Source organism: Sulfurimonas hongkongensis, assembly GCF_000445475.1.
Taxonomy (GTDB): domain Bacteria; phylum Campylobacterota; class Campylobacteria; order Campylobacterales; family Sulfurimonadaceae; genus Sulfurimonas; species Sulfurimonas hongkongensis.
Genome location: NZ_AUPZ01000004.1, coordinates 115344 through 173014, shown reverse-complemented (window position 1 = coordinate 173014; position 57671 = coordinate 115344). Strand labels below are relative to the sequence as shown.

Below are 57671 nucleotides of genomic sequence, written 5' to 3'. Positions count from 1 at the left end.
CTCTTACGAGTTTTTCTTTAGTGTGCGTAATTCTTTTGCAGAAATTTTAATCTTTTTGGTTGTACCATCTTCTAATGTGATACGCACTGTTCTTAAGTTTAGTAAAAAACGACGCTTTGTTCTGTTTTTTGCATGAGAAACATTGTTCCCACTCATAGGGCCTTTGCCACTAATAGCACATCTTCTTGCCATGCTAGAATCCTTAGTTTTAGGTTTTTAAAAGTTGCGAATTATATCAATGTGAAGCAAAACTCCAGCTTAAAGGCAGCTCCATGTTTGAACAAACAAAGCATAAGTAGATTTAATAGGTATTTTATATATATAAAGATAAAATGTATCAAATCTATACCAATAATGAAGAGAAAATGATAACAAAAGACGAGATTGATGAGTATATAGAGAAAATTCCACCTGCTCCAAAAGCACTAAAAGAGACTCTCTCACTCTTAAATGATGGTGAACTTATAAAAGCTTCAAAGATTGCTCAAACAGATCTAGCTCTTGCAAAATATCTTAAAAATTTAGTAAATAAACCTATCTATGGCTTCTCACATGAGATCAAAGATATATCACAGATCTTTGGCATCTTAGGCGTCTCAGGCTCACAGCAAACCGTCTATAACTATATGACTACACTTCTAAGCCCTTCAAAATGGTTACTTTTTAAACTAAATGCAAAATCTTTTTATGAGCTCCAAGCAAGACTCTCAAAAAGATGGGAGCTTATTTTAAAGCATCTAGGTATTGATGATAAAAACGTAACAAGTTCTATAACTCTACTCCCAGCTAGCATCATAGTCTCAGAGGCTCTTTTTTGCCAAAGGATCGAAGATGTAAAACTTTTAAGATCTACTAAAAATCTCGACTACAATACTATACTAACTCGTCTTTGTGGGATAGGTCTGTTTGATATCTGCGAACAGATTTCTATAAAATGGGAGATGCCTAAAGAGATAGGCGAGATTATTCAAGCTAGCTCAGGATTAAAACCATCAGCCAATGGAAAAATAAACCTACTTGCAAAGTGGATGCATCTGCTACTTTTTTATGAGCTCTCTCAGCCTATGTTTATAGAAGCAGGTTTAAATGATTTTATCGATTTTCAGGTAGATTTTGTAAGTGACATCTATGATGATTTTGCCACTCTTATGGAGATAAAATGAGAGCCGTTGTCAAAAATGGAGTAGGAGTCTTTACTCCTCAAGGCTTTTTAGATGGAAACAGCAGTAGCTCTTTTCTAAGCATAGATGACATTGAGGCTACAGCTACGCTAGATGTTGATATGATTTTAGTTTCATTAAAACGAGTTGTGTTTTTTAACAAAAATGGACTTGATATCTTTATAAAACTCTTTACTAAAGTAAGACACAAAAATCATGCAACAGTTGGTTTTTGTGACTATGATGAGAAAAAATACAAAGCCATCCATATCTTTTATCAAGAAAAAATGTACTTCTCTTTATATAAAACTATAGATATAGCCTATCTTTTTTCCTCCTCTTTTCAAAACCAAAATAAAAATGTTTTACTCTATAGTGAAGACAAATCTCAACGCTCAGCAATGGCTATAGAGCTTCATGACAATGGACACAATCCCATAATTGCCCAAACAGAGAAAGAATTTAAAGAAAAATCATCTAACAAAGATGCTTATGATGCCATAGTTGACTTAACATATCTAGGTCAAATGGGACAAAAAATAGCTACAAGAGTTACAGGAAATGCCATTATTTACTCTATCTCTTCTTTTTTAGATGCAGAGATTTCAAATAAGTTCAATATCCAGTACCATAATAACTCCTTAAATGTAGGCTTTAGGCTCTTTATATTTGATGCTTACAAAGTAATAAGCATGAATGTTCATGCACTAAATTTTTTCTCAAAACTAGCGAGTGCTGCAGCTGAATATAACGCTAGCATCTGTTTTGTTGGTATGGACTTTGAAAAGACTACAGAGACCTTTAAAGAGACTCTTGAAGACGCTGGCATCTTGTTTTATGAACAGATGGATGATATCTTAAAAAACAAAGAGCTTCTCGAAGAGCTTGGAGCATCGAGTGCAGCAAATACTAAAACTAAAAGGGTTATAAACAAAAAGACTGTGACTGAGTTGCCAAGATTTATAGATGCAACGGTTGTTACTATTGAGATGATGACAAATTCTAAAGCCATCAAACAATCTGCTCAAGTTCAAGCCATAGATATAAAAGACAAAACGGACAAAATTGCAAGTTCTATTGGTTACTATGGGGACTTAGATGGAATGGTGATATTAGTCTTCCCTAAAGGTATCGCAAAAAAAGCTTGTGAGCTCCTTATAGGGGAAAATACTAATGATGTAGAGCTTATCTTAGATACCTTAGCAGAGCTTGTTAATATTGTCGGTGGAAAGATTAAAACACTTCTCTCGGATCAAAATATTAGCGTAGATATAACTCTCCCTCGTACCTACAACGATGTTGAGAGTCTCTTAGAGGTAGTTCAAGATAGAAAAGGTGTTCAAGTTGAGCTATCTTTTAATGATGATAAGTTTCTCTTTTTCTTAACTAGATAAAAGCTTGCATCTGTATAATTACAAAACTAAACACTCTGAATCAATCTATAAACTAGATTCCGTGTCAAGCACGGAATGACGAGATGTGTGTCATACTTAACTTGACGAGACGTATGTCATGCTGAACTCTAAAGAAACATTTTTGCATAGCAAAAAGCGATTCTCTTGTTTTGATTCAGGATCCAACTTAATAATTGTTCAGAACATTCAATTAAAATGAGAGTTCAGTTCTCATATATATAAGGAATATTTATGTTAGTAGCCCCTAGTGTTTTATCGGCTGATTTTGGTAACTTGCAAAGAGATGTAGAAGATATATGTTCTAGTGGCTGTGATCTAGTTCATGTGGATGTGATGGACGGTCATTTTGTACCAAACTTAACCATTGGACCTGTTGTAGTATCTGCCATTGCAGCATGTGCTACGAAACCACTTGATATACACCTGATGGTTCAAAACAACACTTTTTTTGTTGAACTATTTGCACCACTAAAACCGAAATATATATCTTTCCATATAGAAGAAGAAAAACATCCTCACAGACTCATCCAAAAAATCCGCTCACTAGGCATAAAACCAGCCATAGTTTTAAACCCTCAAACACCCCCAGAATCTCTAGAGTACATCTTAAAAGATTTAGATATGGTTCTGCTTATGAGTGTAAATCCTGGCTTTGGTGGTCAAAGTTTTATACAGAGTGTTATTCCAAAAGCTGCTAAGCTAAACGATATGAGAAAGAGACTAAATCCAGCTTGTCTTATAGAAGTTGATGGGGGAGTGAGCTATAAAAACATACAAAGTCTAAAAGAGGTAGGTGTAGATATTGTAGTCGCTGGAAGCTATATTTTTAACCATGCTTCAAAAAAAGATGCAATAGCTTCACTTAAAGTTTAGAAACATAATGAAAACTAAGATTTGCGGAATAACCACATTTACTGATGCTATGAATGCTATAGACGCTGGTGCTGATGCTCTGGGCTTTGTTTTTTATGAAGAGTCTCCTAGATATATCTCTCCTAGTGATGCACAAAAAATCATCTCAAAACTTCCTCCATTTGTAGAAAAAGTAGGTCTCTTTGTAAATGTGGATGCACAAGTTATAAACTCATATATGCAAGAGTCTGGATGTACTCTAGCCCAAATCCACTTTGAAGCAGACGAGGCACTCTATGAGCAACTTTTTGTTCCTCACATCAAAGTCATAAGAGCTAAGAGTGCAGAAGATATTTTAAACTATAGTGATGAATATAGACTTGTAGATGCATATTGTGAGGATTATGGCGGGGCTGGCAAAAGGTTAAATATAGAGTGGTTTGATGGAGTTGATTGCTCTAAAATCATCTTAGCTGGTGGGCTTGATGCATCCAATGTAGTGGCACTTAAAAAATATGGTTTTTATGGAGTTGATGTGAGTAGTGGAGTTGAAATTTCTCATGGCAATAAAGATGCAAAAAAAGTAAGAGAGTTTATAGATAATGCTCACTAATGATTTCGCGCTAGATGCAAAAAGTATCCAAAAACTCTCAAACAAAGGTTTAGCACAAGAGCATTTAAAGTCTCAAATAGATGATAATCAACTAGATCTTTGCTTAGAACTTTGGCACTCTCAAGGACTAGAGATCATAAAGCATCATGGTTCTTACTACTTCTCTACAAGATTTACTTCTATAACTGATGGAGAGTTTTGTATAGTAGATATTGAGACAAATGGCTCAAAGATAGAAAAGCACCAGATAATCGAAATAGCAGCTCTTAAAATCAAAGATGGCAAAGTCATAGATAGATTTGAGTCTCTTGTAAAGTGCCAAGAGATAAATATTCATATATCTGAAATAACTGGAATTAAGGTCGAAGATACAAAAGATGCACCACCCTTAAAAGATGTACTTTATAAGTTTAAAACTTTTTTAGCGAACTCTATCTTTGTTGCACATGATGTAAAGTTTGATTATAGTTTTATCTCTCTTAGTATGCAAAAAATTGGACTAGAGCCTCTACTAAATCGTTCTCTATGTTCGCTAGCCATTGCTCAAAGAACTATAGTCTCCTACAGATATGCTCTGTCTTACTTAAATGATACACTCAACCTAAACCCAGATGCAACCCATCATAGGGCAATGAGTGATGTTATAACTACCTATGAGCTATTTAAACTCTCACTTGACGGTATCAAAAAGACAAATAAAGACATTAAAAGTGTTGAGAATCTTATAAAGTTTAGTAAAGATGCTAAAAGATTAAAAAGACCAAAATTTGATCCTCTTTTGTTAGAGGGTCAAAAAGAAGAAGAAGAAGAAGAGAAAGACGTTAAAAAAGAAGATTCAGCTTACTCTGCGTAAGCGCCGATACCTGTTAGTTTTTCATATCTAGCTTGAAGCCTATCCTCTTTACTCATATCTCTAAGTGTTTTAACGCTAGATAAGAAATAATCAGCGATAGCCGCAGCTGCAGCCTCTTTATCTCTATGAGCACCAATAAGTGGCTCATCTATGATGTCATCTATAAGTCCAAGTTTTTTTAGGTCTCCACTTGTGATTTTCATAGCGTTTGTAGCAGCTTCTGCTTTTTTAGGGTCATTCCAAAGTATTGCAGAGCAGCCCTCAGGCGAGATAACACTAAAAACAGAGTAACGCATCATAGCAAATCTATCAGCAACACCGATAGCCAAAGCTCCACCACTTCCACCTTCACCGATAACTATAGAGACACTCTCGGTATCAAGTTCTGAAAGCTCTAAAAGATTTCTTGCAATCGCTTCGCTTTGGTTTCTCTCTTCTGCACCCAAACCTGGATATGCGCCCGGAGTATCTACTAACATCAAAAGAGGAAGATTAAACTTCTCCGCTAACTTTGCAGCACGAAGAGCTTTTCTGTAACCCTCAGGATGGGGCATACCAAAGTTTCTTCTTATCTTATTTTTAGTTCCACGACCCTTTTGCTCTCCAATAACCACAGCCCTCTCATCACCGATATAGCCGATATAGCACAAGATTGCAGCATCATCGCGAAAGTGTCTATCTCCATGGATCTCATATTTATCGCGCATAATCATGTTGATATAGTCAAGCGCATAAGGTCTATCTATATGACGAGCAAGCTGGAGTTGTTGAAAAGGAGTTAGATTACTAAAAGTTTTATTAACTTCCTTATCAAGATTTGCTTGAAGTTTCTCTACTTCGATCTCATCATGACGAACACGAGCAGAGATTATATCTTCTTGAATAAATTTGATCTTATATTCAAAATCTAAATATGTTGCCATTTGAGTCCTTTTTTAGAGTTTTTTAAAGATTAAAACACCATTAGTTCCACCAAAACCAAAAGAGTTACTCATAACTACATTTAGATCTGCTTTTCTTGAAGTGTTAGGAACATAGTCAAGATCACAAGCTTCATCTGGAGTTGTATAGTTAATAGTTGGAGGGATGATGCCATCTCTCATTGCCATCAAACAAGCAACAGCTTCTATTCCACCAGCTGCACCTAAACAGTGGCCTATTTGACCTTTTATAGAGCTCATTGGAGGAAAATTTTTGCCCAAAAGTTCTTTTACTGCGGCAGTTTCGTTTTTATCATTGATAGGTGTGCTTGTTCCGTGTGCATTTATATAGTCGATTTTAGGCTCACCTGCCATTTTATAAGCTGCCATCATAGCACGAGCTGGACCATCAAGGCTAGGTGTTGTTATGTGATTAGCATCGCCACTCTCACCAAAGCCTATAATTTCACCGTAAATATTTGCACCTCTTGCAACTGCATCCTCATAACTTTCTAAAACTAAAGCTGCAGCACCTTCGCCCATAACAAAGCCATCACGAGCAGAATCAAAAGGACGAGAAGCCTCTTTTGGATTTTCATTGTTAGTTGAGAGTGCTTTCATAGCCGCAAACCCACCAACTCCAGCACCAGTAACTGCACACTCGGCTGATACTACTAACATCTTATCTGCACCATTGCACATAATAGTTTTAACCGCTTCGCTTATAGCGTGAGTTCCAGCTGCACAAGCAGTTACACTCGATAAGTTAGGACCCTTTGTTCCATGCTTTATTGAGACAAAACCGCCAAGCATATTAACTAATGCTGATGGAATAAAAAATGGAGATATCCTTCTAGGACCTTTAGTTGCAAGAATAATAGAGTTTTTCTCAATAGCAGGAAGACCTCCGATGCCAGAGCCTGCACTGATACCAAATCTATCCATATCTGTGTCTTGTGGAAGATTTGCATCTTCCATAGCTTCTGCTGCAGCTTTTAGTCCAAGATGAATAAATCTATCTGCTTTTTTAACTTCTTTAGGTGCCATAACTGTTGATGCATCAAAGTTTTTTACTTCTCCTGCGATTCTAACAGAGTACTCAGATGCATCAAAAAGAGTAATCTCATCTATGCCACATTTGCCATCACACATAGCCTTAAACGAACTCTCTTTATCATTACCAACTGCATTTATCATACCTATACCAGTTACTACAACTCTTCTCATAAAAAAACTCTCCATCACAAAATTTATAAAATACTCTAAAAAACTCAGTTGCAAAGTTGCAAACTGAGTTCTAAAAATATTTTAGTATGATTATTTATTTTCTATATAATCAACAACATCTTTAACAGTTTGAATCTTCTCTGCTTCATCATCAGGAATCTCGATATCAAATTTCTCTTCAAGAGCCATTACTAGTTCAACTACATCAAGGCTATCAGCACCTAAATCTTCAACGAACTTTGCGTCCTCTTTTACTTCATCTGCATTAACGCTGAGTTGCTCAACTACTACTTCTTTAATATCGTCTAAAAGTGCCATTATAGCTCCTATTTTTTTTATTATAAAATCGCGAAATTGTAACATATTTAACTTAAATAAACTATTACGCCATGTTCATGCCACCATTAACTTTTAGTGTTTCACCTGTTATATAACTAGAGTGATCCGAGAGTAAAAAGGCTGTTGCTTCTGCTACTTCTTTTGCGTCTCCAAAGCGTCTCATCGGTATCTTAGATGTAAAACTCTCCTTTACTTCATCACTTAGGGTATCTGTCATCTGGGTTGCAATAAAACCTGGAGTTATGGTGTTGTAACGGATGCCACTTGTTGCTGCTTCTATTGCAAAACTCTTGCTCATCGCAATAACTCCACCTTTTGAGGCTGCATAATTTGTTTGTCCAGCATTTCCCGTCTCTCCTACGATGGATGCGATGTTTACAACTGAGCCAAACTTTTTCTTTCTCATAACTTTCATAGCTTCACGACATCCTATAAAACAAGACGCTAAGTTAGCATTTATAACGCTCATAAACTCCTCTGTTTTCATACGAAGTGCAAGTTTATCATTTGTAATGCCAGCATTATTTACAAGATATGAAAGTTCCCCATCACAATCTACTATAGTCTTAATGGCATCTACAAATGCAACCTCATCACTAACATCAAAGCCAATAACAGCAGCCCTGCCACCACTTTCTTCTATGTTATCCTTTATGGCATCAGCTTCTTTTGCACCACTTCTATAATTAATCCAAACTTTTAAACCATAACCAGCCAAAGTCTTTGCAATCTCAGCACCAATCCCACGACTAGAACCTGTAACTAAAACATTTTTTCCGCTAAATTTCACTACTTTTCCTTTAATTTATTTTATAATTTCACACTCTTAGAACTTGTAAACAAGAGCAGTTTGTCACACCTTCTGGAAGTGAGGTTTCAACCTCGCCCAATGTTTAAACCAAACTACTATCCATCTCTTTTGGTATCTCTATATCCATGAGTTTTAAAACTGTTGGAGCTATGTTGTTTAGTCCTCCATCTTCTACTTTTGTGACTCCCTGGGCGACTACAAAACACCAGACTTTTCCAACTGTATGGTTTGTTAGGATACTTCCATCATCATTTTTCATCTCTTCACAATTTCCATGATCAGATGTAATAACTACAGAGTAGCCTTGCTCTTTTGCACATTTTAGTATGCGTCCTAACTCTGCATCTACAGCCTCAACTGCCAAAATTGCGGCTTTCTCATTCCCAGTATGTCCTACCATATCACCATTTGCAAAGTTTACAACTACAAAGTCATACTCCTCACCCATAGCACTAAGAACAACATCCCCAACCTCTTTTGCACTCATCTCTGGTTTCATATCGTAAGTTTTTACATCAGGTGAGGGGATAAGAACTCTTGTCTCATTCTCATAAGGCTCATCGATACCGCCATTTAGAAAAAATGTAACATGAGCATACTTTTCTGTCTCAGCTGTGTGGAGTTGTCTTAATCCCTTTGACGCTATTACCTCAGCTAGAGTATTTTTTGGAGGCTCTTTTAAAAACAAAACTGGATAAGAAAAAGATTTATCATACTCTGTCATAGTCGCTAAATTAACTCTTTTTTTAGTGCCTTTAAAGCTATCAAATTTACTACTTCCAAGAGCAGTTACTAGCTCTCTCATCCTATCACTTCTAAAGTTTATAGTTAAGATGCTATCTCCATCTGTAACACCGTTATAATCTTCAAATGCGACAGGCTCTATAAACTCATCCGTCTCGCCTTTAGCATAAGATGTGTCTATATAAGAACTTGCACTTAAGTTTGTTTTTGGCTTTGCGTCTACCATAGCTTCATAGGCTTTTTGGACTCTATCCCAGCGGTTATCTCTATCCATTGCAAAAAAGCGCCCAGAAATAGTTGCTATCTTTACACTTTTATCTATTTGGGACTCTAAAGATTCAAGGAACCTTTTTGCAGAAGTTGGAGAGACATCTCTACCATCTGTTATAAGATGCAAAAAAACTTCTTTATTGTTTTTTGCTGCAATATTTGCAAGCCCTATAAAATGGTCTATGTGAGAGTGAACTCCGCCATCACTCATAAGCCCAATGAGATGTAGTCTTGATGATTTGTTAAAAAGTGATTGTAAAACTTCATTTGATTCTAGTGTTTTCTCGCTTAATGCTAAAGAGATTTTAACAAGATCTTGATACAAAACTCTGCCACTTCCTATGCTCATATGACCAACCTCAGAATTTCCCATCTGCCCTTTAGGAAGACCAACACTTAGTCCTGAGGTCTCTATAAAAGAGTGTGGCACTTCTTTAAAAAGTTTGTCATAAGTAGGTTTTTTAGCTTTGTAAAATGCGTTATGCTCGTTTTTTGTGCTATAACCTATGCCATCTGTTATGACTAAAACAGCTTTTTTTGACAAATCTACTCCCTTTTTGTAAAATTTTGTAATTATACTCTTTTTTCAAAAATGACCAAATGTAATAAAATATTTTCACTTTATCATACTTTTACAATAAAACATCTATAATGTCACTTCTAAACAACTAAGGAACTAACCACTTTGCTATATGCTCTTCATGAATTACTAAATATAAATATACTCGGCTACATTACTATTAGGGCAGGAATTTCATTCTTCTTAGCTCTTTTTTTCACTCTATTTTTAATGCCAAAGTTTATAAGATGGGCACAAAAAAACTCAAGCGTTCAACCCATCTACGATCTTGCTCCACAAGGACATAGACAAAAAGAAAAAACTCCAACTATGGGCGGTATAGTCTTTGTAAGTGCTACTATACTAGCATCTCTTCTTACTATAAAGTTTTCCAATATGTTCGCCATCGGAGCCATTCTCACGCTTGTTCTTTTTGTTCTTATAGGCTTTAAAGATGACATAGCAAAAATAAAAAAGAGCCAAAATGGAGCGGGGTTAAAGGCAAGAACAAAACTACTCTTACAGATACTAGCGTCCATCGCTATAACAGTTTATTTATGTCTTAGTGCCGAGCTAAACACTGAACTCTACATACCGTTTTTGAAAAATCCAGTCTTGGATATGGGAATGTTCTCGATGATATTTTGGTCTATAGTCATCGTCTCAACTTCAAACGCAGTAAATTTAACTGATGGGCTTGATGGCTTAGCTACAGTTCCATCCCTTGCAGCACTTGCATCTTTTAGTATCATCATCTACTTCACAGGCAACGCAGTTATAAGCTCTTATCTTTTAATGCCAAACTTTGATGTGGGTGAAGTAGCCATTGTAGCTAGTGCTTTGATGGGAGCTTTGACTGGGTTTTTGTGGTACAACTGCCATCCAGCCGAGGTTTTTATGGGAGATAGTGGCTCTTTAACTGTTGGTGCATTTTTGGGCTATCTTGCCATTATCTCTAAAAATGAGATACTTCTTCTTCTTATAGGCTCTATTTTTGTTATAGAGACAGTTTCAGTAATTTTGCAAGTTGGAAGTTATAAACTCAGAAACAAACGAGTCTTTTTAATGGCTCCGATTCATCATCATTTTGAGATGAAAAAGTGGGCTGAGAACAAGATTATAGTTAGGTTTTGGATTATCGCAATTTTATCAAATCTTGTCGCTCTTATCACACTGAAGATTCGCTAGATGCAAAAAGTCTCACTATTTGGCTACGGAAAAACCACAAAAGCTTTAGCAAAAGTTGTAAAAAATGCTACCTTTTATGATGACAAATGTCTAAAACCTTTTCGTGATGAAGATGGATTTATGATAAAACCATCAAATGAATTTAACCCAAAATACTCTTGCTTAGAGATTTCCTCACCTGGCATCTCTCCATCAAACACACTTATAAAAATATCTAAAAATCTTATAAGCGAATATGACTATTTTGCAGATGTAAGTCCCTTAAAAGTTTGGATAAGTGGAACAAACGGAAAGACTACAACAACTCAAATGATGCAACATCTCTTGGCGTCTAAGGGAAGTGTTTGTGGTGGAAATATTGGCACTCCCTTAGCTTTACTAGATAAAGATGCAAAGATATGGCTACTTGAGACTAGCTCTTTTACTCTGCACTACACAAATAAAGCAGCACCAAATATCTATGTTCTTCTTCCTTTAAGCCCTGACCATGTAAGCTGGCATGGAAGTATGAAAGATTATGTAAATGCGAAGCTAAAACCACTCTCTTTTATGAGAGAAGGCGAAGTTGCAATAATCCCAGAAGCTTATAAAGATACACCAACAGATGCACATCTTATCACTTACAAAGATGAAACTTCACTTGCTGAGTATTTTGATATAGATGCGAACAAAGTAAAGTTTAAAGGCGCTTTTTTAGCTGATGCACTCTTAGCTATGGCAGTTGATAAAATTTTGTTTGATGAGATAAACTATGAAAAAATCAACACATTTACACTTGAAGCACACCGTCAAGAAGAGTTAAGAGATGCAAAGCAAAGACTCTGGGTCAATGATACAAAAGCGACAAATATAGACGCAACTATAGTTGCACTAAAGAGATATAAAGATTCATATATTCATCTGATACTCGGCGGAGATGACAAAGGTGTAGAACTTGATGAGTTATTTGAGTATATGCAAAATCTATCTCTTAAGATCTACACAATAGGCTCAAACAAAGAAAAACTCTCAAATCTTGCACAAAAGTATCAGATAGAGTTTACAACCTGTAAAAATCTATCTAGTGCTATAACAAAAATAGATAAAAGATTAAAAAAAGATGAAACTGCCCTACTCTCTCCAGCAGCTTCTAGCCTCGATGAGTTTAGCTCTTACATGCAAAGAGGTAATGAGTTTAAAAATGCTGTGCGTAAGCTAAAATTCAGTACTTAAAAGATACAATTTCGCTCTTTAAAAGATGGCCTGTTAGCTCAGTCGGTAGAGCAAGTGACTGAAAATCACTGTGTCCTTGGTTCGATTCCGAGACAGGCCACCACCTCTTTTAAAAAACCTCAACTTTGTGGCCAATTAGCTCAGTCGGTAGAGCAAGTGACTGAAAATCACTGTGTCCTTGGTTCGATTCCGAGATTGGCCACCACCTAAAAACTTTTGTATAATCCCTCTTTTTCTTTACTAAAACCATATTTCTTATTAATATAAAATTAGATAAAGTAACCCTATTACTTGACTTAAGGATTTTGTGAGCATAAATGAAAAATAGACAAAAATCAATATTTTATACACTTTTTCTCGCAATTACATTTACGATAATTATTGCTGTTTTGATAGTAAGTAAAATATTTTACGACCAAACAAAAGAGCTAATTATTAAAGATATAAAAAGTGATGTCAAAACAAGTCTATCACTACTAAAAAACAGTATTTACCCTTTTATGGATTCATACTCTGTACATGAGTATGAAAATCTTATAGCAAATGAGCTAAATCGTAAATATACCCTAGCTATAGTTGTTGAAGATTACAATATGGCAAAGATATTGAACTCAAAATATTTAGTTGGTAAAATCAACAATAATCAAAAGATAGAAGATTACGACCAAAACAATGAGACTCATCAAGAAATGATAAATAACTCTTATCTCAATATCAAAGATGATATTTATAATCAAAATGGTTTAAAATTAGGCAATATAGCAATTTATGCTTCTTATGATTTAGTAGAAGAAAAACTAGAAAACATCATTACACTCAGTATAATAATTACATTATTAAGCACTATGATAGTCTTATTGGTACTCTATTTTGTCATACACAAAATAGTACAAAAGCCTCTTAATAGTATTATAAAAATAATTAATAATAAAACAGCTGATGGCATACCAATAGGTAAGATTCCTTCTTATGACTCTAAAGAATTAGCGATTCTATCATCAACCCTTAACAATATGATAAGTTCTATCAAAGATTCAAGATATAGATTAGATCAAAATATTGCATTTTTAAGAAGCTATGAATTGGCGCTTGACAAATCAAGTATAGTTACAAAGTCAGACCTTAATGGGAAGATTATTTATGCAAATGAGTATTTTTATAATATTTCAGGCTTTAAGCCAGAAGAAGTTATCGGTAAATCACATAATATTGTAAGGCATAAAGAGACCCCAAAAGAGCTATACATAGAGCTTTGGAAGACTATTGGCAATAAAAAAGTCTGGAAAGGAATTTTAAAAAACAGAGGTAAACTAAGTGACTATTGGGTAGATTCAACTATCTTACCAATCTTAGATGAGAATCAAGATATTGTTGAGTTTATAGCAGTTAGGCATGATATTACTAAAATGATAAATCAACAAAAACAACTTGATAAAATAGCAAATACTGACACACTAACTAACTTGGGAAACAGATATAAGCTGATCCGTGACATCAGCCGCAGTTCAAATCCAGCACTTGCCATCATAAACATAGATAATTTTTCAGAGCTCAATGACTTTTATGGATATGAGGTTGGAGACTATATCATCAAACAAGTAGGTCAACATATATCAGGAGTAACTAGACATAAAAATACTTATACATACCATATTCAAGGCGATGAGTATGTTTTATTTAACCATGATATAGATAAAGATGAGTTTGAAAAAAACATACATAAACTAGTAGATATTTTTGCTGATATATCTGTAGAAGTTGATGAAGAAGAATTAAACTTTAACTTTACCATTGGGGTCTCTTTTGAGAGTAAAGATAAGATTTTACCAAGCGCAGATATGGCTTTAAAAGTTGCAAAAAGAAACAACGAAAACATAGTGGTCTTTAGTGAAGCTATATCTTTAAACAAAGAGTATGAGAACAATATTTACTGGACAAAAAAGATAAGAGGAGCCATCTTTGAAGATAGTTTTATACCAGTCTACCAACCTATTATCAATAACAAAACAAACAAAATAGAAAAATACGAATCCTTAGTTAGAATGAAAGATAAAGATAGACTAATATCTCCTTTTTTCTTTTTAGAAATCTCAAAAAAGACAAAATACTACTCAACGATCACTAAGATAATGATAGAAAAATCTTTTGAGCGCTTTAAAGATAGCAGCATTGAATTTTCTATAAATATAACCATTGAAGATATTTTAAACAATGAGATAAAAGAGTACATATACAATATGCTCATTAAGTACAGCATTGCATCAAGAGTTGTTTTTGAGATAGTAGAGACTGAATCCATAGAAAATTTTAAAGCGGTTTTAGGTTTTATAAATAAAATAAAAGAGCTTGGTTCGAAGATAGCTATAGATGATTTTGGTACAGGTTATAGCAACTTTGACTACTTGATGAAGCTAAATGCTGACTATATAAAGATTGATGGATCTCTCATAAAAGAGATAGACACAAACAAACAAGCACAGGCAGTTGTATCAACAATAGTAGACTTTGCTAAAAGAATGGATATAAAAACCATTGCTGAATTTGTGGAAAATAAAAATATTCAAAATAAAGTTATAGAGTTAGGCATCGACTACTCTCAAGGTTATTTTTTTAGTGAGCCAAAAGTGGATATTTAAAAAATTGAGGATGGCATGAATCTTATAAAAACAACTCTATTAGTAACTTTTTTTGTTACTTTTTTAGGTGCAGTTGAAGTCAACTCTAGTGTTTCTAAAAAAAAGATAGCTTACATTGTCTCAGATATAAGGATACCTTTTTGGGAAATAATGAGTCGTGGTATAAAAAATAGTGCTGCTAAATTAGGCTATAAAGTAAGCATCTATAGTTCTAATAATATTAAAAAGTTTGAGATACAAAACACTATAAAAGCAATAAAAAACAGAGTAGATGCGATAGTTCTCTCACCTATAAACTCTTCATCTGCTGTTACTATTTTAAAGTTTGCTAAATCTGCAAATATTCCAGTCGTCATATGTGATATAGGGGCTGATGAAGGAGACTACGTCTCGTTTATCTCTTCGGACAATCAAGATGGAGCATATAAGATAGGTCAAGTTTTAACTAAAAAAATGAGAGAGCTTGGATGGGATAAGAATGGCTCTGTTGGTATAATTTCCATCCCTCAAAAAAGAGCAAATGGCAAAGCTAGAACAGCTGGCTTTATGAGGGCTATGAGCCAGTCAGGCATCAAGGTTGACGGTTTAAAACAGCAAGTAGACTTCTCATATAAAGAGACATATGATTTTTCAAAAGAGCTGATTGAAAAAAATGAAAATCTACGAGCTATTTGGCTTCAAGGGTCAGATAGATACAAAGCTGCGCTAGATGCTATAAAAGATGCAGGCAAGGAGAATAAGGTTTTGTTAATAGTCTTTGATGCGGAACCAGAATTTTTAGAGTTGATTCCTAAAGGCATTATCATTGGAGCTGCGATGCAACAACCATATGTCTTTGGAGAAAATGCAGTTTTAGTTTTAGACAACTTTTTTAACAAAAAAAATGTTAAAAAACATATCCAACTCTCAATACTTCCAATCTCTACAGATAACATAGAAAAAAATACCCCACTTATAAAAAGAAATGTTTTGGGGATTTTGGAGTGAGTTCACAATCATAATATGCGAAGCTAAAGCATCGCTTCCTTATCTATGGTGAAGTCTCCCAGACATATCTTTTAAAAAAGCAACACTTTAAAAACAGAATTTTAGATATAATGTTACTCATGGGGCTGACCTGGTTTCGACGGGATCAAGTGGCTTTTAACTGCATGTCGGACTGAGCACCTCCGCTATACGGCTCAAACTTGCTTAAACGCAAACAATACAAATTATCGCCCAGCTTTAGCAGTAGCTTAAGTTTTACCCCCTCGCAAGAGGACGGGCTGCTTCACCTATGGACTCTAGATAAATAGGACTCGAAGTATAACCCTTATGTAGATATATTTTGCGTCTGCCTCGTGCGCAAAATGAACCCCAGAGGATCGTCTTGTGTAGCTTTGCAAGCTGTGCGAAGCAAGATTAAACTTAAACAACTTTACTAAACATGTAGACGTTAGGAGTAGCGTGGTTTCGGACTGGAGTTCGATTCTCCACAGCTCCACCAATTAACAATTCAAATCTTCTTTAAAACATCTAAACTATTAGTCTTTCAACTCCAATTTTAATATCGAACTTGTCTTAACTAGACCTCAAAATATAATAGCTTCTGGTACAATACACAACAAAAAAATAACCGAGGATAAATAATGATTAAAATTTTTATGAGTATTAGCTTAATCTTTAGCATAAACTTACTTGCTAATGAAGACCATGCCCACCATGACCACTCTCATCATGGGCATTCCCATCAAGGCACAGCAGAAGATACACAAAAAAAGATACAAGCTTACATTGAAGCGTGCGATGAGGGGGACATAAAGAGTTGTAACAATCTGGCAATTTTATATGATCTTGGTGAAGTTGTAGCACAAGATAAAAACAAAGCACTCAAGCTTTATACTAAGGCTTGTAATGGTGGAAATAAGTATAGTTGTAGTACTTTAGGAGAACTATATTTTAACGGTGATGGAGTAAAACAAGACAAAACTAAAGGGATTGAATTTTATACTAAAGCCTGTAACAGTGAACATTACAGCAGCTGCAATACTCTAGCAATTATATATATAAAAGGTGATGGAGTAAAACAAGATATAAACAAGGCAAAAAGCCTATTTTCTAAAGCTTGTGATGGTGGAAATGAGAGCGCTTGTAAAAACTATGAAAGAGTAAAGTAGTAACTACTTAACACTACATCCGATAAAGAGTTATTTTAGTGCCACAAGTGCGACACTAAAATTTCAAACGCTCTCCTTAAAAAAGTTAGAAAATTTTACTTTTTTGAGTTTAGTCTTGAAAAATACTCTTGCGGATATTTACAAACAGGGCAAGCTTTTGGAGCTTTTTTTCCATAGTGAACATGTCCACAAACTTCACATATCCAAGCTTCTTCTGCATCTTCGCTCACAAACTCTGCACCACTCTCAAGTCTCTCTAAGAGCATCTTATACATATTTTCATGTTCAACTTCTACTTGACCTATATTGTTAAATAGTGTTGTAGCTTCTCTATGACCTTCTTCTTTTGCGATAGCTGCAAAATCAGGATACATTGTTGTGTTTTCATAGTTTTCACCATCTATTGCACATTGAAGATTTACTTTTGTATCGCCAAAGTCATTTTTACTATCACTTACCATTCTATTATGAAGTGCTAGCTCCATTTTTGCGTGGTGCTTTTCATTGTTTGCAGCTCTTTGAAAGTGTTCAGCTATATCTCTAAACCCCTCTTTTTGAGCAACTTCCGCAAAATATTCATACTTGTTTCTTGCTTGTGATTCGCCTGCAAATGCTTTTAGTAAGTTTACTAGAGTTAAGTCTTTAGTTATCATCTCCATAGCCTCTCCACAGCAGTGAAGCTCTCCACCGCCAACACTTTGAACTTCTACTACATTACCACATTTGTTACACTTATATGTCTCATACTGTCTCATCATACTCTCCAAAAAATTAGTAAAAAGATAATTTTATCTCTTAGCAAAGATTATACGATTATTAAACTTAAATTATAATCTTTATCCTTTAAACAACTTTAGTGTATAATATTGTTATGAATAATTTTACAGATGAACTAAGAAGGCACAACTTAAAAGCAACTCCTCAAAGATTGGCTATAAGTAGCGCACTTCACAATTATGGGCATGTTAATATAGACAACCTCTATGAAATGATGCTGAGTAAATTTGCATCAATCTCTTTGGCTACTATATATAAAAATATCAACATAATGCTTGATAACTCCTACATACAAGAGATTAAAATACCTCAAAACAAAACAGTCTATGAACTAACTAAAAGCTCTCACTCGCATCTAGTTTGTACAGAGTGTAAAATGGTAGAGGATATAGAATTAGATATTGATTCTATTGTCAGTAAACTAAACTTGGATGGCAGATTTCAGATATCAAAAACAGATTTGGTCGTCTCTGGTGTTTGCAAAAGTTGTAGTTAGAAATTTTTTAATTTTTTATATATTTTAACAACTCCTCAGAACTCTTACTATATAATCGCGTTAATCAATTTTTCCAAGAAGGAATCGTATGCGCGGTTATAAAATTTTTGCTGGTTCTGCAAGTATAGAATTTGCAAAAGAGATTTGTCAAACTTTAAATGTCCCACTAGCAAAAGCTGAAACAAAAAGATTTAGTGATGGTGAAATATCAGTTCAAATAGCTGAGAGTGTTCGTGGTCGTGATGTGTTTATTGTACAAAGTACAGGTGCACCATCAAATGATAACCTTATGGAACTACTTATCATGATAGATGCTCTTCGTCGCTCATCAGCTTCAAGCATCACAGCAGTAGTTCCTTACTATGGTTATGCAAGACAAGATAGAAAAGCTGCACCTCGTGTACCCATCACTGCAAGACTTGTTGCAGACTTGTACGAAAATGTTGGAATAGATAGAGTTGTTACTATAGACCTCCACGCTGGTCAGATACAAGGTTTTTTTAGTATCCCAGTTGACAACCTTTATGGCTCTATCACATTTGAGACCTACATCAAAAGTAAAAATCTCAAAAACCCAATCATAGCGTCTCCAGATATCGGTGGCGTTGCTCGCGCTAGATACTTTGCAAAAAGAATGGATCTTGAGATGGTCATAGTAGATAAGCGTAGAGAAGCTGCGAATGAGAGTGAAGTTATGAACATCATAGGTAATGTTGAAGGTCATGATGTTATCATGATTGATGATATGGTTGACACTGCTGGAACTATGGTAAAAGCTGCAACTGCACTTAAAAACAAAGGTGCAACCTCTGTTATGGCTTGTGCCACTCATGCAGTTTTAAGCGGTAAAGCTTATGAAAACTTAAACCATGGCGAACTCGATGAGCTAATAGTTACAAACACTTTAGTCTCACAGCCTCATAAAAAGATAAAAGTGCTAACAGTAGCACCTCTTTTTGCTGAAGTGATTCGCCGTGTTTATCATAATGAGAGCGTAAACTCACTATTTGCATAAAAGCAAAAATTTTTACTAGGAACGATTACATTGAAAAACATTAGAAACTTCTCTATTATCGCTCATATAGACCACGGTAAAAGTACCTTGGCAGATCGCATCATTCAAGAGTGTGGAAGTGTTAGCCAAAGAGAGCTAAAGACACAGATGATGGACACAATGGATATAGAACAAGAGCGTGGTATCACCATCAAGGCTCAAAGCGTTAGACTTGACTATGTAAAAGATGGCGAGCACTATATCTTAAACCTTATCGACACTCCGGGTCATGTTGATTTTTCATATGAAGTTAGCAAATCTTTAGCATCTAGTGATGGTGCCCTGCTTATTGTAGATGCTTCACAAGGTGTTGAGGCTCAAACTATTGCAAATGTTTACTTAGCACTTGAGAGCAATCTTGAGCTTATTCCAGTTATAAACAAGATAGACCTCCCAGCAGCTGACCCCATTAAAGTAGCAGAAGAAATAGAGACAAGTATAGGTATAGATGCAACGGATGCTTGTTTAGTCTCAGCTAAGAGTGGGGTTGGGATTCGTGAACTCATAGATGCTATTGTTGACCGTATCCCATCGCCAACGGGAGATCCGAGTGCTGCCACAAAAGCCATTATTTACGACTCTTGGTTTGACCAATATTTAGGTGCTTTAGCACTTGTTCGTGTCTTTGATGGAGAGATTAAAAAGGGTCAAGTTATAAAACTTATGAGTAATGGCGAGGAGCATCAAGTCCTTGACTTAATGTATCCACATCCGCTAAAAAAAGCAAAAACATTAGCTATAAAGAGTGGAGAGATTGGTATCGTTGTTCTTGGACTAAAAGAAGTTAGCGTTGTCAATGTTGGAGACACTATAACTGATGCTAAAAGCCCTGCTAGCGAGCCTGTTGGAACTTATGAGCCAGCAAAACCGTTTGTCTTTGCCGGACTTTACCCTATAGAGACAGATAAGTTTGAAGATTTGCGAGATGCCCTACAAAAACTAAAACTAAATGATAGCTCACTCTCCTATGAGTCTGAGACTTCTATAGCTTTAGGCTTTGGTTTTCGTGTTGGTTTTTTGGGAATGCTTCACATGGAAGTTGTAAAAGAGCGACTTGAGCGTGAGTTTGACTTAGACCTCATTGCAACTGCTCCATCAGTTATCTACCATGTTTACCTAAATAGTGGAGACTTAGTAGAGGTGCAAAACCCATCAGAACTTCCAGAGCTAAACCATATAGACCGCATAGAAGAGCCTTATGTAAAAGCCACAGTTATCACACCTAGTGAGTATCTTGGAAATATCATGACTCTTCTTATTTCAAAAAGAGGTATACAAGAGAAGATGACCTATCTAAATGAAGATAGAGTTATGCTTGAGTACTCACTTCCTATGAATGAGATAGTAGTGGACTTTTATGACAAGCTAAAGTCCATCTCTAAAGGTTATGCTTCCTTTGACTATGAACCTACTGAGTTTAAAGAGGGTGATCTTGTAAAACTAGATGTAAAAGTAGCTGGCGAAGTTGTAGATGCACTTAGTATCATAGTACCTCGCACTTCTGCTCTTTCTCGTGGAAGAGTACTTGTTAAAAACATGAAAGAGCTTATCCCTCGCCAACTCTTTGAAGTTGCAGTTCAAGCCTCTCTTGGCAATCAAGTCATAGCAAGAGAGACTGTTAAGTCCATGGGTAAGAATGTTACCGCTAAGTGTTATGGTGGAGATATTACTAGAAAAAGAAAGCTTATAGAAAAACAAAAAGCTGGTAAAAAAAGAATGAAGTCCATAGGAAAAGTACAACTTCCACAAGAAGCATTTATGTCAGTTTTAAAGATGGACTAAAGTTGGCACTCCATAGAGTGCCAGAGATTTTGGAGTAGGATTTGAAGTGTTTACTTTGTGAGAGCATATCTTTTTCACACATCTGCGACTCTTGCCAAAAAACTTTTTTAACTCCAAGTATCTACAAACGAAAAATCCTTAACAACATTGAAGTTATCTCTTTTTACAAATACAGAGATATCAAAAACCTTCTTCACACAAAACACACAGATCTCGGTTACTATATATACTCCATCATGGCAAAAAACTCTTTTAGAGAGTTTGCGTCTTCATTTGAGTGGCAAGAAAAAATAAGCGCCATTCCTATAGATGACAAAAATAGCAGTGGTTACTCTCACACAGCCATACTAAGCAGGCAACTTAACTCAAAAATCATCTTAGCAGAGTTCGCAAAATTAAGAGCAAAAAATGACATCTCTTACTCAGGAAAAAATAAAGAGTTTAGGATGATGAATCCAAGAGATTTTATCTTTAGTCCAACTAAGAACAAAGAGATCATACTCGTTGATGACATCATTACAACTGGTTCTACTCTATCTCAAGCCATCACAACAATAAATAGGCATAACCACACTCCTCTTTTTTGCTTAACTCTCGCAGATGCAAGTGTTAAGTAGCTCAGCACAATATAAAGACTTTTGAGCTAAACTTTAGCAAAATAACATGAGGGTAACAGATGAGACTACTGCTTTTAGTATCTTTTATATCTACCTTTCTTTTTGCAAAAGAGGTGCTACTAGATGATCTGCTGAGCGAATATGAAAAATCACAATCACTCTATCATCAAACAAAACAAGAGAGTGCTGGAAACCTCATACTTTTTTCTCGTTCAGACCTAGATAGGATGCAAGCTTATACTCTAAATGATGTCTTAAAAACTATAAGAATGTTTAACCTAGAAGCTACAAGAACAGGAATGACAAATCTCTCTAAAAGCGGGAGTGATCAAACTGCTTTTAACTCTGTAAAACTCTTTATAAATTCACATGAGTTAAACTCTGCTACTCTAGGCGATGCTCTAACTCAGTATGGGAAGATGAGTCTCTACTTTATAGACCACATTGAGGTTTATCAGATGGGTAACTCTGTTGTTTTTGGAAATGAACCCGGAAGTATGGTTATAAAACTATACACAAAAGAACCATCTCGTGAAAATGCCACTTCACTACAAACTTCTATAGATACAAGAGGCAGTCTAACTCTGCGAGCCATCGATGCAAGAGAGTTTGATGAGTACTCATATTTAGCCAATTTTGATGTTAGCAAAAATAACTACAAAACTTATGATGCACATGGATATAATTTATCACGCGATGGGCAAAGAGGTCAAGTCTATGCAAAGTTTTCAAAAAAAGAGAGTTTTGATATAGAGTTTGGAGCAACAAAAGAGAAGTATGATTCTTTTTCTGGTTTAGGTAATGCTCCTCTTGATGGACATACTGATGCTACAAATGTTTATCTTCAAGCTACCAAGCATTTTGATAAAAATCTAAACTTTATACTTAGTCTCTCACATGAAAGACTAGAAGTCTTAAACAAAGATGCTGTAGCTATTTTAACAGCAGACACTCCACAACCAAAACAAGTTGATGTAGATATAGGAAGTCATATTATAAATGCTATTTTAGAAAAAAGATTTGTTCGTAGAAACAATGACTTATTTGTTTGTGCTCAAATAAAACACCAAAAATTTGACATAAATGAGTATAAAAGAGATGGTGCTAGTGTGAGTAAAAACTGGGGACCAACAAAGAGAAATATTTTTATGGCTTATGCAGAAAACCTATACAACATAAATGAAGATAATCTTATAACAATTAGTGCAAAACTTGATAGATACGAAAATGTAGATACCACGTCATCAACTGAGCATATACTTAGACTAGGATATGTCGCCCTTTTTGATGATAGCTGGACTCTCAAACTCTTTGCTATGAAGAGCTATGTGTATCCAACTTTTAGACAGACCACCTTTTCGCCATATTTCAATATTAATCCAGATTTAGAGAGTATCAACAACAGAATTTACTCAGCTGAGCTTACCTATAAAACTAAAAAAAATATTGTAACTATGAGTGCAGGAGAGGCTCAAGCAAAAAATATGATAGTCTTTAATCCTTTTCTTAAAAAATATGTTAACAAGGATAAAACTGCGACTTTTCAAAGAGCATATGTACGTTTTACACATAACTTTGATATCAATAACAAAATAACTCTAGAGTATTTTAAAATTTTTCAAAAAAAATATGTTAGCTCTGATCAAGGCGCTCTAGTGCAGCTTTTTAACAAAATAGGCAAGTTTGATATATATAATGAACTGGTATATAGATCAGATTATGAGTCTGCATTTGGCGAAAAAATGGCAGCTGGCTATAACTATACTCTAGGCGTAACTTATACACTAAACAAAAAATTAGACTTAAAACTAAAGGGAGAAAATCTACTAAATAAGGCTCACGAAGTACGTATAAACGGAGTTGACGTTCCTGCTATGGAGAGACGAGGATTACTAACTATGGAGTACACTTTTTAATGAGAAGCTTGATCTTAGCACTTCTTTTAACACTATCCTCATTTGCAGCTGACTCTCCTCTTGACTTAGAAGTTAAAATCTTAGAAAAAATCATAAGTGAAATCTCCATAAACAAAGAAAAGATTATCTGGAGTGATAACAAAAAACTCTACATTACCATGGAAAAAAAAGGGCGTATTCACACTACGTTAGAGTGCAAAAAAGCAACAATAGTGATACTTCAAGATATAAAAAATCTTCCTAAACAGTGCTCTAATATTATCATTTTTGTTTTAGATTATGAGCTTTTATCCCAAGTACCAAAGAGCTTTGGTGCGTTTTTTTGGAAAAAGGGAAGACCAAACATAGTTATCCTAAAATCAAGACTAAAGGCTTTATCCATACAAGCTTCAAGTAATTTAGACCCTTATCTAGAAGAGAAAATATGGTAAAAGCAAAAGAAATTTTTCTGTTTTTAATGCTCTTTGTTCTAGGAGTCTTTTTTATCTACATATATCTATATATAAAAGAGACTCAAAAAGAGATATTTGCAAAGATGCAAAAAAGCAAAATAGAGAATGTATCTTATATCTTAAAAAATATAGAAGAGACGCTAATAACTAAGAATTCCATCACAAGCAAAGAGAGTCTTGTTTCTCATCTCTCAAACAAGGAAAATAGAGCTAAGTATGAAGAGATGATAGCTCTTTTTATCACACCTAGTATAAAATATATCTATCTGCTCTATAAAGACCCAGACGATAGATTTAGATTTTTATTAGATGCTTCAAAAGAGGATAAGGCAAACTTTTATCAAAAATTTGATGTTTTTAATAAAGAGTACGCACTTGTATATCAAAACTCAAAATCTCAAATCATACAACAACAAAAGGTGCAAAATCTATATCTAACTTATCTCTACCCAATAAAGAGTTCAAACGAGGTAATAGGTATTTTAAGCGTTGATATTACTGATAATATTCAGTCAGAAATTTTAGATCTACTTAGACCTTTAGAAACTTTTTTTGTAATCTTAATTATCTTTATATTTTTGTTACTACTCATGACCGTTATGCAAGTTTTTCACTACTTTATAACTAGGAAAAAAATCTTTACAGATCCTCTTACACAAATCTACAACCGTAACTATCTCCAGGAAATATCTCCTCGACTCAACCTAAACAACTACTCACTAGCTATGATAGATTTGGATCATTTTAAAGTTGTAAATGATGTTTATGGGCACAAGGCTGGAGATGAAGTACTCTCTAAATGTAGCTTAATCATAAAAAGTTCCATCAGAGATAACGACATATTCCTAAGATATGGCGGAGAGGAGTTTATGCTACTTCTTTACAACCGAGGCTCAAAAGACAACCTCAGTGAGATTTATGAGAGAATACGAAAAAATATAAGCTCTCATATCTTTACATATGAAAAAAACAAGATAGAGATGCAAGTCTCTATAGGAGTTCATGAGTATCCAGCTGCAGAAAAAGATCTAAATGAAGCCATAAAGGTAGCCGATAAAATGCTCTATATAGCAAAAAGAGAGGGGAGAAATAGAGTGATCTACCATAAAGACAACTCTAAAGAGACACAAGATTTAAGCTCAAAAGATATCTACTTTGTAAAACAAGCCATTGAGGAAGATAGAGTTTTATGCTACTATCAACCCATCTATGAGTGTAAAAGTGGTGAAATATTTAAGTATGAAGCACTTGTTAGAATCATAGATACTGATGGCAAAATCATCTCACCTGCACAATTTTTACCAGAGTTAAAACACACTAACATTCACTATAAACTTACTAAAAGAATCCTCTCTTTAGTCTTTGATAAATTTAAAAACTCTAGCCAAAGAGTTAGCATTAACATGAACTTTACAGACCTTATAAACAGAGATATTGAAGCTGTTCTTATAGAGACTTTTGCATCAAACCCATCTTTAGCGTCAAGAGTTACCATAGAGGTTTTAGAGAGTGATGAGATACAAAACACAGCTCTGTTTAAAGAGAAGGTAAAACTACTCCATAGCTACGGGGCATCTGTCTCTATTGATGATTTTGGAAGTGGTTACTCAAACTTTAAAAGCATTATAGATATAGAAGCCGATTTTTTAAAGATAGATGGTTCACTTGTAAAAAATATCGCAACAAATGAGAGAGACTTTAAGGTAGTAAAGAGCATCATAGCCTTTGCAAAAGAGTCAAATATGAAAGCTATAGCTGAGTTTGTCCACTCTAGCGAAGTTTATGATAAGTTATCTGAGCTTGGAGTTGAGTATATGCAAGGTTACTTTATAGCGAAACCTTGCGATAGACTACTAAAGAGCAGTGAGCTTTTTGAAAAATAAACTCTCTTTAGAAAAACCCTTTAAGTAGCTTCCCTACTTCTTTGTCTAAAGACTTTCCAACCTCTTTTTCTATAATCTTATTTACCTCTTTTTTGATGACTTTCTGGGCCTCTTTTTTTATCAACTCTTTAGCATCTACACTTACTTTTGGCGAAGAAATATTTCCCCATAAAGTCACTGATATAGGGTGTTTGTTTGCAACTATATCTATCTTAGAGTCTATACTATTTGCTTTTGTGTCTAACTTTGTATCTTTAGTTTTTATAGATGATGTATTTGATTTTAACTCTAGAGATGCTGTTATTTTATCAACATTGATATCAGCACTAACATCACCCTTAAATCTCTCAGCGTACATATCTATCCTAGCATACTGCTTTATAAGATCTAGCATCTCATTTTTTGTAAATTCTCCATCTTTTAACTGGCCTCTAAGCTTACCTTTTTTAAGAGCAAGATTATAGTCAAGCTTTGCATCTAGAGATGATTTAAACATCTCTGGATATATAAGCATATGAAGTGCATCTAGAGTTTGGATATTTTTTATGTCTGCTTTTAGGTCATCATTATGAAGTTTTGCCACAAGCTCTCCTCCTGCAACTTTTGAGTAAAGATTTAGAGTCATATCTTCACCTTGGGTAAAGTCTCCATTTGCACTCAAAGAGCCTCTTAAGTGTTGAGCAGTTGCAAAATATAGGCTATCAAGATTTGGTATATTAAGCTTATAGTCACTCTTAATTTTGCCACTTTTTATATTTACCACTGCATTTTTGATATTTAAGTTTGCCAAACTTGAATCTAAGTCAACTTTAGAAATTGCCCTATCTGCATCAAGTGAAGTTTTTGTATCTAGCTTAAATAAAGTTCTTGGCATCTTAGATTTAAACTCATATGTTTTAGTAATATAGTTTGAATCAAGAAGCCCATCACTTATGCTAGTAGTTATCTCCCCTTTTAACTTTGAAGCCCTTGCATTTGTTATATCTGCATCTAAAAAGAACTTTCCATCACTATAGTGCGGTTGCTTTAGCATAAAAAGAGCTTTTGCTATGTCTAGATGTTTTATCCTAGCTTTAACACTCTTTGTCTCAAAATCCTCTAGCGTGGCAAGAACAACTGTCTCAGAAGATGCAACATCACTAATGGCATCAACTATAAGTTTTTCTTTTACTCCTTTTGCAGTTCCATCTACTTTAAGTGAACCTCTAACATCTACACCGCTTAAAGGCTTTAAAAGCTCCAACTCTTTTATATCTAGCGCATACTTCACATTTAACTTCAAAGGGGTTGGAGTCAAAGAGCCTGATGACGTAACCTTAAAAAGATTTGAAGCTAACTCATAGCTATAAATAATATCAGCACCTTTTAGTTTTGCATTTAGTCCCATAGCAAAAGCAGTTTTTGGGGGTATACTTATGTTAAAATCATCTCTCATTACTTTTGTGTTTAAACTACCGTTTTTAGTTTTTAAAACTACATCTCCATCAAGGGCGTTTGGCACAATATTTTTAAAGTTTACATCAAGATTTATTTTAGCATCTGCATAGTTCTTTTGTGCTCCCATCTCTAAAAGCTCATCTAGCTTAGCTCCATTTATTTTAGCGATGATGGAAGTAGGATTTAGGTCTTTTAGCTCAATATGGTAAGTTGTAGTGCTAGAAGCCACATCACTTACTCCATCTATGTTCATAAAAGCCATATCTCCTTTTACTTTTCCGTTTGTAAAGAGTGAGTTGCGAAGTTCTACATTTGTTAGAGGTTTAAGAGATGCAAGGTTATTTAACTCCACTTTATAGTTAAGGTCAAAACTTTGTGAAAAGAGTGAGTAATTACCTTTTATTTTGATAATATTTTGCTCACTTATCTCCAAAATTACATCAATCTCACTCATACTTAGAGAAAATGTACTAAGCTTACTATCCATCTTCGTCTGCTCTTTTATTTTTAACTCTATTGTAGGTGCTATTATTGAGTTGCCAAAAGATGTAAATGCAATTATATAAGCTAAAAAAATTAAACTAAAAATTATTCCTAAAATCCATGCTATAATTTTCATATTATCCTCCAAAAGATAAATTTATTATTGTTATAATCATACTAGAAATAGCTTTAAAATAGTATTTCTAAGACTTGATACAATGAGACTCAAGTTCATTTATATAAAAAAACTAAACTAATACTTGACATTATTACACTCAATATGTATAATGATGCTATCTTTTTAAAAAAAGGAGTGATTTAACAACTATGCAAAACAAATCAGATGAAGAACTAGATACTGAGTCCACAGATGACAAAAGTACAGATACGCTAAATGATGAAGCTGAAGCAGAGGCTGAAGCTGTAGAAAATGAGTTTGACCTTCTTCAAGAAGAGTTGCTAGCTCTAAAAGATAAGTACGCAAGGGTTCACGCTGATTTTGATAACATTAAAAAAAGGCTTGAACGCGAAAAGTACACTGCACTAGACTATGCAAATGAGAAGTTTGCAAAAGATTTGATTCCAGTTATGGACTCACTTCAAGGTGCTATGAACTCTGCTAATGCTGATGCAAACAAAGCAGAACTTTTCGACAAACTAAAAGAGGGGATAGAGCTTACATATAAGCAACTTATAACTTCTTTAGAAAAACATGGTGTAACAATGGTGTCACACGATGAGCCATTCGATCCAAACATTCACAACGCTGTTCAAAGTGTAGAGAGTGAGAATGTAGAGAGCGGACAAATAGTCCAAACTTTTCAAACAGGTTATAGATATAAAGATAGACCACTGCGTGAAGCGATGGTTATAGTGGCGAGTTAATATTAGTACGATAATTGGAACAAGTCCCAATTATCTACGCTAGGCGCTTTGCCACTAAAGTACAAAAATGCTTACGGCATTTTTGTAAAGGTTAAAAGAGTATAAGAGCAACAAGGTTGCGAGGACTTCCCGCTGAGGGAAACTCAGCGCGCACGACGGAGTACCCTTGGGGTATTAGCGTAGCCAAAGGGACTTTGTTCCTTTGGCGTGACAAAATGAATAGGGAAAAGGTTCCCTTGAAATTTATGAAATAAATTATAAGGAAATAATATAATGAGTAAAGTAATAGGTATAGATTTAGGAACAACAAATTCATGTGTAGCAGTTTACGAGGGTGGCGAAGCAAAAATCATCCCAAATAAAGAGGGAAAAAACACAACTCCATCAATAGTTGCTTTTACAGATAAAGGCGAGGTTTTAGTAGGTGATCCTGCTAAACGTCAAGCTATCACAAACCCAGAGAAGACTATCTCTTCTATTAAGAGAATTATGGGTCTTATGATGAATGAAGAAAATGCTAAAGAGGCACACGATAAAGTAACATACAATATCGTTGATAAAGATGGCTCAGCATGCGTTGACGTAGCAGGTAAAATCTACACTCCTCAAGAGATTTCAGCTAAGATTTTAGCTAAACTAAAAGAAGATGCAGAGGCGTACATTGGATCTAGCGTAACTGACGCAGTTATTACAGTTCCAGCATACTTTAATGATGCTCAAAGAAAAGCAACAAAAGACGCTGGAACAATCGCTGGGCTAAATGTTCTTCGTATCATAAACGAGCCAACTGCATCTGCACTAGCTTATGGTCTTGAGAGTAAAGCAGAAGAGAATGTTTTAGTATATGACCTTGGTGGTGGAACATTTGACGTTACTGTTTTAGAGATTTCAGATGGTACTTTTGAGGTTCTCTCAACTGATGGTAATGCATTTTTAGGTGGAGATGACTTTGACAATAAGATCGTTGACTTTCTAAATAGTGAGTTTAAAAACTCTCATGGCATAGACCTTAAAAATGACAAAATGGCGTTGCAACGTCTAAAAGATGCTGCTGAGAATGCTAAAAAAGAGTTAAGTTCTTCAAGTGAAACTGAGATAAACCTGCCATTTATTACAATGACAGATGCAGGACCACAGCACTTAGTTATCAAACTAACTCGTGCTAAATTTGAGGGAATGATCTCAGAGCTTATTGAAGAAACGATAGAGCATATTAGAGTAGCTATGAAAGAAGCAGATTTAAGCAATGGAGACATTAAAGAGATTATCATGGTTGGTGGTTCTACTCGTGTTCCAGCAGCAGCAGAGGCAGTTAGCAAATACTTTGGCGGAAAAAAACTTAACAAAAGTGTTAATCCTGATGAAGTTGTAGCTGCGGGTGCTGCTATTCAAGGTGGAGTTTTAAGAGGAGATGTTAAAGACGTTCTTCTATTAGATGTTACTCCATTGAGCCTTGGTATCGAGACTTTAGGTGGAGTTGCTACTAAGATTATTGAAAAAGGTACAACTATACCTGTTAAAAAATCTCAAATATTCTCAACTGCTGAAGACAACCAGCCAGCAGTTAGTATCTCAGTTGTTCAAGGTGAGAGAGAGTTTGCAAAAGACAACAAGTCTTTAGGACTTTTTGAGTTAGGTGATATTCCAGCAGCACCACGTGGTGTACCTCAAATCGAAGTTACTTTTGATATAGATGCAAACGGAATATTAACAGTCTCTTCAACTGACAAAGGTACAGGAAAATCTCAATCTATTACGATTAGCGGAAGTTCAGGGTTAAGTGAAGAAGAGATTAACAAAATGGTTCAAGATGCAGAAGAGAACAAAGCAGCTGATAGCGAAAGAAAAGCTATGGTTGATTTGAGAAACCAAGCTGATGCACTAATCGCACAAACTGAGAAGTCTCTAACTGAGATGGGCGATAAGATAGAAGCTGATGAAAAAACAAAAATTGAAGCTGCTGTAGCAGATCTAAAAGAGACTCTAAAAAATGACTCTGCTACTAAAGATCAAATAGAAGAGAAAGTAAAAGCTCTTACAGAAGCTTCTCACAAAATGGCTGAGCAAATGTATAAACAAGAGCAAGGCGGCGAGCAAGCAGCAGATGCTGAAGCTCAAAAGAAAAAGAAAAAAGAAGATGACGACGTAATCGACGCTGAGATAGAGTAATCTATCTTAGTGTTTAAGAGCGTTTAGGTGTTAGATATCGCTCTGGTTTCTAACACAATCTCTTCCGTCCTTTTTTGCAAGATATAGAGCCTTATCGGCTCTGTTTATTGCGTCTTGCATCTCTTCTCCTTCTCTTACCTCGGAGACTCCAAAACTAGCTGTTATGCTTCCTACTTTATCAATCTTTATTTCTTTTATAGATTTTTGAAGCTTTTTTGCGATTAAAATTGCACCTTCTAAATCTGCTGTTGGAAGAAGCACAATAAACTCTTCGCCTCCCCATCTACAAACAATATCTACTTCTCTTAACATTTCAGTAAGCATCTTAGAGACCTCTATAAGAGCTTTGTCTCCGATGTTATGTCCATATATATCATTTACCTTTTTAAAGTGATCTATATCTAGGAGTATAACAGACATTTTGTTGTGTCTTTGAACCATAGATTCATATGAAGATAGATAGAGTTGAGTAAACTTATGTCGATTGTACAGACCTGTTAGCGCATCTGTAGATGCTAAGTTTTCATACTCTATATTTTTAGTTTGAAGCTTTTTATTTATCTCTCTTAACTCATCTTGATACTCTTTCATAAGTGAACTCCACTTTGAGTATGAAAGCGTTATAAGTTCTTTTTGCGAGATTATCCCAGAGAGATGTCCATCATCATCTACAACTATAACTCTCTTAAACTGTCTCTCTTTTAAAAAGCTAAGTGCTTCTCTGATGGAGAAGTTTTTGTTGATGGACTGAACTGGTGATGACATATGCTCTTTTATCTCAACATCTAAATCAATATCATTTTTAACAAGTCTCATAATATCTTTAGTTGTAAAGATGCCAATAGGTTTTAAATCTTCTACAACTACTACATTGTCATAAAGATTGCTAACCATATCTTCAAGCAAAGACATGATTTTAGCATCTTTATTAACCCACTTCATTCTTCTGCCAAGCTTTAAAAAGTCTTCAATACGATAATTATCCATCAGTGTATCAGGGTCAATATTTTCTGTTATATCAGTATGAGTTATAAGCCCATAAAGACTCATATCATTATTTACAACGCAGATATACTCTGTAGAGTTATTTAAGTAGTCTACTGCTTCTAAGATATTTTGGTCTTTTTTTATAGTTGGGACATTTACTAGCTGTATATCTTTAAGTGGTGTTTTTACATCGATATTATTCGTTTTAAGATTTAAGATATCTACTACTCCAACTACGAAATACCTATCTTTATCAACAACTATAATATTTCGATGTTCACCCTTTAACATCTTAGCCATAGCCTCTTCAAAAGTATGTTTTATGTCTATTGTTATAACTTCACGAGTTGCAATATCAGCGATATTTGGAAACTTCATATTGACCTTCCTTTTTATATAGGATCGAGTGCTTTTTGGATTTTCATGGCTTGGACATGCTCACCTACATCATGAACTCTAATCATGCTAGCACCATTTTTTATGGCTTCAAGATGCAAGGCTAGGGTTCCCCCTAGCCTATCTTGCGGAGTTGATGGCGAGATTTTATCTATCATTGATTTTCTAGAAGCTCCAACTAAAAGAGGTTTTCTTAGAGTTAAAAAATGCTCAAGGTGTTTGATAAGTGTTAAATTGTGCTCCACTGTTTTTCCAAAGCCTATACCAACGTCTAAGATAAAATCTTGCACACCAAAACTCTCTGCCTTTTCTATCCTCTGTTTAAAAAACTCAGTTATATCACTTAGTATATTGTCATATTTTGGATTTTCTTGCATAGTTTGGGGACTACCCTGCATATGCATAATAACGGCTTGTGCTTTAAAACTAGCCACAAGACGACAAACCTCATCATTTGCTAGACCTGTGATGTCATTTACTATCTTAAATCCGCTCTCTAGTGCTTTTTCTATAACTAAAGGCTCATAACTATCGATACTAAAATTAGCTCTATCATAGAGTTTTTGCTCTTTAATAGCTCTTAAAATTGGCCAAACTCTTTGCAGTTCTTCCTTTGCATTTATAGCTTTTGTATTTGGTGCAGAAGAGACTCCACCGATATCTATGATGTTGGCGCCCTCCTCTATCATTAGTTCTACTTTTTTTATAGCATCACTATCTACAAATCTACTTTGTGAGAAAAAACTATCATCATTGGCATTTATAATACCCATGATATCTACGCTTTTAGGTTTTTTTGCTTTTAAAATATCTTGTAGATGTTTTGCTAAGATTTTTAGTCCAAGAGGCTGAGCTAGCTCTTTTTTACTCAATATCTTTAGGTGTTTTGTAGTGGCTATAAGAATACAGTCCACCTTTGGAGTCTTTGCAACTACTGTACCTTTTGGAACTGCTAAATCAGCTCCTATGGATAGTGCATCTTGCTTTAAAATATTTGCAGCACCCACATGCAGGTCTCTTATATAGATAAGATGTGTCTGCATCTTAGATGAGAGAACACTACTTCCACCTGAATCAACACCAAGTTGTGCTAAATATTTCTTTGCATCTATACTACTTGATAATTTTTCAACTTGCATCTATAAATCCCATTAAAATAAGAGCTAAAACACTTTGAGGTCTTGAGTTTAACTCTAAGAGTCTATACGCTTTGTCAAAGTTCTCTAGCTGCGTTGTTGTGAGGATGAGCATATCAACTACTGTAGCTCTATAGTAGAGTGCCTCTACCATGAGCTTCGCATCAATCCTAGAGATTCTAGCATTTTCTTTTAAAAATGCAAAAATTGTAGCATAATCAAGTCTAGCGATATTTAATTCACATTTATTTAAAAGCTCTGCTTTTTCGCCTTTATTTATCGGAAGTCTTGAGCGAATTGTCGGAAGTAGATTTGATTTTGTAGCTGAGATGATAATGTAGACAATATTTTTAGGAGGCTCTTCTAAAACTTTTAATAGAGAGTTTTGAGAGACTGTATGAAACTCGGATGCAGCGAGTATAATGTACTTTGTGGATGACTCACTTATATAAGATTCAGCAACAACTGCTTTAGCATGTTCTAGTAAAAACTTCTCCTCATGAAAAACCACCACTCTATTTGGCATAAGAGTCTCTTCGAGTTTAGATATTTCAGCTTCAATATTGCTAGAGATTAAGATATGGCTCTTTATGCTGTTAGGAACTGACATCTACCTCTCCAAATATTGTAGCATTTAGTGATGCGTCAAATAGTTTGTAAAGTTGTATTAGCTTTATATCTATCATAGGGTCATAAGATTTTAGAGTAAAACCATTATGAAACTCTTCATCAAATATCCAAAAATAGCTGTTGTCTCTTCTCTTTGCAATATCTGAGCGTTTATCGTCTCCCTTGCCTATATACCAAAAAAAGTAGTCCTCTTTATATGAGAGAGAGATCATATCTTCAACCACGTCTATCATCTCTCCACCACTTATATGTTTGTAGTGTTCATATAGGCTATCCATACTAACTATTGGCAAAAGTGGTCTATCAAGATTTATAGCATTAATTGAGCTAAGTATATACTTCTCAAACCATTTTCGTTTCTCATCAGTTATAAGAATAATGGTTTTACCCTCTAAAATCTGCTCTAGTGCCAAAGATAGAGGATTTGTCCAGTCAAATCTCTGCTCTTCTAACCAGCTAAGAAATGCCCCATCTTCTCGAATAACATCAAGACTCCACTGTGCAAAATCTAACACTTTTCTCACTCCATTTCAGCAAAGCTGAAATATAGTTCAATCACTAAAGCTTCGCCCTTAGCGAGAATATTTTTTTTCATTACTTATCTAACTCGTATGCTTCATGAAGTCCTCTAACTGCAAGTTCCGCATACTTCTCTTCTATAACCATAGAAACTTTTATCTCTGAGGTTGATATCATGTTTATATTGATATTATTCTCAGCCATTGTAGTAAAAGCTTTCGCTGCAACACCCGTATGAGACTTCATACCAACACCAACTATAGAGACTTTACAGATATCTTCATTATAAGAGTCAGCCTTAATATCGCCACTTTGGATAAACTTATCTACTACATTTTTTGCATCAAGCAAATCACCCTTTGCTACTGTAAAGTCTATATTTGTGTTGTTATCGTGTGCCTTGTTTTGGATTATCATATCTATATTTACATCGTTTAATGCAAGTGCGTTAAATATCTCTGAGGCAATGCCGGGTCTGTCTATTACTCCCATTAAAGAGACGCGAGCTTGATTTTTATCGAGTGCTATTCCACTTACTAATGGTTTTTCCATGATATTTTCTTCCTTTGTTATTAGTGTTCCCTCTTCATTTGAGAAACTTGTTCTTGTTACTAGGTTTACATTTAGTTTTTTTGCTAACTCAACTGAGCGATTTTGAAGAATCTTTGCACCCAAAGATGCAAGCTCTAACATCTCATCATAAGAGATCATATCAAGTTTTTTCGCTTTTGGCTCTATGCGTGGATCTGTTGTGTAGATACCGTCTACGTCTGTATATATCTCACATAAGTCCGCTTTTATAGCTCCAGCGATAGCCACAGCACTAAGGTCACTTCCACCACGTCCAAGTGTAGTTACCCTACCATCAGGAGTTATACCTTGAAAACCAGCTACTACTATGATTTTGCCCTCTTTTAAGGCTTCATTCATTGTAGTTGGATCTATCCCTTCTATGCGTGCTTTTGTATGCAGAGTATCTGTTACAATCCCAGCTCTTCTCCCTGTCATAGAGACAGCATCGAATCCAAGCTCATTTAGGGCAATAGCTAGAAGTGAAGCAGTCACTCTCTCGCCTGAGCTTAAAAGCATATCCAACTCAGCTCTTGTAGGAGTTTTTGAGAAATGCTCTGCATATTCTACTAGTTTATTTGTCTCCCCGCTCATAGCTGAGACTACTACAACTACATCATGACCAGCCTTTTTTGTCTCGCTTACACGATTAGCAACATTTTGGATGCGCTCTAAATCACCAACACTTGTTCCGCCAAATTTTTGTACTATTAACATTTAAGTCCTTAACTTATAGGTAACCTTCATCTCTAAAGTGCTTTATAACTGTCTCATAGACTGCTTGTTTAAAAGAGGCACTAAGATTTAATGCATCATCAACCTCAACAAACTTATAATCACTAAACTCTGGATGAGAAGTATTTATATCTATCTTTGCACTCTTTTTAAGTTTTACTAAAAAATATTTTTGTCTTTGACCCTTGTAAGGACTCATCTTTTTAGCAATCTTTGGAGGAAAATCATAGGAAATCCATTTAGGGTACTCGCTTATGATTTTTACAGCCTTAGTACCTATCTCTTCTTCTAGTTCACGAAAAAGTGCTTGGATAACTTCTTCGCCATCATCAATCCCGCCTTGTGGAAACTGCCAAATATCACTCAAATCATTTCTTTGTGCTATAAAAATCTCTTTTTTTTGCGGATAATCATTTGACACTATAATCATTGCAACATTAGGGCGATACAATTTTTTTTTGCTCATCAATACACCTAATTTTAATTATCGCGATTATACAAAATAAGCTATTAAATTAAGATAATTTGATAATTGTTTTAATATTTAAATTTTTTGTTGAGCCTAGTATTTTGCTATACTTCTTATCCTACCTAACAAGGACTTACTAATGCTACTTTATATTCATATCCCTTTTTGTGACTCCAAATGTTCATACTGCGCTTTTAACTCTTATGTAGATAAGTTTCATCTAAAGAAGAGTTATATGAAAGCTCTTGAAGTCCAACTTAAGTTTGAACTTGAAAGGTTTAATACGAAAAAAGAGTCCGTAGAGTCTGTTTTTATAGGCGGTGGAACTCCATCTACAATACCCGCTTCTATGTACAGAGCACTCTTTGAATCCATAAAACCCTATCTAAAAAATGATATAGAGATAACAAGTGAAGCCAATCCAAACAGCGCTACAAAAGAGTGGCTTGATGGAATGTTTAAACTCGGGGTAAACCGCATAAGTTTTGGCACACAGAGCTTCAACAAAGAAAAATTAAAACTTCTAAATCGCTCACATACCCCAGAGGATGCACAAAGAGCCATTATAGAGGCTAAAGAGGTTGGCTTTAAAAATATCTCACTTGACCTTATCTACGCGACCCTAGGAGATACAAAAAAGCTTTTAGAGATAGACTTAAAAACTGCTTTTAGCTTACCCATCAACCATCTAAGTGCTTATGCTCTTATCATTGAAGAAAAGACTCCCTTCGCATCAAAGCCAGAGATGTCAAAAGAGTCTTTAAAACTTACAAAGTGGTTATTTAAAGAGATAGAATCCTTTGGATTTAAACAGTACGAGATAAGCAACTTTGGACTTTATAAAAGCTCTCACAATCTTGGATACTGGGACTATAAAGATTATATTGGTTTAGGCAGTGGTGCAGTTGGTAAGCTAGATTTTGAGAGATTTTACCCAGATACAAACCTTGAAAACTATATTTTAAACCCGCTTGATATTAGGGTGGAAACTCTTACAGAGCAAGACAAAATAACTGAGCAACTCTTTTTAGGCTTTCGTTCTTCTCTTGGTGTAGATATAAATATACTTAATAAAGCACAATCCAAAAGAGCTGATCTCTTGATTAATGAAGCAAAACTTGAGTTAAGAGATGGCAGATTTTATAACCCTAATTTTCTACTAGCAGATGAGATTGTACTTTTTATGTACTCTTGAAAGTAAATTTAATCATTCTTTAGCTAAACTCATGGACTTAATTATAATTTTGAAGGTTTGATATGTTTGGTATGGGTTTTACAGAGATACTCATTATTTCTATTATCGCTATCTTGTTTCTAGGTCCAGATAAACTTCCTAGTGCCATGGTAGAGGTTGCGAAGTTTTTTAGAAGTGTCAAAAAAACAATAGTCACAGTTAAGGACTCTCTAGAAGAAGAGATGAATGTTGCAGACATAAAAGAAGAAGCGTTAGCTTACAAAAAAGAGCTTTTAAGTGCAAGTAATGAGCTTAAAAAAGTTACAGATGTCAGTCAAGTTGGCACTTCTCTCTCAGATCTTAGTGATGATATCTTAAAGGATGAGAAGCCAAAAGAAAAAGAAAAGAAGAAAAAAGCACCAAAGAAAGAGCCAAAAGCTGAAACTGTAACTTTTGAGAAAAAAATAAAAAAAGAAGATAATAGCGATGTTTGAAGATTTAAAACCACATCTAGTTGAACTAAGAAAAAGGTTAGGAGTTTCTGTTGGAAGTCTAATAGTTATGTTTTTTGTGATGTTTTACTTTCATGAGCCGATACTCAACTGGATCGTAGAACCTCTAAATGTTGCACTTACTGAAGTTGGTAAAAAATCAGTTCACGCAGCTGATGGAATGGTTACAACCTCCCAAGTTGGCGGTGCATTTTTTGTAGCTCTTAAAGTTTCATTTTTTGCTGCTATCGTAGCGGCTCTTCCTATTATACTCTCTCAAATCTGGCTCTTTATTGCACCTGGTTTGTACGCAAATGAAAAAAAGATGATCATCCCTTTTATAGTTGGCGGAACTCTTATGTTCCTTGTGGGAGTATTGTTTGCATACTACATAGTCACACCTTTTGGATTTGACTTTCTTATCACTTTTGGTAGCTTTAAGTTTACTCCACTCATCAATATAGAAGATTATGTTGGCTTTTTTACAAAAATCATGTTTGGTTTTGGTCTAGCTTTTGAGCTACCAATCTTTGCATATTTTCTAGCACTTCTAGGTATGATAGATGATAGAATGATGCGAGAGTTTTTTAAGTATGCAGTTATCATCATCTTTGTAATCGCTGCACTTTTAACTCCTCCTGATGTCTTAACCCAAATGCTAATGGCTGGACCACTAATCATACTCTATGGAGTCTCTATCCTTATAGTTAGATTTGTAAACCCTGCACCACCTCTTGAAGAAGAGGATGAAGACGAAGATGAAGAAGAGGTTGCTACAGAGTCCAAGAGTGAGTAAAGACGAACTTCTAACTTCTAGCTATGACTTTTTGCTTCCTGAAAAACTCATAGCGTCTTACCCTGCAAACCCACGAGATAGTGCTAAACTTCTTATCTATAACAGACAAACAAAAGAGATAATTCACACTCATTTTTATGAGCTTGAGAGCTTCATTCCAAAAGAGTGTGCTTTAATTTTTAACGATACAAAGGTTATAAAAGCTAGACTTTTTGGAAAAAAAGCAAGCGGTGGCAAGCTTGAGCTTCTGCTAAACAGACCTCTAGATGCAACAAATATAAATGTCTACATAAGAGGTAAAGTAAAAGTTAGCAGTGAAATTTTCTTTGGCAATGGTCTTGTGGCAGTTGTAAAAGAGCTAAAAGATGATGGAAGTAGAGTTGTAAACTTTACAAAAGAGGGCAAACTACTAAGATTTGAAGAGCTTTTGCCCATCATAGATAAAATTGGCCACATTCCGCTTCCACCTTACATTCAAAGAGAAGATAACACAGATGATGCAAAAGAGTATCAAAGTGTTTTTGCCAAAGAGGAAGGTGCAGTTGCCGCTCCAACTGCTTCACTCCATTTTACACAGGAGCAACATGAGAGAGTTTGCAAAAACTACAGACATGCTTATGTCACGCTTCATGTAGGAAGTGGAACTTTTAAACCTGTTGAAGTTGAGACTATCACAGATCATCCGATGCACTCAGAATACTATGAGATCTCAGATGATGCTAAAGAGCTACTTGACTCTAATTTACCCATACTAAGTGTTGGTACAACAAGCACAAGAACTATAGAGTTTTACGTAAGGAACAAAGAGCAGCAAAGGGGCGAAGCAAATCTTTTTTTGCATCCTCAAAACAAACCACTAAGGGTAAACCATCTTCTTACAAATTTTCATCTACCAAAATCAACTCTACTTATGCTAGTAGCCTCCTTTGTTGGAGTTCAAATAGCACAAAAGTTGTACCGCGAAGCCATAAACAAAGAGTATAGATTTTACTCTTATGGTGATGCGATGTTGATTTTGTAAAACACCTAAAGAGAGGCTTTAAAACCAAACTAAGCAAGTTAGATATACTATCCGTTTTAGATTAGATACTATAGAGTAGATGGAAAAAATATGAACAAACATTGTGATTTTGGACTAAACGAACATAAACCATATATTAAGCAAGATTCTCATGAACACTCTCATGACCATAGAAGTACAGATAAAAAACTTTTAAAAATAGCTCTTGCGATTACTTTTATAACTATGATAGCGGAGTTTGTAGCTGGTTTTGTATCAAACTCTTTAGCACTCATCTCAGATGCTATTCATATGTTCACCCACTCATTTGCTCTTATTGTCTCACTTATTGCCATCATACTAGCGAGTAAAAAAGCACCGCTAGAGAAAACTTTTGGTTACTACAGAGCAGAGGTTTTAGCTGCATTTATCAACGGCATAACTATTATTTTATCCATTTTATGGATAGTTTATGAAGCAATAGAGAGGTTTTTAAATCCTAGTAGTATAGATATCTCTCTAGCAATCAGCGTGGCTACTATAGGGCTTATTGTAAACATTATCACGGGCGTTATTTTGATGCAAGGCGATAGAGAAAACAACAACCTAAAATCTGCATTTGTACATATGTTAAGTGATGCCCTCTCGTCTGTTGCCATCATCATTGGCTACGCTGTCATCTACTATACAAACTGGTTTTTTATAGATATATTTTTAGCTCTTTTAGTGGCTTTTGTTATTGCAAAATGGGCTGTAGATATACTTAGAAGCTCCATTAACACTCTTATGGAGACTTCGCCCATAGAGATAAAAGTGATAAAAGAGTTTGTTGAGCAAGATAAAAGAGTTATAGAGCTTCATGACATCCATATTTGGGAGATAACGCAAGACATGTATAATATGACTGCACATGTAAAGATAGATAAAAGTTCTTTGGATGAGTATGGGGATATTTTAAGCTGTATAAATGAAGAGTTAAAAGAAAATTTTAAGATAGTTCACACAACTTTTCAGTTTGAGTGGTAGCTAATTTTTAAAAATCTTATTTTAAAACAACTAAGCCGTTTTGTATCACTATTTCGCCACCAAGTTCTGCCTCAAAAACTCTACTTGGATATCTTTTTTGTGCCTCATCGTATGTTGGGCTTGATCTGCAAAACTCTAAAAAGTCATCTCTTTTTATTTCTAACTTTTCATCTACATCTCTGTATCTTGATGCAAACTCCTCTACATCGTATATAGCTGTTGCTTTATCTTGTTTTAAAAGTTCATTTGTACCACTACTCTCACCTACTCTGTGAGGAAGTACAAATATCTCTTTGCCCATCTTTAGTGCAAACTCTACACTTCTCATGCTTCCACTACCTAGCTGGGCTTCTGCAACTATTAAGACATCACCAAGAGCAACAACAAGTTCATTTCGCACCACAAAACTCCACGGAGTAGCTTTAAAGTCTTTTTTAAACTGACTAAGAAGTAAGCCCTCTTTTTCTATATCACAAAGAAGATTTTTATTTATGGCTGGATACTTTACATTGATGCCACAAGGCAGAACTGAAATAGTGTTTGCCTCGCCTGCTGCCTTGTGTGCTATGGCATCTATGCCCATAGCTCCACCACTGACTATACAAACTCCATTTTTTGAGAGCTGTGATGCGAGTTGATGGGTTAAGACTCTTGAGTATTTTGATGGCTTTCTACTACCAACTATAGAGACTTTTTTTCTTGTTAAAAGAGTAGTGTTTCCGCTAAAGAAAAGCTCTTTTGGATAGCTCTTCATGACTTCAAGCTCTGATATCTTCTCTTTTGCTTCTTGCATCTAATAAAGCCTATTTATATATACTAACTCTATATCTTTAAAAAGATGCTTAGACTCTCTTAGTGCTGCTAGAGTGTTTGCATGAGGATGTCCGATAGCTATGGCAGTTCCATGCAACTTTGCTACCTTTATAGCCTTTTTAATCTGTTCTTTAACAGACTTTTTATCCAAATCGTGGTCTAAAAAAACATCTCTTGAGACATACTCTAACCCAAAGTTTTTCATAACCTTTGGTGCTTTTGTCTGGGCTGTAGTTCTACTATCTATAAAGTAGATATTTTGTGCTTTTAGTGCGTAAATAAGACGGTTCATCGCCATCTCATTAGATGTAAACTTACTTCCTGTGTGATTGTTGATGTATGATACTCTAGGAAAGGCCTCTTTTATAGCTCTTATCCTACTTTGTATCTTGGCATCAGAGTCACTAACTCTAAGAGTCATAGGCTCTTCTGCACTAAAATTTTGTGCCTCCATGGGTAGATGGACCATATATACACTCTCTTTTTGTGCAAGTCTTGCTGAGTTAGGGCGAGATTTGCTAGGTGGCAAAAATGACATAGTTAAAGGAAGGTTTAAATTTTTTATCGCTCTTACATGAGAGCTTACACTCACATCATCTATAATTATGGCTAGTTTTGGTTTTGCAGCTGTTCTTTTAACCTCTCTTCGTATAGGTTCAGGTGGTTTTGGAAGTGCTGTATCTCCATACTCATGAGCTGCTGCACCGGTACTTTTTCTACTCTCTTTATCTAAAACATTTTTTAATCTTGTGTTTACACTTTTTTTATCTTTTTTTGAGCTGATTTCTTCGGCTTTTTTAAGTAGTGAGAGTCTCTTTTTTTTCTCAGCATCAACTTGTAATTCTAAATCGTTTTTCGCCTCTTCATAACCTATGTAATAACCTCCAAACAAAGAGCCTAAGAGAAGTGCCAAGACTGCTAAAAACCATGCTATATATGTTAAGATTTTACTACTTTTTGCCTGCTTTTTCTTTCGTTTTGCCATATACAAATATCTCCAAAATTTTCATAACTATATCCAAAAAACTAAAAAAACAAAATAACCATAACAAATTGTCATAAAAACAAAGAGTAGTTTTTTTTAAGCAAATTTTCTGTATAATCTCCCGTTCCTTTCTCTTTGTATCGCTAAAGTTGCGATATGTACACATCCGAAAGGGAAACAACGCCCAAAGGGCAAATACCAAAAGGAGATTATACTCTATGAGAAACTACGAAAACTTAGTTATCATTAAACCAACATTTACAGCCGAAGAGATTCAAAGTAGCATCAAAGCTATTGAAGAGACTATCACTTCAAACGGTGGCGTTATCGCTACTACAGATGCTATGGGGATGAGAAAATTAGCATACCCTATAAACAAAAATGAGCGTGGTTATTACCATGTTATTTATTACTCAGTTGCACCAGCTGCTATTAGTGAAATTGAGAGACGCTTTCGTATAAATGAAGACCTTCTTCGTTTTGTAACTATCAAGTACGATACAAATCGTGAAATAGCTGCTTGGAATCACTTAGTTGAAAAAGCTAAGAAAAAAGCTGAAGCACCAGTAAAAGAAGAAGTTGCGCCACTTCAAGAAGAAGCTCCAGTAGCTAAAGAAGAGCCTGCACAAGAAGAAGCAACTGCTACAGAAGAAAGCTCTACTACACAAGAGTAATCTAAAAAAGCACTACAACAAAGAAGGAAAGCTCATGTTTAACAAAGTTATATTAGTCGGAAACTTAACTCGTGATATAGAACTCAGATACTCTCAAGCTGGTTTGGGTATTGCAAAAACTGCGATAGCAACTAGTAGAAAATTCACTAGTAATGGTGAAAAAAAAGAAGAAGTATGTTTTGTAGATATCACATTTTTTGCTAGAAGTGCAGAGATTGCTAACCAATATCTCCGCAAAGGAAGCAAAATTTTAGTTGAGGGAAGACTTAACTTTGAACAATGGAGCGATCAAAATGGACAAAAACGCTCAAAACACTCTGTGATAGTTGAAAACATGCAGATGCTAGACTCAAAAGGCGACTCTCAAGGTGGTGGTTATAAAGCTCCAACGCAAAGCGGTGCACAAAGCTATAACCAAGGTTCGCAACAAGCTCAGAGCTACCAGCAACCAAGTCAGCAACAGCAAAGTTATCAACCTCAAAGTGGGGCAAATGGCTATGAGCAAAACAATGCAAACACTCAAAGTCGCCAGATGCCAAGCAGTGACTCTATACCTGAGATAGATATAGATGAAGATGAGATTCCATTTTAGTAAATAAATAACATCAAGGAAAATACCATGGCAGAAAAAAGAAAATACAAAAAAAGATATTGTAAATATTGTGAATCAAAAGTTGATTTTATGGACTACAAAGATGTAGGAGCGCTTCGTTTCTCTCTTTCAGAGCGTTATAAAATTATGCCTCGTCGTCTTACAGGAAACTGTAAACGTCATCAAGATATGATAGCAGCGGTTGTAAAACGCGCTCGTGCAGCAGCACTAGTTCCATACAGTGTTACTCGTAAAACAGTTGTAACTGCACCTTTTGAAAACTTAAGATAAGTTTTCTCTTATTAAATATAGATAGGGAGTAAAAGCTCCTTATCTTACACCAACACTATCTTCTCTTAAACACTTAGCCCACACAAACAAAACACGATTTTTTAAACTCTTTATGCTCATTACTTAAACTAGGAATATTTTTTGCTACTATATAAATAAAAAAGTAGTTATATGCGCATACTCATCTCACTTTTGTTACTACTCTCTCTCATCTATGCTAAGAGTTCTGACTTCTCTATTATTGTAAAAAAACCTTTTAACAACGCTCTTTTTGACATTACACAAGACTATGATGGAGGGATCAGTGCAGTTGGTTTTTCTAAAGAGTACAAAAACACTAACAATTCACAAAGCAAAACCTACACAAATGCCTTTGACTACCTAGCGAGTGTGTCTGACACACACGGACCGCAAATGCACCTTATAAAAATAGATGATTTTGCAAATATAACGCTCTCAAAAGCCACCAAGATGTCTAGCTTTAGCGAAGCTGTAGCTCTTGTTAAAACTCCATCAAATGGTTACTTTGTGGGTGGTCACACTATGGATGGCTCTTTAATCATCTTAAAACTAGACTCAAATGGCAACACTATATTTAGCAAATCTTTTGGAACAAAAAATTATGACAGAATGAGTAAGCTCATAAAACTTAGCGATGGTGGAGTGTTAGCTGTTGGCTCTTCGACTACCACCCGTTCTATACATGACAAACTTTTTGAGACGGGGTTAGGGTTAAATGATATTTTTTTAGCCCGTTTTTCAAAAAGTGGAATGATGTTATGGAGTAAAAAATTTGGTACTAAACATGATGATAGTAGTATTGATGCCGTTGAAGCTAGAGATGGTTCTATCTTAGTTTTAGGCACAACAAGCTATGATAAACAAAGAGATGTAACACTTATGAGAGTAAGCCAAAATGGCGATAAGATCTGGCTAAAACACTATAAATCAGATACACGCATAACTCCGCACAAAATTATCAAACTAAGAGATGGAAACTTTTTAGTCTCTTTGAGTCAAAAAGATGAGATGAAGAGGGATCAAGTTAGACTCATAAAGTTTGACCTTCAAAACAATGTTATTATCGACAATACCATAAACACAGCTTATGCAAGCGGATTAAAAGATATAAAAGAGTATTCAGATGGCACAATTATTGGCGTTGGATATGTTAAAGATACTTTTAACACTGATGCTTTGGTTATGATGTGTGACTCCAATCTTCAAATGCTCCATCAAGAGCATTTTGGCGAAGAAAATTATGATATGCTAAATGCCGTAACCATACTGGAAAATTCACAAGCCGCTGCAGCTGGCATCTACACATACAAAAATGAACAGAACTCAAATATGTGGATAGTGAAAATAAACAGAGATGCAACTATCGCTCAGACTTCTAAAAAGAGTATGAATATTTACGACTCACTCTTAGAACTTTTTGCTGATGAGATAGATGCGAAAAAGTTAAGAATCAAAGAAGATTTAACTATAGAGTTTTTAAGTCATGAACTCCTATTTAAGGTTGGAGAGTACAAGCTTACTGAGGCACAAAAGATATTTCTTAATAGAGTCTCATCTCGGCTTGTTGATTTTTTATATAGACACAAAGAGTTTATCGATACACTTGAGGTAAATGGTCACACCTCTAGTGAGTGGAGCAACACTAATTTTACAAATAGATATATAAAAAATGCAGAACTATCGATGCAACGCTCATTTGAGACACTTAGTCATATCTTTAAAAAACAAGAGCTAAAGAAGCAAGAGTGGCTTAGTGATGTACTAAAAGGAAGTGGTCTTAGCTACTCTAAGCGAATCATGCATAGCCAGGGCGAAAACAGAGAGTACTCAAGAAGAGTGACTTTTAAGATACTCTTAAAACAAAAAAAGTAATATACATTTCAAATAGGAGCATAAATGAAACAAAAGATAAAAATAGCAATAGCAGGTTATGGAAACCTAGGGCGTGGAGTTGAACTTTCTGTCTCTAAAAACCCAGACATGAGCCTTGTGGGTGTTTTCTCAAGAAGAGACCCAAAAAGTGTAGAGACTATATTTCCTGATACAAAAGTTTATTTAGTTGATGATATTTTAGAGTTTAAAGATAAGATAGATGTTTTGATACTTTGCGGTGGTTCAAAAGACGATCTACCTGTCCAAGGTCCAGAGTTCTCAGCAAACTTCAACATAGTAGATAGTTTTGACACGCATGCAAAGATTCCAGAATATTTTGATAGTGTTGATAAACCCTCAAAAGCAAACAACAAAGTAGCTCTCATAGCAAATGGCTGGGATCCTGGAATGTTTTCCATCAACAGACTCTATGGTGAAGCACTGCTACCAGTTGGAGAGACATATACTTTTTGGGGCAAGGGTTTAAGTCAAGGGCACTCAGATGCCATCAGAAGAGTACAAGGAGTAAAAGCTGGAGTTCAGTACACTCTTCCATCAGAAGAAGCTATACAAAAAGTTAGAAGTGGCACAAGACCTACACTATCAACAAAAGAAAAACACAAAAGAGAGTGTTTTGTTGTTTTAGAAGATGGAGCTGATGCTAAGAGAGTTGAGAGTGAGATAAAAACTATGCCTAACTACTTTGAACCCTATGAGACTACAGTAAACTTCATAAGCCAAAAAGAGCTAGATGAAAACCATAACAAGATGCCTCATGGTGGATTTGTTATACGGAGTGGAAGCACAAGCCAAAAGAATAACCAAGTCATAGAGTATTCGCTAAATTTAGAGAGTAACCCAGAGTTTACTGCAAGTGTTTTAGTAGCCTATGCAAGGGCAACTTTTAGACTAAGCCAAAAGGAAGATTTTGGAGCAAAAACTGCTTTTGATGTAGCGCCAGGACTTCTCTCTATCAAGTCTGCACATGAGCTTAGAGCTGAGCTTTTATAGGATTTACTAACTATCTCTCTTGTTGCGGACTTTGCTCCGCAACCTTATTTATACTTTAAAATAATCTAAACACGCTATAATAACTTCTCTTTACTACTTATTTAAAGGCTATAACATAGAACTTCAAGATATTTTGTTTTCTTATATTTTTTATCTCTCTAGTGCTTTGGCAATTTTAATCACACTTTTGCATATGCTCCACTCTAGACGCTCTCCTACTTCTATGATAGTATGGCTTTTACTTATGATTATTTTTCCATATATCTTTGTCATTTTTTACTACTTCTTTGGAGTACGAAAGCACTCTAGTAAAAATAAAAAAAACAGTCTTAACTTAAAAAAACCACAACAAACTCCATCTTCACATCCCATAGACAGACTTAGTTTTGCACACAATATCGCACCTGCTACGAACAACAACAAACTAGCTCTTTATACAAACTCACAAGATGCTTATTTTGCCTTTATAAAAGCTCTAAGCGGTGCAAAAAAGTCTATTGATTTGGCAGCTTATGTGGTCAAGATTGATGATGTTACAGAAGTCATTTTTGCTCTTTTATTACAAAAAGCAAAAAATGGTGTAAAGGTTCGACTTATCGTAGATGCCTTTGGTTCATACAAACTTTATTTGTGGCAAAAGCCTCTAAAAGAGCTCAGAGATGCTGGTGTTATTATTGATTTTTTTGCTCCAATTTTCTCTTTAAAAAACATCACAAAGCTAAACCTTCGCTATCACAGAAAGATATTTATCATAGATAACGAAACTCTCTTTAGCGGTGGAATGAACTTAAGCAGTGAGTATATGGGTGAGACATATGAGCAAGACCGCTGGCTCGATTTAATGTTTGAGGCAAAAGGAGATGTTGTTAAGAGCTATGTAGATGTCTTTAACTCAGATATTGCTTATATGCACAATCAAAAAACCATACTCTTAGACCCTGTACAAAGTAGAGCTGGGCAACATTCACTCCAAGCACTTCCTAGTGGACCTGATGTAAAAGGCGATGCTCTGCTTGAAGTAGTTTTAGACTCCATCTATACAGCCAAAAGAAGAATCTGGATAATCACACCCTACTTCATCCCTGATGAGTTTATTCTTCAAGCCATGAAAATTGCCTCACATAAAGGTGTAGATGTAAAGATAATCACGCCTAGAAAATCAAACCACGCCATAGCAGACTTTGCACGTACTGGTTACATTAGAAATCTTTATGAGTTTGGTATAGATGTGGTTTTGTTTGAGGGTAAGATGATTCACGCAAAAGCTATGCTTTTTGATGATGAAACACTAATCCTCGGTTCCAGTAACCTTGATTACAGAAGCTTACTACTAAATTATGAAATCGTGACCATCTCCTATGCACCAGAGCATATAGAGCAGATGCAAACATGGATGGAGTCTTTGATAGATACAAAACATACAAAGCTAGCAGATGCAGGTAGAATGCGTCGTATTTTTGAAAACTCTGCTAGAATCTTTGCTTCACAGTTGTAATCTATGTTTTATCCAAAGAGCAAACCACTAGAGGGATTTTTCCAAGAAGCCACACTCCAAGAAGAGTTCTCGCTTCTAAGTTGGAATATTCATAAAGAAAATCTAAATCCAAATTTTCAACTCACTCTTAAAGAGCTCTTAGATGAAAACTCTGTTGATTTTTTGCTCTTTCAAGAGTACAAGATAAACAAATCTTACGACATCATAATAGACCCATATAACTACACAATAGCTCCAAATATAGAGACAAAAAACCATCTCTATGGAGTCTTAACCGCTTCAAAGGCAACCATTGCACACCAAAGAGCTCACTTATCAAAAACTAAAGAGTTTTTTTTAGCAACAAAAAAAGCAAACCTTACCACTCACCACTACTTTGAGGATGGCTCACTGCTCATCATTGTAAACCTACATGCCATAAATTTTGTAAATGCAAAGATGTTTAAAGCAGAGCTTGATATGCTATATGAGCTTCTATATGGATTAGACTGTGCAGTAATTGTAAGTGGGGATTTTAACAACTGGTCAAGCAAAAGGATTCGTGATTTAGAAACATTTGAATACTCTTTAGGTTACCAAAGAGCCATCATAGAAGATGCAAAACACATAAAGCAGTTTTTCAATAAACCAATTGACCATATATTTTACAAAAATCTAGAACTGCTAAATGCTAAAGCGATTGATACAAAAAAAATATCAGACCACAACCCCATCATCGCAAAATTTGCTCAAGTCAAACCCTTAAGTATCAAACCCAAGCGCTGACTCTCTAAAGCTCAGGCGGACTTTGTCTTGTTTTAGTTTTTTGTATAGTTTGTACTTTGCTTTTTCTAACTCTTCATCATCAAGTTCTAAGCCTATTTTTAGCTCTTCGTTTGACATTTGTGCGCTATCCATTGCAAAGAGTCTTAGCTCTTTTTTTGTAAGTTTAGACTTTAGAGTTGCATATAGAACTTTATCATCTTCTATAAGTGACTCTATCTCCATCTTGCAAAATCTAGCTAGTAGTTCTCTAAAATTGTTCTCTTTGTTGTACTGTCTCCAGACGGTATTTAATAGCATTATTGTTTTTCCTTCTCTAACTCATCGAGTATTCTTGTTAAATTTTTTTCTTTTATAATTATATTTGCTTCTTTTTGTAAAATCTCTCTTGCACAAAAAGCCACTCTCACTCCTGCGTGAGCAAACATACTAAGGTCATTTGCTCCATCTCCACAAACTAGAGTCTCATCTTCTTTGACACCTAAAAGGTTTTGAAGTCTTTGTAGCATATCACCTTTTGAGAAGCCAAACATCATATCTCCACCAACAAGTCCTGTGAGCTTTTTATCTTTTTGATGTAGCACATTTGAGAAGTCTGCATCATAGCCGAGTATATCTTTTGCATATGAAGTAGCACTTCTAAAGCCACCGCTAAAGCAGACTACTCTCATACCTCTTTTTTTAAGCTCACCAATAGTCTCAATCGCACCCTTCATATATGGTAAGTTATGGCTGATTTTCTCAACCACACTGTACTCTAACCCCTCTAAAAGCTTAACTCTTTGTTGCAGTGATTCAAAAAAATCAAGTCGTCCAGACATCGCTTCTTCTGTTATAAAACTTACCTCTTTACCCAAACCCAACTCCTCGGCAAAAAAATCAATAGTTTCACCATCCATAAGAGTAGAGTCAAAATCAAAAATCGCTAACTTTAGCATCTATATCACTCTCTTTTGTTATAATATCGCAATTATACCCACTTAGGATTTTTTTTGTTTGCAAAACTCATAGATAAATTGAAAAACGACACATATATAACGCTAGAGACTACTCCCCCAAACTCACCACAGTTTGCACCCATCATTGACAAGATAGAAGCACTAGGGCTACATAACTTAGTAGATGCTTTTTCAACCACAGATAACCCTCTAGCAAAACTAAAGTACAACTCACTCTTTGCTGCAAAAATGCTTCAAGATAGATTTAACAAACCAGTACTAGCCACTATGACTATGAGAGATAGAAACAAAATAGCCTTACAGTCGGACCTCCTAGGTGCAAATGAAGTAGATGTAAGAGCCATTTTAGCCCTTACAGGCGACCCTGCGAATATCTCCGACCAGCCTCATTCAAAGGGAGTTTTTGAAGCAGACAGCACACTTTTGCTAGATATCATTAGTGCTTTTAACTCCGGGATGAGTTATGCTGGAAAATCTTTAGGACATAAGCCTAGAGAGATTTACCCTTTTGCAGTTGTAAACTCCTATGCTAAAAACCCAAAAACTCTTCAAAAGAAGATGCAAAAGAAGATAAAGCACGGAGCTTTAGGCATCATAACTCAACCCGTTTATGACATAGAAAATGCAAAGATGCTCTTAGATTTGATTGAAGCTGCCAACAGAGACTCTTTGCCAAAGTACAAAGAAGCTGAGCTGGTTTTGGGCATCTTTCCCATCACTAAACTTCGTACAGCTCAGTTTTTATCTGCTCATGTGCCAGGTATAAATGTTCCAGATAGATGGATAGAACTTCTAAGAGTTGCAAACAAAAGAGGCGAAGAAGAAGAGTACAAAGTTGGTTTTGAACTTAGTAAAACTCTTTTTGAATCCATAAAAGAGCTCCACCCAAAGATACATCTTATGAGTGCAAACCAGTTTAACCTAGCAAAAGAGATATTAAAATAGTTTTTCTAACTCTTCTGTGCTAGTGATATCTTCTTGCTCTATATCAAACTTTTTGTATGATATAGAGATGTTACTCCCCGCTAAAATCTCTTCAAGTTCACTTATGTGAGACTCTATATCAAACTCTTTTTCGCTAAGAATTACAAAATCATCTCCATAGATTCTAAAAATCAAATCATTTGTATTTATAGAGTCAAGCTTGTTAGCCACTTTGCTTAAAAGTTCATCTCCATTTACCCAACCATGAGTGGTATTGTACTGACTAAAGTTATGCAGGTATACTATGTAGAGATGCTTCATATTAAACTCATCCGAACTATTGTATGCTAAAACAAAGTCTAAATACTCTTTGTTATAAATGCCTGTTATTTGGTCTTTATAAAAATAAACAAATCTCTCTTTTTCTATCTTACTCTTTGGTAATTGAGTAATATTATGCTCTATTATTACATCTTTTAGTGCTACGCTAGCTGCTTTAGCAACTTGAGCGTTAAACTGTTTAGAAGCTAACTCATTTAACTCTTCTATAGCTTTTACAACGCTTTTTCTAGCTTTATATATTCTGTTTGTTGTCATTGCATCAAAGGCGTCAGCAACAGTCATTATCTGTGAAAGAATAGGAATCTGGTCACCTTTTAGCCCTTGTGGATAGCCACCTCCATCGAAATGCTCATGATGATGGCGAACTATCTCAGCTATATCTTTGTAGATATCAACACTGTTAAGTAACTCATAACTAACCACAACATGTTCTTTAATGATCTCATACTCTAAGTTATTTAGTTTGCCTGGTTTTAACAAAATAGAGTCAGGCGTAGAGATTTTACCTATATCATGAAGCATACAAGCTCTATAAAGGTCATCTACCTTCTCATCATTAAAGCCCATCTCTTTTGCTATTAGAACTGAGTATTTTGCTACTCTTTGAGTGTGTCCAGCTGTATAACTATCTCTTTTTTCTATGATATTTACAAAAGAGAAAATATGTTGCTCATAATCTTTGACTTTTTTCTCAACTATCTCTTTAGCTTTTTTCCTACCATATAAAATCACACCTAAACCTATAAGATATACTATAATTATGATCCCAATATTTAGCACTATAGTTTTAAAAGCTTCATTATAGTACCACTTCATAGGTATAGAGACAGAAACTCCCCCTCTTATATCTCCAACTTTATAGCCTTGAAAAGCGTGACATTTTAGACATGATTGTTCAGTTTTTAGTGGTTGTATATAGCGAAAATGTTCTTCTCCATTAATTTCAGTCTTTGTATATATTGGCTCTTGTGTTTTTTCTATCTGTTTGAGAGCTTCTTCTTCCCAAGCATCTGGCTTATTTTTTGGATTCATTAGTATTGTGCTTGTAATATGCCCTTTTGTTCCATAGAGTTCACTATAATCTTTCATCATTTGTGAAAGTGAATATGCTGGATTCATAAGAGTTAGTTGTTGTGATGCTGATGTGTTTACATCACGATTTTTAATATGCGATAAGTATGGATTTGGAGGTGTTCTTTTAGTGATTGGCACATAAATACCACCATGAGATGCTATCCATTTGCGATACGCCAAATCTTTTTTAACACTAACGACAGCTTCGTTTTTTGCTAAAATAGTTGCATATGCATAGTCTCTATACATAGAAAGAAGTGCTGCAAGAAGCATTAAGGCACTCCAAGAGATTATAAGCAAGCAAACAATTTTATTTATAAACTTAGCTTTATACCCCACAAAAGTCCTTTAAATGTTACTACTACGTATTGTACAATAATTTTTGCTATAATTGCATCTCTTGATTTAGAAGATACTAGGAATATTATGATTGATTTAAAACTACTACAAAAAGATTTTGAGACTATAAGTACTAAACTTATCCGTAAGGGTGTAGACCTTGAGCTTATAGAAAAACTAAAAGAAAAGAGCCAAGAGCTAAAAAGAGCAAAAGCAAACTTTGAAACACTCCAAGCACTACAAAACTCTATGAGTAAGGAGTTTGGCATCTATAAAAGAGAAGGCAAAGATATAAGCGAACTAAAACGAAGAGTAGATGCAAACAAAATCGTTATAAGTGAAGCCTTAGAGATTCAAAGGGTTGCAGATGCCGAGCTTGAAGCCATAGCGATGTCAATCCCAAATATCCCTGATGATGATGTTGCTGATGGAGCTGATGAGAGTGACAACGAAGAGATAAAAAAAGTTCTAACTCCAAGAGAGTTTAGTTTTACTCCAAAAGAGCATTGGGAACTGGCTGAACAAAATGGTTGGATAGACTTTGAGAGAGGTGTAAAACTCGCAACTTCAAGATTTTCTGTAAGCTTTAAAATGGGTGCAAGACTAGAGCGCGCACTTATAAACTTTATGCTTGACTTTAACCGCTCTCGTGGGTTTTCTGAGGTAAGTGTTCCAGCACTTGTAAACAGAACTGCACTAGAGGGAACTGGGCAACTTCCAAAGTTTGAAGATGACCTATACAAGATAGAAGACCAAGAACTCTTTTTGATTCCAACAGCAGAAGTTCCTCTAACAAATCTTTTTCAAGATGAGATACTGGCATCTCAAACACTCCCCGTAAAAATGACTGCATATACCTCTTGCTTTAGAAAAGAAGCAGGAGCGGCAGGACGTGACACAAGAGGAATGATAAGACAGCATCAGTTTCACAAAGTTGAGCTTGTAGCTATATCTCATCCCGATAAAAGTGATGAGATCTTTGACGAGATGGTTGAGTGTGCATCAGACATACTAACAGCATTAGAACTTCCGCACCGCCTAGTAAATCTCTGTACTGGAGATTTGGGTTTTAGTGCGGCAAAGACCATAGACCTAGAAGTATGGCTACCAGGACAAAACACCTACCGCGAAATCTCATCTATAAGCAACACAAGAGAGTTTCAAGCCAGACGCGCCAAAATCCGCTTCAAAGATGGCAAGAAAAACTCAATGGTTCACACACTAAATGGAAGTGCCTTAGCAGTTGGGCGAACCTTGGTAGCCATCATGGAGAACAACCAACAAGAAGATGGAAGTATAACTATCCCAGAGGTTTTAAAACCCTACTTGGGGATGTAAGTTCTAATAATAGGAATTTTTTTCATTGTAACTTTTTAAGCTACAATCCATATATACTAAGTGAACCCTCTGATTAATCTATAAACTAGATTCTATATCAAGCACCAAATGACGAGACACGCGTCATCCTGAACTCTAAAGAAACATTTTTGCATAGCAAAAAGCGATTCTCTTGTTTTGATTGGAGATCCAACCTAATAGTTATTCAGAGCATTCAATTATACAGAGCACTAAATTACATCTAAAAGATAAAAATTATCCTTAAATAAATTTACTACTTGCCATGAGATAATTAACATTAATCTTAATGTGTTAAACTCTCGACATCAAAACAAACTTAAGGATAATTATATGTTAGTAACAAACCCAGCTCCAGACTTCACAGCTACAACAGTTTTAGCAGATGGCACTATAGATGAAAACTTCAAACTTTCAGAAAACTTTGGCGAAAAGGGTACTGTGCTTTTCTTCTATCCACTAGACTTTACTTTTGTATGTCCATCAGAGATTATCGCCTTTTCTCATAGAATAGAAGAGTTTAAAAAACGTGGTGTAAATGTTATCGGTGTATCAGTTGATAGCCAATTTTCTCACTTTGCATGGAGAGAGACTCCAGTAAATGAAGGTGGTATCGGTCGTATAAAATACCCTCTAGTGGCTGACCTTACAAAGCAAATCTCAAGAGATTATGATGTACTTTTTGGCGAGTCAGTAGCACTTCGTGGCTCATTTTTGATAGATGGTAAAGGTATAGTTCGCCACGCAGTTATCAACGACTTACCACTAGGTCGTAACATAGATGAGATGATCAGAATGGTAGATGCAATGCAGTTTACTGATGAGCATGGCGAAGTTTGTGCAGCTGGTTGGCAAAAAGGCGACGAAGGTATGAAAGCTACAACTGAAGGTGTTGCTGAGTATCTTGGTAAAAACGAAGATAAATTATAACCTTTTTAACTCTCACACTTTGAGATTGTTAAATAGTTATAAGGCGAGGCTCATCGTGGGGAATGCCATTGGTTAGCATTCCTAGAAGCCTCGCTTCCGAATTATTTCACACTCTTTTCCGGAAGTGGGACTTTAGTCCCGCCTAGAGTCCTTGCTTCCGAACTACTTCACACCCTCTTTGACAAACTCCAAAGCCTTATGATTTACAAAGACTATTTTGTGCCATTGATATGATGGAGCTATAAGATTTAATCTTTTTGGATTTGAACTTCTTGAGAGTGCTACATAAAACTGTGATGGGGCAAAAATCTCATTTGTCTCAATGATAAGGTCTTCTATAGACATTCCTTGAGACTTGTGTATAGTTATAGCAAATGCCAGCTTTATAGGAAACTGATAGATGCTAAGCTCTTCAACTTCTTGCATCTCTTTTTTACCGCTTTTTACTCTCTCATCCCATCTGTACTTTGTATGTGCAACCGCCTCAAGCTTTATAACTTTAGAATCTCTTTTTTGCACATAAACAAATGTTGCATCTATACCAACTACAATGCCTCTTTCGCCATTAAAATAGTTCCATGAGTTTCTAGTAAAAAGCACTGGTGCACCCACTTTTAACCCTAGCTCACTCTCGATGCGAGAATCATCCATAAATCTCGCGACTTGTGCATCACTTATATTTTTAGAGTGTTTTATAATTTGAGCCTCTTTTATAAAGAGTTCTGAGTCTATGTTTTGCAACTCTTTTTTGTTGTGCGTAGATGCTGAGTTATTTTTACCAAACAAAAAGGTAAACTCGCTTAAGTCTCTTGGGAGCGGTTTTATAAACTCATTTAGAGAGTTATGAACACTCTCATTTATAAAACCCTCTCTAACAAAGCTTAGCAACTCTATAAAATCCTTGTCATCGGTTCTATAGATATGAGTAAGTTCAACTCTGAGAAACTCAAACTCATCCCAAAGTGGTGACTCAAATGCAAATCTCACCTCATTAGAGCCGCGCACAACTGGTGGAAGTTGCAAAAAATCTCCAACAACTAAGAGGCTTCCTCTAAAGTTTGCTTGACTTAACCTTAGTTCTATCATCTCTAAAAGTGAATCACTCACCATTGAAATCTCATCTATTACGACTAGATCCATACTAGATATGAGTTTTTTAATTTTGCTTTTTGGTTCTAGTTTGGCGTTTAATTTTAGCTCTGCTATGCTAGATGCGATGCCTAAATCAAAGAAACTATGAAGTGTCTGCCCCTCTATTAAAGTAGCTGCCATTCCAGTAGATGCGAGTTTCGCTACCTTTTTAGCATCCTCTTCAAAGAGACTTATCACTTCTCTTGTTATTGTAGTTTTACCAACACCAGCACCACCAGTTAAAAAGACATTTTGTTTTTGCAGTAGTTTTGTTGTTATTTGCTTGGCTTGATTCATGAAGAAATTATACTAAAAATGTATAATTACACCATGAAAAGAATATTAATCGTTGAAGACAACAAAACATTAGCAAAGTTATTAGCAAAAAAAATAAAATTCTCTCTAAAATATGAAGTAGATATAGCTTATAAGTTCTCAGAAGCAAAGCTTTTTATAAAAAAATACAACTACTTCATAGCACTTCTTGACATTAATCTTCCAGATGCACCAAATGGTGAAATCGTTGATTATGTACTAAATAAAGGCTTACGCACTATGATACTTAGTGCAAATATAGATAAAGAATTTAGAAAAAAAATGCTTGCAAAAAATATCATCGACTATGTAAATAAAGGTGGAGTTAACGACATAAATTACATCATCCACACACTTGCAAGACTTGAGAAAAACCAAAACCACAAAGTCTTAGTTGTTGATGACTCTATGGTTTTTAGAAACCAGATGAAGACAATGCTTGAAAATCTATTTTACGAGGTTATAACTGTCGCTCATGGCGAAGAAGCACTTGGAATGTTAAACTCACATCTAAACATCTCTATGGTTATCACGGATTATAATATGCCAGTTATGAACGGACTTGAACTAACAAATGAAATAAGAAAAAACTATACCAAAACTGAACTTTGCATCATAGCCATCTCTTCAATCAACGATGAAGAGATAAATGCTCTGTTTTTAAAACAAGGTGCAAATGACTACATTAAAAAACCATTCTCAAAAGAAGAATTTTCTTGTCGCATCAACAACTCCATAGAAGCACTAGAAAACATCCAATACATAACAAATCATGCAAACAGAGACTTTTTAACAGGTCTTTATAATCGTAGATACTTTTTTCAAAATATGAATGAGTATATAGAAGATATAAAGTTAAGTGGCGAGAAGTTTGCTATAGCCATGTTAGATATTGACTTCTTTAAAAAGATAAACGATACTTATGGACACGATATTGGCGACAAAGTTAT

The 57671-nt window shown here is 35.2% G+C and carries 55 protein-coding genes, 2 tRNA genes and 1 other RNA gene (1 of these 58 only partly in view); 38 read left to right on the top strand and 20 right to left on the bottom strand.

Annotated features, from left to right (window positions below; all coding sequences use genetic code 11):
• Positions 1-3: 3 nt before the first annotated feature.
• Positions 4-192, bottom strand: coding sequence for a 50S ribosomal protein L28 (rpmB, locus tag M947_RS15650; RefSeq protein ID WP_021287002.1), 189 nt, complete (start codon positions 190-192; stop codon positions 4-6).
• A 173-nt stretch (positions 193-365) separates the two neighbouring features.
• On the opposite strand from rpmB, the gene M947_RS15645 reads away from it, so the two are divergent.
• From M947_RS15645 to M947_RS15625, 5 genes are all read left to right on the top strand, one after another.
• The gene (locus tag M947_RS15645; protein ID WP_031347872.1) at positions 366-1163 is read left to right on the top strand and encodes an HDOD domain-containing protein; all 798 of its coding nucleotides are present in this window, start codon (positions 366-368) and stop codon (positions 1161-1163) included.
• Positions 1160-2554 (top strand): chemotaxis protein CheX, encoded by a 1395-nt coding sequence (locus M947_RS15640; RefSeq protein ID WP_021287000.1) that lies wholly within the window; start codon positions 1160-1162, stop codon positions 2552-2554. The genes M947_RS15645 and M947_RS15640 overlap by 4 nt, the downstream gene beginning before the upstream one ends.
• A 252-nt stretch (positions 2555-2806) precedes the next feature.
• Entirely contained in the window at positions 2807-3448 is a 642-nt protein-coding gene (gene rpe / locus M947_RS15635; protein ID WP_021286999.1) for a ribulose-phosphate 3-epimerase, read from the top strand.
• Positions 3449-3455: 7 nt separating this feature from the next.
• The gene (locus M947_RS15630; RefSeq protein WP_021286998.1) at positions 3456-4040 is read left to right on the top strand and encodes a phosphoribosylanthranilate isomerase; all 585 of its coding nucleotides are present in this window, start codon (positions 3456-3458) and stop codon (positions 4038-4040) included.
• A complete protein-coding gene (locus tag M947_RS15625; RefSeq protein WP_021286997.1) occupies positions 4030-4893 on the top strand; it encodes a 3'-5' exonuclease in 864 nt (287 codons plus the stop codon). Before M947_RS15630 ends, M947_RS15625 begins: the two co-directional genes overlap by 11 nt.
• On the opposite strand, the gene accA is transcribed toward M947_RS15625, so the two are convergent.
• The 5 genes from accA to gpmI all read right to left on the bottom strand — a co-directional run bounded on the left by accA (position 4881) and on the right by gpmI (position 9748).
• A complete protein-coding gene (accA, locus tag M947_RS15620; protein WP_021286996.1) occupies positions 4881-5816 on the bottom strand; it encodes an acetyl-CoA carboxylase carboxyl transferase subunit alpha in 936 nt (311 codons plus the stop codon). The two genes, M947_RS15625 and accA, sit on opposite strands and share 13 nt — an antisense overlap.
• A gap of 12 nt (positions 5817-5828) precedes the next feature.
• Positions 5829-7040, bottom strand: a complete 1212-nt coding sequence (locus M947_RS15615) for a beta-ketoacyl-ACP synthase II (protein ID WP_021286995.1) — start codon at positions 7038-7040, stop codon at positions 5829-5831.
• Between the two features lie 90 nt (positions 7041-7130).
• Entirely contained in the window at positions 7131-7358 is a 228-nt protein-coding gene (gene acpP / locus M947_RS15610; RefSeq protein WP_021286994.1) for an acyl carrier protein, read from the bottom strand.
• 64 nt (positions 7359-7422) lie between these two features.
• Positions 7423-8169, bottom strand: a complete 747-nt coding sequence (fabG, locus tag M947_RS15605; RefSeq protein WP_021286993.1) for a 3-oxoacyl-ACP reductase FabG — start codon at positions 8167-8169, stop codon at positions 7423-7425.
• A gap of 103 nt (positions 8170-8272) precedes the next feature.
• Positions 8273-9748 (bottom strand): 2,3-bisphosphoglycerate-independent phosphoglycerate mutase, encoded by a 1476-nt coding sequence (gene gpmI, locus M947_RS15600; protein ID WP_021286992.1) that lies wholly within the window; start codon positions 9746-9748, stop codon positions 8273-8275.
• 141 nt (positions 9749-9889) lie between these two features.
• Between gpmI and mraY the strand changes: the two genes are divergently transcribed.
• From mraY to M947_RS15570, 8 genes are all read left to right on the top strand, one after another.
• A complete protein-coding gene (gene mraY / locus M947_RS15595) occupies positions 9890-10951 on the top strand; it encodes a phospho-N-acetylmuramoyl-pentapeptide-transferase (protein WP_021286991.1) in 1062 nt (353 codons plus the stop codon).
• Complete coding sequence (gene murD, locus M947_RS15590) at positions 10952-12163, top strand: UDP-N-acetylmuramoyl-L-alanine--D-glutamate ligase (RefSeq protein ID WP_021286990.1); 1212 nt, start codon at positions 10952-10954, stop codon at positions 12161-12163. It begins immediately after the preceding gene.
• Positions 12164-12190: 27 nt separating this feature from the next.
• Positions 12191-12266, top strand: a tRNA-Phe gene (locus tag M947_RS15585).
• A gap of 26 nt (positions 12267-12292) precedes the next feature.
• Positions 12293-12368: transfer RNA gene (locus M947_RS15580), tRNA-Phe, on the top strand.
• Positions 12369-12480: 112 nt separating this feature from the next.
• The gene (locus M947_RS0111870; RefSeq protein ID WP_021286989.1) at positions 12481-14799 is read left to right on the top strand and encodes a bifunctional diguanylate cyclase/phosphodiesterase; all 2319 of its coding nucleotides are present in this window, start codon (positions 12481-12483) and stop codon (positions 14797-14799) included.
• Between the two features lie 15 nt (positions 14800-14814).
• A complete protein-coding gene (locus M947_RS15575) occupies positions 14815-15786 on the top strand; it encodes a substrate-binding domain-containing protein (RefSeq protein ID WP_021286988.1) in 972 nt (323 codons plus the stop codon).
• A gap of 121 nt (positions 15787-15907) precedes the next feature.
• Positions 15908-16285, top strand: a transfer-messenger RNA (tmRNA) gene (gene ssrA / locus M947_RS23340).
• A gap of 142 nt (positions 16286-16427) precedes the next feature.
• Positions 16428-16955 (top strand): tetratricopeptide repeat protein, encoded by a 528-nt coding sequence (locus M947_RS15570; protein WP_021286987.1) that lies wholly within the window; start codon positions 16428-16430, stop codon positions 16953-16955.
• Between the two features lie 95 nt (positions 16956-17050).
• Here M947_RS15570 and M947_RS15565 read toward each other — a convergent pair whose 3' ends face one another.
• Entirely contained in the window at positions 17051-17710 is a 660-nt protein-coding gene (locus M947_RS15565) for a ferritin family protein (RefSeq protein WP_021286986.1), read from the bottom strand.
• 116 nt (positions 17711-17826) lie between these two features.
• Here M947_RS15565 and M947_RS15560 point away from each other — a divergent pair, with 116 nt between their 5' ends.
• The 7 genes from M947_RS15560 (at position 17827) to M947_RS15530 (ending at position 25932) form a co-directional block, all read left to right on the top strand.
• Positions 17827-18228, top strand: coding sequence for a Fur family transcriptional regulator (locus M947_RS15560; protein WP_031347870.1), 402 nt, complete (start codon positions 17827-17829; stop codon positions 18226-18228).
• A gap of 88 nt (positions 18229-18316) precedes the next feature.
• The gene (locus tag M947_RS15555; protein ID WP_021286984.1) at positions 18317-19243 is read left to right on the top strand and encodes a ribose-phosphate pyrophosphokinase; all 927 of its coding nucleotides are present in this window, start codon (positions 18317-18319) and stop codon (positions 19241-19243) included.
• Between the two features lie 30 nt (positions 19244-19273).
• On the top strand, positions 19274-21064 hold the full coding sequence (gene lepA / locus M947_RS15550) for a translation elongation factor 4 (protein ID WP_021286983.1): 1791 nt from the start codon (positions 19274-19276) through the stop codon (positions 21062-21064).
• A gap of 41 nt (positions 21065-21105) precedes the next feature.
• Positions 21106-21681, top strand: a complete 576-nt coding sequence (locus M947_RS15545; protein ID WP_021286982.1) for a ComF family protein — start codon at positions 21106-21108, stop codon at positions 21679-21681.
• Positions 21682-21740: 59 nt separating this feature from the next.
• Positions 21741-23597: a TonB-dependent receptor plug domain-containing protein gene (locus M947_RS15540; RefSeq protein ID WP_021286981.1), complete on the top strand. Its 1857-nt coding sequence runs from the start codon at positions 21741-21743 to the stop codon at positions 23595-23597.
• A complete protein-coding gene (locus M947_RS15535; RefSeq protein WP_021286980.1) occupies positions 23597-24028 on the top strand; it encodes a hypothetical protein in 432 nt (143 codons plus the stop codon). Before M947_RS15540 ends, M947_RS15535 begins: the two co-directional genes overlap by 1 nt.
• The gene (locus M947_RS15530) at positions 24022-25932 is read left to right on the top strand and encodes a bifunctional diguanylate cyclase/phosphodiesterase (RefSeq protein ID WP_021286979.1); all 1911 of its coding nucleotides are present in this window, start codon (positions 24022-24024) and stop codon (positions 25930-25932) included. Before M947_RS15535 ends, M947_RS15530 begins: the two co-directional genes overlap by 7 nt.
• A gap of 7 nt (positions 25933-25939) precedes the next feature.
• On the opposite strand, the gene M947_RS15525 is transcribed toward M947_RS15530, so the two are convergent.
• The gene (locus M947_RS15525) at positions 25940-27988 is read right to left on the bottom strand and encodes a hypothetical protein (protein WP_021286978.1); all 2049 of its coding nucleotides are present in this window, start codon (positions 27986-27988) and stop codon (positions 25940-25942) included.
• 191 nt (positions 27989-28179) lie between these two features.
• Here M947_RS15525 and grpE point away from each other — a divergent pair, with 191 nt between their 5' ends.
• A complete protein-coding gene (gene grpE, locus M947_RS15520) occupies positions 28180-28737 on the top strand; it encodes a nucleotide exchange factor GrpE (RefSeq protein ID WP_021286977.1) in 558 nt (185 codons plus the stop codon).
• Between the two features lie 273 nt (positions 28738-29010).
• The gene (gene dnaK / locus M947_RS15515; protein WP_021286976.1) at positions 29011-30906 is read left to right on the top strand and encodes a molecular chaperone DnaK; all 1896 of its coding nucleotides are present in this window, start codon (positions 29011-29013) and stop codon (positions 30904-30906) included.
• 30 nt (positions 30907-30936) lie between these two features.
• Here dnaK and M947_RS15510 read toward each other — a convergent pair whose 3' ends face one another.
• The 6 genes from M947_RS15510 to M947_RS15485 all read right to left on the bottom strand — a co-directional run bounded on the left by M947_RS15510 (position 30937) and on the right by M947_RS15485 (position 36345).
• Positions 30937-32271, bottom strand: a complete 1335-nt coding sequence (locus M947_RS15510) for a diguanylate cyclase (protein ID WP_021286975.1) — start codon at positions 32269-32271, stop codon at positions 30937-30939.
• A 14-nt stretch (positions 32272-32285) separates the two neighbouring features.
• Positions 32286-33428, bottom strand: a complete 1143-nt coding sequence (gene folP / locus M947_RS15505) for a dihydropteroate synthase (RefSeq protein ID WP_021286974.1) — start codon at positions 33426-33428, stop codon at positions 32286-32288.
• The gene (locus tag M947_RS15500; RefSeq protein ID WP_021286973.1) at positions 33418-34035 is read right to left on the bottom strand and encodes a DNA polymerase III subunit delta'; all 618 of its coding nucleotides are present in this window, start codon (positions 34033-34035) and stop codon (positions 33418-33420) included. The genes folP and M947_RS15500 overlap by 11 nt, the downstream gene beginning before the upstream one ends.
• Complete coding sequence (locus tag M947_RS15495) at positions 34022-34570, bottom strand: HobA family DNA replication regulator (protein WP_021286972.1); 549 nt, start codon at positions 34568-34570, stop codon at positions 34022-34024. Before M947_RS15495 ends, M947_RS15500 begins: the two co-directional genes overlap by 14 nt.
• Positions 34571-34649: 79 nt before the next feature.
• The gene (locus M947_RS15490) at positions 34650-35861 is read right to left on the bottom strand and encodes an aspartate kinase (RefSeq protein ID WP_021286971.1); all 1212 of its coding nucleotides are present in this window, start codon (positions 35859-35861) and stop codon (positions 34650-34652) included.
• Positions 35862-35874: 13 nt separating this feature from the next.
• Positions 35875-36345, bottom strand: coding sequence for an RNA pyrophosphohydrolase (locus M947_RS15485; RefSeq protein WP_021286970.1), 471 nt, complete (start codon positions 36343-36345; stop codon positions 35875-35877).
• A gap of 142 nt (positions 36346-36487) precedes the next feature.
• Between M947_RS15485 and hemW the strand changes: the two genes are divergently transcribed.
• From hemW to M947_RS15460, 5 genes are all read left to right on the top strand, one after another.
• On the top strand, positions 36488-37543 hold the full coding sequence (gene hemW, locus M947_RS15480; RefSeq protein WP_021286969.1) for a radical SAM family heme chaperone HemW: 1056 nt from the start codon (positions 36488-36490) through the stop codon (positions 37541-37543).
• 62 nt (positions 37544-37605) lie between these two features.
• Entirely contained in the window at positions 37606-38016 is a 411-nt protein-coding gene (gene tatB, locus M947_RS15475) for a Sec-independent protein translocase protein TatB (RefSeq protein ID WP_021286968.1), read from the top strand.
• The gene (gene tatC / locus M947_RS15470) at positions 38009-38809 is read left to right on the top strand and encodes a twin-arginine translocase subunit TatC (RefSeq protein ID WP_021286967.1); all 801 of its coding nucleotides are present in this window, start codon (positions 38009-38011) and stop codon (positions 38807-38809) included. The genes tatB and tatC overlap by 8 nt, the downstream gene beginning before the upstream one ends.
• Positions 38772-39830, top strand: a complete 1059-nt coding sequence (queA, locus tag M947_RS15465; protein WP_245541246.1) for a tRNA preQ1(34) S-adenosylmethionine ribosyltransferase-isomerase QueA — start codon at positions 38772-38774, stop codon at positions 39828-39830. The genes tatC and queA overlap by 38 nt, the downstream gene beginning before the upstream one ends.
• A gap of 90 nt (positions 39831-39920) precedes the next feature.
• Positions 39921-40835 carry a cation diffusion facilitator family transporter gene (locus tag M947_RS15460; RefSeq protein WP_021286965.1) on the top strand — a complete coding sequence of 305 codons (915 nt, stop codon included), beginning with the start codon at positions 39921-39923 and terminating at the stop codon, positions 40833-40835.
• Positions 40836-40851: 16 nt separating this feature from the next.
• Here M947_RS15460 and M947_RS15455 read toward each other — a convergent pair whose 3' ends face one another.
• Positions 40852-41628, bottom strand: a complete 777-nt coding sequence (locus M947_RS15455; RefSeq protein WP_021286964.1) for a DNA-processing protein DprA — start codon at positions 41626-41628, stop codon at positions 40852-40854.
• Positions 41629-42633, bottom strand: coding sequence for a divergent polysaccharide deacetylase family protein (locus M947_RS15450; RefSeq protein ID WP_021286963.1), 1005 nt, complete (start codon positions 42631-42633; stop codon positions 41629-41631).
• 218 nt (positions 42634-42851) lie between these two features.
• Between M947_RS15450 and rpsF the strand changes: the two genes are divergently transcribed.
• From rpsF to M947_RS15415, 7 genes are all read left to right on the top strand, one after another.
• The gene (gene rpsF / locus M947_RS15445) at positions 42852-43307 is read left to right on the top strand and encodes a 30S ribosomal protein S6 (protein WP_021286962.1); all 456 of its coding nucleotides are present in this window, start codon (positions 42852-42854) and stop codon (positions 43305-43307) included.
• A gap of 34 nt (positions 43308-43341) precedes the next feature.
• Entirely contained in the window at positions 43342-43899 is a 558-nt protein-coding gene (locus M947_RS15440; protein WP_021286961.1) for a single-stranded DNA-binding protein, read from the top strand.
• A 27-nt stretch (positions 43900-43926) separates the two neighbouring features.
• A complete protein-coding gene (rpsR, locus tag M947_RS15435) occupies positions 43927-44190 on the top strand; it encodes a 30S ribosomal protein S18 (protein ID WP_021286960.1) in 264 nt (87 codons plus the stop codon).
• A 171-nt stretch (positions 44191-44361) separates the two neighbouring features.
• A complete protein-coding gene (locus tag M947_RS15430) occupies positions 44362-46083 on the top strand; it encodes a hypothetical protein (RefSeq protein WP_021286959.1) in 1722 nt (573 codons plus the stop codon).
• Positions 46084-46107: 24 nt separating this feature from the next.
• Positions 46108-47094 (top strand): diaminopimelate dehydrogenase, encoded by a 987-nt coding sequence (locus tag M947_RS15425; protein WP_021286958.1) that lies wholly within the window; start codon positions 46108-46110, stop codon positions 47092-47094.
• Between the two features lie 244 nt (positions 47095-47338).
• Positions 47339-48589 carry a phospholipase D-like domain-containing protein gene (locus M947_RS15420; RefSeq protein ID WP_021286956.1) on the top strand — a complete coding sequence of 417 codons (1251 nt, stop codon included), beginning with the start codon at positions 47339-47341 and terminating at the stop codon, positions 48587-48589.
• A 3-nt stretch (positions 48590-48592) separates the two neighbouring features.
• Positions 48593-49354 carry an endonuclease/exonuclease/phosphatase family protein gene (locus M947_RS15415; protein ID WP_021286955.1) on the top strand — a complete coding sequence of 254 codons (762 nt, stop codon included), beginning with the start codon at positions 48593-48595 and terminating at the stop codon, positions 49352-49354.
• Here M947_RS15415 and M947_RS15410 read toward each other — a convergent pair.
• Both M947_RS15410 and serB read right to left on the bottom strand, forming a co-directional pair.
• Positions 49331-49651 carry a hypothetical protein gene (locus M947_RS15410; RefSeq protein ID WP_021286954.1) on the bottom strand — a complete coding sequence of 107 codons (321 nt, stop codon included), beginning with the start codon at positions 49649-49651 and terminating at the stop codon, positions 49331-49333. The genes M947_RS15415 and M947_RS15410 overlap by 24 nt on opposite strands.
• Positions 49651-50289, bottom strand: a complete 639-nt coding sequence (gene serB / locus M947_RS15405) for a phosphoserine phosphatase SerB (RefSeq protein WP_021286953.1) — start codon at positions 50287-50289, stop codon at positions 49651-49653. The genes M947_RS15410 and serB overlap by 1 nt, the downstream gene beginning before the upstream one ends.
• Positions 50290-50343: 54 nt before the next feature.
• Here serB and M947_RS15400 point away from each other — a divergent pair, with 54 nt between their 5' ends.
• Positions 50344-51255, top strand: coding sequence for a methylenetetrahydrofolate reductase (locus M947_RS15400; protein WP_021286952.1), 912 nt, complete (start codon positions 50344-50346; stop codon positions 51253-51255).
• Here M947_RS15400 and M947_RS15395 read toward each other — a convergent pair.
• The gene (locus tag M947_RS15395) at positions 51247-52989 is read right to left on the bottom strand and encodes an HD domain-containing phosphohydrolase (protein WP_021286951.1); all 1743 of its coding nucleotides are present in this window, start codon (positions 52987-52989) and stop codon (positions 51247-51249) included. The two genes, M947_RS15400 and M947_RS15395, sit on opposite strands and share 9 nt — an antisense overlap.
• Positions 52990-53076: 87 nt before the next feature.
• Here M947_RS15395 and serS point away from each other — a divergent pair, with 87 nt between their 5' ends.
• Positions 53077-54327, top strand: a complete 1251-nt coding sequence (serS, locus tag M947_RS15390) for a serine--tRNA ligase (protein WP_021286950.1) — start codon at positions 53077-53079, stop codon at positions 54325-54327.
• A gap of 351 nt (positions 54328-54678) precedes the next feature.
• A complete protein-coding gene (locus tag M947_RS15385) occupies positions 54679-55275 on the top strand; it encodes a peroxiredoxin (RefSeq protein WP_021286949.1) in 597 nt (198 codons plus the stop codon).
• Between the two features lie 162 nt (positions 55276-55437).
• Here the strand turns inward: M947_RS15385 and M947_RS15380 are convergent, their stop codons facing one another.
• The gene (locus M947_RS15380; RefSeq protein ID WP_021286948.1) at positions 55438-56703 is read right to left on the bottom strand and encodes an ATP-dependent DNA helicase; all 1266 of its coding nucleotides are present in this window, start codon (positions 56701-56703) and stop codon (positions 55438-55440) included.
• Positions 56704-56736: 33 nt separating this feature from the next.
• On the opposite strand from M947_RS15380, the gene M947_RS15375 reads away from it, so the two are divergent.
• On the top strand, positions 56737-57671 hold the 5' portion of the coding sequence (locus tag M947_RS15375) for a GGDEF domain-containing response regulator (RefSeq protein ID WP_021286947.1). It continues 313 nt past the right edge of the window; the window shows 935 of its 1248 coding nt (coding positions 1-935); the start codon lies at positions 56737-56739; the stop codon falls past the right edge of the window.

Excerpts from the sequence above, each read along its gene's own strand:
- M947_RS15630 (WP_021286998.1), top strand. The coding sequence starts at position 3,456 with ATGAAAACTAAGATTTGCGGAATAACCACATTTACTGATGCTATGAAT.
- serB (WP_021286953.1), bottom strand. The coding sequence starts at position 50,289 with ATGCTAAAGTTAGCGATTTTTGATTTTGACTCTACTCTTATGGATGGT.
- M947_RS15460 (WP_021286965.1), top strand. The coding sequence starts at position 39,921 with ATGAACAAACATTGTGATTTTGGACTAAACGAACATAAACCATATATT.
- rpe (WP_021286999.1), top strand. The coding sequence starts at position 2,807 with ATGTTAGTAGCCCCTAGTGTTTTATCGGCTGATTTTGGTAACTTGCAA.
- tatC (WP_021286967.1), top strand. The coding sequence starts at position 38,009 with ATGTTTGAAGATTTAAAACCACATCTAGTTGAACTAAGAAAAAGGTTA.
- M947_RS15540 (WP_021286981.1), top strand. The coding sequence starts at position 21,741 with ATGAGACTACTGCTTTTAGTATCTTTTATATCTACCTTTCTTTTTGCA.
- M947_RS0111870 (WP_021286989.1), top strand. The coding sequence starts at position 12,481 with ATGAAAAATAGACAAAAATCAATATTTTATACACTTTTTCTCGCAATT.
- M947_RS15420 (WP_021286956.1), top strand. The coding sequence starts at position 47,339 with ATGATTATTTTTCCATATATCTTTGTCATTTTTTACTACTTCTTTGGA.
- M947_RS15425 (WP_021286958.1), top strand. The coding sequence starts at position 46,108 with ATGAAACAAAAGATAAAAATAGCAATAGCAGGTTATGGAAACCTAGGG.
- M947_RS15560 (WP_031347870.1), top strand. The coding sequence starts at position 17,827 with ATGAATAATTTTACAGATGAACTAAGAAGGCACAACTTAAAAGCAACT.
- M947_RS15640 (WP_021287000.1), top strand. The coding sequence starts at position 1,160 with ATGAGAGCCGTTGTCAAAAATGGAGTAGGAGTCTTTACTCCTCAAGGC.
- M947_RS15485 (WP_021286970.1), bottom strand. The coding sequence starts at position 36,345 with ATGAGCAAAAAAAAATTGTATCGCCCTAATGTTGCAATGATTATAGTG.
- M947_RS15575 (WP_021286988.1), top strand. The coding sequence starts at position 14,815 with ATGAATCTTATAAAAACAACTCTATTAGTAACTTTTTTTGTTACTTTT.
- M947_RS15510 (WP_021286975.1), bottom strand. The coding sequence starts at position 32,271 with ATGAAGTTTCCAAATATCGCTGATATTGCAACTCGTGAAGTTATAACA.
- murD (WP_021286990.1), top strand. The coding sequence starts at position 10,952 with ATGCAAAAAGTCTCACTATTTGGCTACGGAAAAACCACAAAAGCTTTA.
- M947_RS15555 (WP_021286984.1), top strand. The coding sequence starts at position 18,317 with ATGCGCGGTTATAAAATTTTTGCTGGTTCTGCAAGTATAGAATTTGCA.
- tatB (WP_021286968.1), top strand. The coding sequence starts at position 37,606 with ATGTTTGGTATGGGTTTTACAGAGATACTCATTATTTCTATTATCGCT.
- queA (WP_245541246.1), top strand. The coding sequence starts at position 38,772 with ATGAAGAAGAGGTTGCTACAGAGTCCAAGAGTGAGTAAAGACGAACTT.
- folP (WP_021286974.1), bottom strand. The coding sequence starts at position 33,428 with ATGCAAGTTGAAAAATTATCAAGTAGTATAGATGCAAAGAAATATTTA.
- M947_RS15565 (WP_021286986.1), bottom strand. The coding sequence starts at position 17,710 with ATGAGACAGTATGAGACATATAAGTGTAACAAATGTGGTAATGTAGTA.
- M947_RS15415 (WP_021286955.1), top strand. The coding sequence starts at position 48,593 with ATGTTTTATCCAAAGAGCAAACCACTAGAGGGATTTTTCCAAGAAGCC.
- M947_RS15530 (WP_021286979.1), top strand. The coding sequence starts at position 24,022 with ATGGTAAAAGCAAAAGAAATTTTTCTGTTTTTAATGCTCTTTGTTCTA.
- accA (WP_021286996.1), bottom strand. The coding sequence starts at position 5,816 with ATGGCAACATATTTAGATTTTGAATATAAGATCAAATTTATTCAAGAA.
- grpE (WP_021286977.1), top strand. The coding sequence starts at position 28,180 with ATGCAAAACAAATCAGATGAAGAACTAGATACTGAGTCCACAGATGAC.
- M947_RS15380 (WP_021286948.1), bottom strand. The coding sequence starts at position 56,703 with ATGAATCAAGCCAAGCAAATAACAACAAAACTACTGCAAAAACAAAAT.
- M947_RS15525 (WP_021286978.1), bottom strand. The coding sequence starts at position 27,988 with ATGAAAATTATAGCATGGATTTTAGGAATAATTTTTAGTTTAATTTTT.
- serS (WP_021286950.1), top strand. The coding sequence starts at position 53,077 with ATGATTGATTTAAAACTACTACAAAAAGATTTTGAGACTATAAGTACT.
- dnaK (WP_021286976.1), top strand. The coding sequence starts at position 29,011 with ATGAGTAAAGTAATAGGTATAGATTTAGGAACAACAAATTCATGTGTA.
- M947_RS15440 (WP_021286961.1), top strand. The coding sequence starts at position 43,342 with ATGTTTAACAAAGTTATATTAGTCGGAAACTTAACTCGTGATATAGAA.
- acpP (WP_021286994.1), bottom strand. The coding sequence starts at position 7,358 with ATGGCACTTTTAGACGATATTAAAGAAGTAGTAGTTGAGCAACTCAGC.
- M947_RS15455 (WP_021286964.1), bottom strand. The coding sequence starts at position 41,628 with ATGCAAGAAGCAAAAGAGAAGATATCAGAGCTTGAAGTCATGAAGAGC.
- M947_RS15570 (WP_021286987.1), top strand. The coding sequence starts at position 16,428 with ATGATTAAAATTTTTATGAGTATTAGCTTAATCTTTAGCATAAACTTA.
- M947_RS15430 (WP_021286959.1), top strand. The coding sequence starts at position 44,362 with ATGCGCATACTCATCTCACTTTTGTTACTACTCTCTCTCATCTATGCT.
- rpmB (WP_021287002.1), bottom strand. The coding sequence starts at position 192 with ATGGCAAGAAGATGTGCTATTAGTGGCAAAGGCCCTATGAGTGGGAAC.
- M947_RS15615 (WP_021286995.1), bottom strand. The coding sequence starts at position 7,040 with ATGAGAAGAGTTGTAGTAACTGGTATAGGTATGATAAATGCAGTTGGT.
- rpsR (WP_021286960.1), top strand. The coding sequence starts at position 43,927 with ATGGCAGAAAAAAGAAAATACAAAAAAAGATATTGTAAATATTGTGAA.
- M947_RS15385 (WP_021286949.1), top strand. The coding sequence starts at position 54,679 with ATGTTAGTAACAAACCCAGCTCCAGACTTCACAGCTACAACAGTTTTA.
- M947_RS15625 (WP_021286997.1), top strand. The coding sequence starts at position 4,030 with ATGCTCACTAATGATTTCGCGCTAGATGCAAAAAGTATCCAAAAACTC.
- M947_RS15490 (WP_021286971.1), bottom strand. The coding sequence starts at position 35,861 with ATGTTAATAGTACAAAAATTTGGCGGAACAAGTGTTGGTGATTTAGAG.
- M947_RS15450 (WP_021286963.1), bottom strand. The coding sequence starts at position 42,633 with ATGGCAAAACGAAAGAAAAAGCAGGCAAAAAGTAGTAAAATCTTAACA.
- M947_RS15535 (WP_021286980.1), top strand. The coding sequence starts at position 23,597 with ATGAGAAGCTTGATCTTAGCACTTCTTTTAACACTATCCTCATTTGCA.
- M947_RS15500 (WP_021286973.1), bottom strand. The coding sequence starts at position 34,035 with ATGTCAGTTCCTAACAGCATAAAGAGCCATATCTTAATCTCTAGCAAT.
- M947_RS15410 (WP_021286954.1), bottom strand. The coding sequence starts at position 49,651 with ATGCTATTAAATACCGTCTGGAGACAGTACAACAAAGAGAACAATTTT.
- M947_RS15645 (WP_031347872.1), top strand. The coding sequence starts at position 366 with ATGATAACAAAAGACGAGATTGATGAGTATATAGAGAAAATTCCACCT.
- hemW (WP_021286969.1), top strand. The coding sequence starts at position 36,488 with ATGCTACTTTATATTCATATCCCTTTTTGTGACTCCAAATGTTCATAC.
- rpsF (WP_021286962.1), top strand. The coding sequence starts at position 42,852 with ATGAGAAACTACGAAAACTTAGTTATCATTAAACCAACATTTACAGCC.